49 protein-coding genes, 1 pseudogene and 1 riboswitch (1 of these 51 running past the window's edge) are annotated in these 55,927 nt (G+C 72.0%); of the genes and pseudogenes, 20 read left to right on the top strand and 30 right to left on the bottom strand.

Annotated elements, in window-relative coordinates; genetic code table 11:
- Window positions 1-160, top strand: the end of a protein-coding gene (locus PH203_RS21755) for a D-alanyl-D-alanine carboxypeptidase (protein ID WP_354671253.1). 1,175 nt of this gene lie to the left of the window's left edge; only the last 160 of its 1,335 coding nucleotides appear in the window; its start codon lies beyond the left edge, outside the window; it ends in the stop codon at window positions 158-160.
- On the opposite strand, the gene PH203_RS21760 is transcribed toward PH203_RS21755, so the two are convergent.
- From PH203_RS21760 to PH203_RS21775, 4 genes and pseudogenes are all read right to left on the bottom strand, one after another.
- Complete coding sequence (locus PH203_RS21760) at window positions 114-1,037, bottom strand: YihY/virulence factor BrkB family protein (protein ID WP_289922020.1); 924 nt, start codon at window positions 1,035-1,037, stop codon at window positions 114-116. The genes PH203_RS21755 and PH203_RS21760 overlap by 47 nt on opposite strands.
- Window positions 1,038-1,060: 23 nt before the next feature.
- Window positions 1,061-1,201 (bottom strand): annotated as a pseudogene (locus tag PH203_RS21765) (GtrA family protein); the annotation flags it as partial.
- Window positions 1,202-1,256: 55 nt separating this feature from the next.
- Complete coding sequence (locus PH203_RS21770; RefSeq protein WP_289922022.1) at window positions 1,257-2,243, bottom strand: decaprenyl-phosphate phosphoribosyltransferase; 987 nt, start codon at window positions 2,241-2,243, stop codon at window positions 1,257-1,259.
- Window positions 2,236-2,790, bottom strand: a complete 555-nt coding sequence (locus PH203_RS21775) for a phosphatase PAP2 family protein (protein ID WP_289922023.1) — start codon at window positions 2,788-2,790, stop codon at window positions 2,236-2,238. The genes PH203_RS21770 and PH203_RS21775 overlap by 8 nt, the downstream gene beginning before the upstream one ends.
- Before the next feature lie 143 nt (window positions 2,791-2,933).
- Here PH203_RS21775 and PH203_RS21780 point away from each other — a divergent pair, with 143 nt between their 5' ends.
- Together PH203_RS21780 and PH203_RS21785 are read left to right on the top strand one after the other, a co-directional pair.
- The gene (locus tag PH203_RS21780) at window positions 2,934-4,283 is read left to right on the top strand and encodes an FAD-binding oxidoreductase (RefSeq protein ID WP_289922024.1); all 1,350 of its coding nucleotides are present in this window, start codon (window positions 2,934-2,936) and stop codon (window positions 4,281-4,283) included.
- Between the two features lie 37 nt (window positions 4,284-4,320).
- The gene (locus PH203_RS21785) at window positions 4,321-5,076 is read left to right on the top strand and encodes a decaprenylphospho-beta-D-erythro-pentofuranosid-2-ulose 2-reductase (protein ID WP_289922025.1); all 756 of its coding nucleotides are present in this window, start codon (window positions 4,321-4,323) and stop codon (window positions 5,074-5,076) included.
- 30 nt (window positions 5,077-5,106) lie between these two features.
- Here PH203_RS21785 and PH203_RS21790 read toward each other — a convergent pair whose 3' ends face one another.
- Window positions 5,107-5,682 carry a 2'-5' RNA ligase family protein gene (locus PH203_RS21790; RefSeq protein ID WP_289922026.1) on the bottom strand — a complete coding sequence of 192 codons (576 nt, stop codon included), beginning with the start codon at window positions 5,680-5,682 and terminating at the stop codon, window positions 5,107-5,109.
- Between the two features lie 151 nt (window positions 5,683-5,833).
- The gene (gene trpS / locus PH203_RS21795; protein ID WP_289922027.1) at window positions 5,834-6,847 is read right to left on the bottom strand and encodes a tryptophan--tRNA ligase; all 1,014 of its coding nucleotides are present in this window, start codon (window positions 6,845-6,847) and stop codon (window positions 5,834-5,836) included.
- Window positions 6,848-6,978: 131 nt separating this feature from the next.
- Between trpS and PH203_RS21800 the strand changes: the two genes are divergently transcribed.
- The 3 genes from PH203_RS21800 to PH203_RS21810 all read left to right on the top strand — a co-directional run bounded on the left by PH203_RS21800 (window position 6,979) and on the right by PH203_RS21810 (window position 9,387).
- The gene (locus PH203_RS21800) at window positions 6,979-7,539 is read left to right on the top strand and encodes an RNA polymerase sigma factor (protein ID WP_289922028.1); all 561 of its coding nucleotides are present in this window, start codon (window positions 6,979-6,981) and stop codon (window positions 7,537-7,539) included.
- The gene (locus PH203_RS21805) at window positions 7,526-8,524 is read left to right on the top strand and encodes a hypothetical protein (protein WP_289922029.1); all 999 of its coding nucleotides are present in this window, start codon (window positions 7,526-7,528) and stop codon (window positions 8,522-8,524) included. Before PH203_RS21800 ends, PH203_RS21805 begins: the two co-directional genes overlap by 14 nt.
- Before the next feature lie 158 nt (window positions 8,525-8,682).
- Entirely contained in the window at window positions 8,683-9,387 is a 705-nt protein-coding gene (locus PH203_RS21810; protein WP_289922030.1) for a hypothetical protein, read from the top strand.
- 184 nt (window positions 9,388-9,571) lie between these two features.
- Here PH203_RS21810 and PH203_RS21815 read toward each other — a convergent pair whose 3' ends face one another.
- A complete protein-coding gene (locus tag PH203_RS21815) occupies window positions 9,572-11,023 on the bottom strand; it encodes a glycine hydroxymethyltransferase (RefSeq protein WP_289922031.1) in 1,452 nt (483 codons plus the stop codon).
- Between the two features lie 42 nt (window positions 11,024-11,065).
- Window positions 11,066-11,155, bottom strand: a riboswitch (ZMP/ZTP riboswitch).
- Window positions 11,156-11,249: 94 nt separating this feature from the next.
- Here PH203_RS21815 and rocD point away from each other — a divergent pair.
- Window positions 11,250-12,455, top strand: coding sequence for an ornithine--oxo-acid transaminase (gene rocD, locus PH203_RS21820; protein ID WP_289922032.1), 1,206 nt, complete (start codon window positions 11,250-11,252; stop codon window positions 12,453-12,455).
- Window positions 12,456-12,493: 38 nt separating this feature from the next.
- Here the strand turns inward: rocD and PH203_RS21825 are convergent, their stop codons facing one another.
- Complete coding sequence (locus PH203_RS21825) at window positions 12,494-13,678, bottom strand: glutathionylspermidine synthase family protein (protein WP_289922033.1); 1,185 nt, start codon at window positions 13,676-13,678, stop codon at window positions 12,494-12,496.
- Window positions 13,679-13,724: 46 nt separating this feature from the next.
- Window positions 13,725-14,084, bottom strand: coding sequence for a hypothetical protein (locus PH203_RS21830; RefSeq protein WP_289922034.1), 360 nt, complete (start codon window positions 14,082-14,084; stop codon window positions 13,725-13,727).
- Between the two features lie 155 nt (window positions 14,085-14,239).
- Here PH203_RS21830 and PH203_RS21835 point away from each other — a divergent pair, with 155 nt between their 5' ends.
- Complete coding sequence (locus PH203_RS21835; protein WP_289922458.1) at window positions 14,240-15,076, top strand: hypothetical protein; 837 nt, start codon at window positions 14,240-14,242, stop codon at window positions 15,074-15,076.
- Between the two features lie 231 nt (window positions 15,077-15,307).
- Here PH203_RS21835 and PH203_RS21840 read toward each other — a convergent pair whose 3' ends face one another.
- On the bottom strand, window positions 15,308-16,693 hold the full coding sequence (locus tag PH203_RS21840) for a PLP-dependent aminotransferase family protein (RefSeq protein ID WP_289922035.1): 1,386 nt from the start codon (window positions 16,691-16,693) through the stop codon (window positions 15,308-15,310).
- Window positions 16,694-16,740: 47 nt separating this feature from the next.
- On the opposite strand from PH203_RS21840, the gene PH203_RS21845 reads away from it, so the two are divergent.
- From PH203_RS21845 to PH203_RS21855, 3 genes are read left to right on the top strand one after another with little or no spacing between them, the layout of a single operon-like run.
- The gene (locus tag PH203_RS21845; RefSeq protein ID WP_289922036.1) at window positions 16,741-17,250 is read left to right on the top strand and encodes a carboxymuconolactone decarboxylase family protein; all 510 of its coding nucleotides are present in this window, start codon (window positions 16,741-16,743) and stop codon (window positions 17,248-17,250) included.
- Window positions 17,247-17,723, top strand: a complete 477-nt coding sequence (locus PH203_RS21850) for a carboxymuconolactone decarboxylase family protein (protein WP_289922037.1) — start codon at window positions 17,247-17,249, stop codon at window positions 17,721-17,723. Before PH203_RS21845 ends, PH203_RS21850 begins: the two co-directional genes overlap by 4 nt.
- Complete coding sequence (locus PH203_RS21855; protein ID WP_289922038.1) at window positions 17,720-18,436, top strand: isocitrate lyase/phosphoenolpyruvate mutase family protein; 717 nt, start codon at window positions 17,720-17,722, stop codon at window positions 18,434-18,436. Before PH203_RS21850 ends, PH203_RS21855 begins: the two co-directional genes overlap by 4 nt.
- A gap of 72 nt (window positions 18,437-18,508) precedes the next feature.
- Here PH203_RS21855 and PH203_RS21860 read toward each other — a convergent pair whose 3' ends face one another.
- From PH203_RS21860 to PH203_RS21880, 5 genes are all read right to left on the bottom strand, one after another.
- Window positions 18,509-19,456 (bottom strand): ABC transporter substrate-binding protein, encoded by a 948-nt coding sequence (locus tag PH203_RS21860; RefSeq protein ID WP_289922039.1) that lies wholly within the window; start codon window positions 19,454-19,456, stop codon window positions 18,509-18,511.
- Window position 19,457: 1 nt separating this feature from the next.
- Window positions 19,458-21,395, bottom strand: coding sequence for an ABC transporter permease subunit (locus tag PH203_RS21865; protein ID WP_289922040.1), 1,938 nt, complete (start codon window positions 21,393-21,395; stop codon window positions 19,458-19,460).
- The gene (locus PH203_RS21870; protein WP_289922459.1) at window positions 21,395-22,564 is read right to left on the bottom strand and encodes a glycine betaine/L-proline ABC transporter ATP-binding protein; all 1,170 of its coding nucleotides are present in this window, start codon (window positions 22,562-22,564) and stop codon (window positions 21,395-21,397) included. The genes PH203_RS21865 and PH203_RS21870 overlap by 1 nt, the downstream gene beginning before the upstream one ends.
- 104 nt (window positions 22,565-22,668) lie before the next feature.
- On the bottom strand, window positions 22,669-24,192 hold the full coding sequence (locus tag PH203_RS21875) for a GMC oxidoreductase (protein ID WP_289922041.1): 1,524 nt from the start codon (window positions 24,190-24,192) through the stop codon (window positions 22,669-22,671).
- A 127-nt stretch (window positions 24,193-24,319) separates the two neighbouring features.
- Window positions 24,320-26,014, bottom strand: a complete 1,695-nt coding sequence (locus PH203_RS21880) for an aldehyde dehydrogenase family protein (RefSeq protein ID WP_289922042.1) — start codon at window positions 26,012-26,014, stop codon at window positions 24,320-24,322.
- A 187-nt stretch (window positions 26,015-26,201) separates the two neighbouring features.
- Between PH203_RS21880 and PH203_RS21885 the strand changes: the two genes are divergently transcribed.
- Together PH203_RS21885 and PH203_RS21890 are read left to right on the top strand one after the other, a co-directional pair.
- Complete coding sequence (locus PH203_RS21885) at window positions 26,202-26,948, top strand: hypothetical protein (protein WP_289922043.1); 747 nt, start codon at window positions 26,202-26,204, stop codon at window positions 26,946-26,948.
- Window positions 26,949-27,097: 149 nt separating this feature from the next.
- Window positions 27,098-28,036 (top strand): bifunctional helix-turn-helix transcriptional regulator/GNAT family N-acetyltransferase, encoded by a 939-nt coding sequence (locus PH203_RS21890; RefSeq protein ID WP_289922044.1) that lies wholly within the window; start codon window positions 27,098-27,100, stop codon window positions 28,034-28,036.
- A 26-nt stretch (window positions 28,037-28,062) separates the two neighbouring features.
- On the opposite strand, the gene PH203_RS21895 is transcribed toward PH203_RS21890, so the two are convergent.
- From PH203_RS21895 to PH203_RS21920, 6 genes are all read right to left on the bottom strand, one after another.
- Window positions 28,063-28,854 (bottom strand): hypothetical protein, encoded by a 792-nt coding sequence (locus PH203_RS21895; RefSeq protein WP_289922045.1) that lies wholly within the window; start codon window positions 28,852-28,854, stop codon window positions 28,063-28,065.
- Window positions 28,855-29,242: 388 nt separating this feature from the next.
- Window positions 29,243-30,232, bottom strand: coding sequence for a malate dehydrogenase (locus PH203_RS21900; RefSeq protein WP_289922046.1), 990 nt, complete (start codon window positions 30,230-30,232; stop codon window positions 29,243-29,245).
- Window positions 30,233-30,568: 336 nt separating this feature from the next.
- On the bottom strand, window positions 30,569-31,726 hold the full coding sequence (locus PH203_RS21905; RefSeq protein ID WP_289922047.1) for an XRE family transcriptional regulator: 1,158 nt from the start codon (window positions 31,724-31,726) through the stop codon (window positions 30,569-30,571).
- A gap of 334 nt (window positions 31,727-32,060) precedes the next feature.
- Window positions 32,061-32,525 (bottom strand): helix-turn-helix transcriptional regulator, encoded by a 465-nt coding sequence (locus tag PH203_RS21910; RefSeq protein WP_289922048.1) that lies wholly within the window; start codon window positions 32,523-32,525, stop codon window positions 32,061-32,063.
- Between the two features lie 208 nt (window positions 32,526-32,733).
- On the bottom strand, window positions 32,734-33,201 hold the full coding sequence (locus PH203_RS21915) for a DUF3017 domain-containing protein (protein WP_289922049.1): 468 nt from the start codon (window positions 33,199-33,201) through the stop codon (window positions 32,734-32,736).
- Entirely contained in the window at window positions 33,191-34,045 is an 855-nt protein-coding gene (locus tag PH203_RS21920; protein WP_289922050.1) for a bifunctional methylenetetrahydrofolate dehydrogenase/methenyltetrahydrofolate cyclohydrolase, read from the bottom strand. The genes PH203_RS21915 and PH203_RS21920 overlap by 11 nt, the downstream gene beginning before the upstream one ends.
- A gap of 275 nt (window positions 34,046-34,320) precedes the next feature.
- Between PH203_RS21920 and PH203_RS21925 the strand changes: the two genes are divergently transcribed.
- The 5 genes from PH203_RS21925 (at window position 34,321) to PH203_RS21945 (ending at window position 40,397) form a co-directional block, all read left to right on the top strand.
- On the top strand, window positions 34,321-34,953 hold the full coding sequence (locus PH203_RS21925; RefSeq protein ID WP_289922051.1) for a hypothetical protein: 633 nt from the start codon (window positions 34,321-34,323) through the stop codon (window positions 34,951-34,953).
- 178 nt (window positions 34,954-35,131) lie between these two features.
- A complete protein-coding gene (locus tag PH203_RS21930; protein ID WP_289922052.1) occupies window positions 35,132-35,878 on the top strand; it encodes an FHA domain-containing protein in 747 nt (248 codons plus the stop codon).
- A complete protein-coding gene (locus PH203_RS21935) occupies window positions 35,875-37,428 on the top strand; it encodes a protein kinase (RefSeq protein WP_289922053.1) in 1,554 nt (517 codons plus the stop codon). The genes PH203_RS21930 and PH203_RS21935 overlap by 4 nt, the downstream gene beginning before the upstream one ends.
- A 90-nt stretch (window positions 37,429-37,518) precedes the next feature.
- Window positions 37,519-38,013: a hypothetical protein gene (locus PH203_RS21940; protein WP_289922054.1), complete on the top strand. Its 495-nt coding sequence runs from the start codon at window positions 37,519-37,521 to the stop codon at window positions 38,011-38,013.
- 203 nt (window positions 38,014-38,216) lie between these two features.
- Complete coding sequence (locus PH203_RS21945; protein ID WP_289922055.1) at window positions 38,217-40,397, top strand: serine/threonine-protein kinase; 2,181 nt, start codon at window positions 38,217-38,219, stop codon at window positions 40,395-40,397.
- Between the two features lie 19 nt (window positions 40,398-40,416).
- Here the strand turns inward: PH203_RS21945 and PH203_RS21950 are convergent, their stop codons facing one another.
- From PH203_RS21950 to purN, 3 genes are all read right to left on the bottom strand, one after another.
- On the bottom strand, window positions 40,417-41,163 hold the full coding sequence (locus tag PH203_RS21950; protein WP_289922056.1) for an AAA family ATPase: 747 nt from the start codon (window positions 41,161-41,163) through the stop codon (window positions 40,417-40,419).
- Window positions 41,164-41,267: 104 nt separating this feature from the next.
- Window positions 41,268-42,836: a bifunctional phosphoribosylaminoimidazolecarboxamide formyltransferase/IMP cyclohydrolase gene (gene purH / locus PH203_RS21955; RefSeq protein WP_289922057.1), complete on the bottom strand. Its 1,569-nt coding sequence runs from the start codon at window positions 42,834-42,836 to the stop codon at window positions 41,268-41,270.
- A complete protein-coding gene (purN, locus tag PH203_RS21960; RefSeq protein ID WP_289922058.1) occupies window positions 42,833-43,471 on the bottom strand; it encodes a phosphoribosylglycinamide formyltransferase in 639 nt (212 codons plus the stop codon). Before purN ends, purH begins: the two co-directional genes overlap by 4 nt.
- 374 nt (window positions 43,472-43,845) lie before the next feature.
- On the opposite strand from purN, the gene PH203_RS21965 reads away from it, so the two are divergent.
- Window positions 43,846-44,613, top strand: a complete 768-nt coding sequence (locus tag PH203_RS21965; RefSeq protein WP_289922059.1) for a hypothetical protein — start codon at window positions 43,846-43,848, stop codon at window positions 44,611-44,613.
- Between the two features lie 407 nt (window positions 44,614-45,020).
- On the opposite strand, the gene PH203_RS21970 is transcribed toward PH203_RS21965, so the two are convergent.
- Window positions 45,021-47,129 (bottom strand): DUF6350 family protein, encoded by a 2,109-nt coding sequence (locus PH203_RS21970; protein ID WP_289922061.1) that lies wholly within the window; start codon window positions 47,127-47,129, stop codon window positions 45,021-45,023.
- Between the two features lie 96 nt (window positions 47,130-47,225).
- Here PH203_RS21970 and PH203_RS21975 point away from each other — a divergent pair, with 96 nt between their 5' ends.
- Window positions 47,226-48,323, top strand: a complete 1,098-nt coding sequence (locus PH203_RS21975) for a helix-turn-helix domain-containing protein (RefSeq protein WP_289922062.1) — start codon at window positions 47,226-47,228, stop codon at window positions 48,321-48,323.
- Window positions 48,324-48,408: 85 nt separating this feature from the next.
- Here PH203_RS21975 and sucD read toward each other — a convergent pair whose 3' ends face one another.
- From sucD to PH203_RS22000, 5 genes are all read right to left on the bottom strand, one after another.
- Window positions 48,409-49,293, bottom strand: a complete 885-nt coding sequence (gene sucD / locus PH203_RS21980) for a succinate--CoA ligase subunit alpha (protein ID WP_289922063.1) — start codon at window positions 49,291-49,293, stop codon at window positions 48,409-48,411.
- 19 nt (window positions 49,294-49,312) lie between these two features.
- Complete coding sequence (sucC, locus tag PH203_RS21985; protein ID WP_289922064.1) at window positions 49,313-50,491, bottom strand: ADP-forming succinate--CoA ligase subunit beta; 1,179 nt, start codon at window positions 50,489-50,491, stop codon at window positions 49,313-49,315.
- A gap of 539 nt (window positions 50,492-51,030) precedes the next feature.
- Window positions 51,031-52,959 carry a hypothetical protein gene (locus PH203_RS21990; protein WP_289922065.1) on the bottom strand — a complete coding sequence of 643 codons (1,929 nt, stop codon included), beginning with the start codon at window positions 52,957-52,959 and terminating at the stop codon, window positions 51,031-51,033.
- A 349-nt stretch (window positions 52,960-53,308) separates the two neighbouring features.
- Complete coding sequence (locus tag PH203_RS21995) at window positions 53,309-54,403, bottom strand: hypothetical protein (protein WP_289922066.1); 1,095 nt, start codon at window positions 54,401-54,403, stop codon at window positions 53,309-53,311.
- Between the two features lie 330 nt (window positions 54,404-54,733).
- The gene (locus tag PH203_RS22000) at window positions 54,734-55,903 is read right to left on the bottom strand and encodes a VWA domain-containing protein (RefSeq protein WP_289922067.1); all 1,170 of its coding nucleotides are present in this window, start codon (window positions 55,901-55,903) and stop codon (window positions 54,734-54,736) included.
- Window positions 55,904-55,927 lie beyond the last annotated feature (24 nt).

Here is a 55,927-nt window from a genome sequence, read left to right on the forward strand (position 1 = left end):
CGCCCCGGGCAAGCCGGTGGCGGCCGCGGTCGAGGAGAGCTCCGGCGGCATCGGCATAGCGCTGGCCATCACCGGCGGCGTGCTGGTGCTCCTGGCGGCCGGCGCGTTCCTGGTCAACCGCCGGTGGCCGCTGCCGGATCTCGTACGTCGTCGCCGCTGACGTCCTCGGCCTGCTCGGCGTGCTCGGCCTCCTTGCTCGGCGTCGCCGTCCAGGCGGCGCAGAACAGGACGAGTTTCGACGTGAAGTTGATCCACAGCAGCAGGGCGATCGGCACCCCGAACGCGCCGTACATGCTCTTCGACGCCACGCCCTGCATATAGCCGCTGAGCAGCAGCTTCAGCAGTTCGAACCCGACCGCGCCGATGAGCGCCGCCACCAGCAGCCGGCGGCGCGTCGGCTGGACGCCGGGCAGCAGGGTGAGGACGTAGAGCAGCAGCAGGAAATCGGCGAGTACGGCGATCAGGAGCGCGGCGGTCCGCAGCAGCACCGCGCCCCAGCCCTCGCGGTCGATGCCGATCTCGTCGCTGATCCAGCCGACCATGGCGGAGCCGACGGTCGACGCGGCAATCGTGACGAGAAGCGCGCCGCCCAGGCCGAGGAGGACTCCCGCGTCCTTGGCCTTGCGCAGGACCGGGTTCTCCTCGTCGTCGGGCAGCTCCCACACCGCGCGCAGGCACTCGCGCATGTTGCCGACCCAGCCGATGCCGGTGAAGAGCAGCAGGGCGCCGGCGATGAGGCCGATGGTGCCCGCGTTGGCGACCAGGTTGTCGATGTCGAGCTGGTCGGAGATGCCGGGGACCTGGTCGGCGATCTTGTCCTGCAGTTCGTCCTGCTGGGACTTGCTGAGGGTCGCGGCGGCGACCGCCGCGGCCACGGTCAGCAGCGGGAACAGCGCGACAAAGCTGATGAACGTCATCGCGGCGGCGAGCCGCGTCCACTTCACCCGGTCCAGACGCTCGTACGACCGCCACGCGTGCGTGGCCATCAGCCGGGTCGCCGCCGGCCCGACTACGGGGAGTTTCTTCAGCCAGTCCATGATCTGAATCTGCCCTCGATGACCTAGGTGCGGAACATACGGAAGCCCCCTGTGCGTGTACCCCAAAAGCGCAGCACAGTGGCGAGCGCCACGCCGGTTCCCGCGCCGGGGACGGTGTCGGCGGTCCGTGAGGTGAGACCGAGGCCGTAGTGACTGACGGTGAGACCGCCGTCGGCGGCGGCGAAGCCGAGGGGTCCCCTTCGGGTCGCTGCCGAGTCGCTACCAGTGGGCCACCGCCAGCCCGTACATCGCGAGCCACACCAGCCCGATGACGGCGAGGGCGCGGTCGCGCAGGACGACCTCCTCGGGTTCCCCGGCCGTCCCGCGGTCGGCGAAGACGGCGTAGCGCAGCACGGCCAGGATGAAGGCGACCACGGAGAGCTGGCGCCAGGGCAGCACACCACTGGGCGTCCCGCCCTCCTCCAGGGCCCACAGGCAGTACCCGAGGACGGCGACCCCGGCCGCCAGCTGCCAGACGAAGCGCAGGTATCCGGTCGTGTATTCGGTCAGCAACGCGCGCGTGGCGCCCGCCTCGCCCGCCATCTGCACGGCCTCCGAGTAGCGCTTGGCCGCGACCATGAACAGCGCCCCGAACCCGGTCGTGATCAGAAACCAGCGTGACAGCGGAATCCCGAGGGCGAGTCCGCCGGCCATCGCCCGCATGAGGAAGCCGGTCGTGACGACGACGAGGTCCACGACGAGGACGTGCTTGAGGCTGACGCAGTAGGCCAGCTGCATGGCCAGGTAGGCGGTCAGCAGGGCCGGGACGAGGGGCGGGGTGAGCCAGACGGCCAGGGCGGGCGCCGAGGCGGCCAGAACGCCTCCCACGGCGTACGCGACGGGTGCGGGGACCTGTCCCGCGGCGACCGGGCGGTTGCGCTTGGTGGGGTGGGCGCGGTCGGCCTCGGCGTCACGGGCGTCGTTGATCAGATAGACGGCGGCGGCGCAGGCCGTGAACAGCGCGAAGACCAGGGCGAGCCGGGTGAGGGCGTGCGGGGCGAAGAGCTGTCCCGCGGCGGCCGGGGCGGCGACGACGAGGACGTTCTTGACCCACTGCTTGGGGCGGGCGGTGCGGAGCAGACCGCGCAGGAGGGACAGGAGGGAGGTGTCGTGGGGTGGTGGGGTACGGCGTGGGGGCGTGCGCTGCTCCAAGAGCGCCGTGCTCTTGGGGTGCGCGCCGTTCGTGAGCGGCGCTGTCTCAGTCATGTGCGCCCCCTCTCATCCAGCGCGCTCCCGCGCACGCGGTGAGCGCCCCCAGGGCCGCGCCGGCCGCGACGTCCGAGGGGTAGTGGACTCCGACGACAAGGCGCGAGACGCACATGGCGGTGGCGAACGGCGGGACCGCACGCGCCCCCAGCGCGCCGAAGGCGACCGCGGCGGCCGCCGCGGAGGTCGCGTGCGAGCTCGGGAAGGAGTGGCGCCCTGCGGTGGGCACGAGGGGTTCGACGTGCGTAGGGCGCGGGCGGCGCACCACCCTTTTCACGCCCATGCTGACGAGGTGCGCGCCCGCGACGAGCGCTGTCCCGCGCAACCAGGCGCCGCGTCGCGCGCCGTCCACGGCGGCTCCGGCGAGGCCTGCCACGAGCCACAGCGCGCCGTGCTCACCGGTCCGGGACAGGGCGCGGGCGGTGCCGGCGACGCGCGGGTCGGCGCCGTACTCCCGGAACGCGGAAAGGATTCGGCGGTCCAGTCCGCAGAAGCCGCCGAAGTCGTCGAGATCGCCGAGGTCGCCGAAGCCGTCGAGTGGGTCCATGTGGAGTCACTGTTCACGTCAACACCGCGATAACTCCGGCAATATTGAGCGACATCCCATTAATCACCCATTTCGGGGAGAGTATGAATGCCCCGGGATGTTTGAAAACCAATCGCCCACTTAAGGGCGATACGGTCACCGGCATGTCTGCCGAGACCGTTTCCGTCACGGGATGGGGCCGCACGGCACCCACAGCGGCCCGTCTGATCCGCCCCAGGACCTACGAGGAGGCCGCGGCCGCCGTCCGGGGCTGCGGAGCCCGGGGGGGCATCCCACGAGGCCTGGGACGGGCGTACGGGGACGCGGCGCAGAACGCCGGCGGGGCCGTGCTCGACATGACGGGCCTGGACCGCGTCCATGTGATCGACGCCGACAACGGCATCGTCCTGTGCGACGCGGGCGTCTCCCTGCACCGGCTGATGCGGGTCCTGCTGCCCCTCGGCTGGTTCGTGCCCGTGACGCCCGGCACCCGCTGGGTCACCGTCGGCGGGGCGATCGGGGCCGACATCCACGGCAAGAACCACCATGTCTCCGGGTCCTTCGCCCGGCACGTGCTCTCCTTCGAACTTCTCACCGCCGACGGGGAGGTCCGCACGGTGAGCCGTGGCACGCCCCTGTTCGACGCGACCACGGGCGGCATGGGCCTGACCGGCGTGATCCTGACCGCGACGGTCCAGCTCCAGCGGGTGGAGACCTCGCTGATGTCGGTCGACACCGAGCGGGCGCACGACCTGGACGACCTGATGGCCCGGCTGTCGGCCACCGACCACCAGTACCGCTACTCGGTCGCCTGGATCGACCTGCTCGCCCGCGGCGCGGCGACCGGACGCGCGATCCTGACCCGCGGCGACCACGCCCCCCTGGAGACACTGGGCACGCGCGCGCGTAGGGACCCGCTGGCCTTCCGCACCTCCCGACTCCCGGCCGCACCCGCCTTCCTCCCCGAGGGCCTGCTCACCCGCACGACGGTCGGCCTGTTCAACGAGCTCTGGTACCGCACGACCCCACGCGCGCGTACCGGCCGGCTCCAGACGATCCCGGGCTTCTTCCACCCCCTGGACGGCGTCCCCCACTGGAACCGCGTCTACGGCCGCGGCGGCTTCGTGCAGTACCAGTTCGTCGTCGGACACGGCCAGGAGGAGGCCCTGCGCCGGATCGTGCGGCGCGTCTCGGAACACCGCTGCCCGTCCTTCCTGGCCGTCCTCAAGCGGTTCGGGGACGCCGACCCGGGCTGGCTCTCCTTCCCGGTGCCCGGCTGGACCCTCGCTCTGGACATCCCGGCGGGCCTGCCGGGGCTGGCCGCCTTCCTCGACGAGCTGGACGAGGAGGTGGTCACCGCGGGAGGCCGCGTCTACCTCGCCAAGGACGCCCGCCTGCGCCCCGAACTCGTCCCGTCGATGTACCCGCGCCTGGACGACTTCCGGGCCCTGCGCGCCGAGTTGGACCCGCGCGGGGTGTTCGTCTCCGACCTGTCCCGCCGCCTCGCCCTCTAGCCCTGGCCATTCCAGGCAACCTCTAGGAGCTGCTGTCGTGAAGGACGCCTTCGGCCTCCCCCAGTCCCTGCTCGTCCTCGGTGGCTCGTCCGAGATCGCGCTGGCCACCGCCCGCCGTCTGGTCGCCCGCCGCTGCCGCACGGTCTGGCTGGCGGGCCGCCCCTCCGAGGCGCTGGAACGCTCCGCGGCCGACCTTCGCGCCATGGGCGCCGACGTGCACACCGTCGCCTTCGACGCGCTGGACCCCGAGTCCCACGAGACGGTCCTCGGCAAGGTCTTCGCCGAGAGCGACATCGACATGGTGCTGCTCGCCTTCGGCATCCTCGGCGACCAGGCCCACGACGAACGCGAACCGGTGAGCGCGGTGCGGGTCGCCCAGACCAACTACACGGGCGCGGTCTCGGCGGGGCTGGTCTCCGCGCGCGCGTTGCAGACGCAGGGCCACGGCTCCCTGGTCGTCCTCTCCTCGGTCGCCGCCGAGCGCCCCCGCCGCTCCAACTTCATCTACGGCTCCAGCAAGGCCGGCCTGGACGCCTTCGCCCAGGGCCTGGGCGACGCCCTGCACGGCACGGGCGTGCACGTCATGGTCGTACGCCCCGGATTCGTGCACACCAGGATGACGGCGCACCTCCGGGAGGCACCACTGGCGACGACGCCGGAGGAGGTGGCCACGGCGATCGAGGTGGGGCTGCGGCGGCGGTCGGAGACGGTGTGGGTGCCGGGGGCGTTGAGGGTGGTGATGTCGGCGCTGCGGCACGCACCGCGGGAGGTGTTCCGGCGGCTGCCGATCTGATCGGTTCTTGCGAACGCCGGTGCAGCCTGTCTAGGCCGTGGTCCCCTGCTGCACCGGTGCGGAAGCCTGCGGCGGCACCACCGCACCCCCGAACGTGTACTCACGCAACTTCCGCCACACCCCGTCCGCACCCTGCTCGTAGAGCGCGAACCCGGTGCACGGCCACTCGGCGGCGAAGTCGGCGAGCTCGTCGTACGCGCGGTCCATCGCCTCCTCGTCGATGCCATGGGCGACGGTCACATGCGGGTGGTACGGGAACTGCAGCTCACGCGCGACCGGACCGGACGCGTCACGTACCTGCTTCTGCAGCCAGGTGCACGCTTCGGCGCCCTCCACGACCTGGACGAAGACGACCGGTGACAAGGGCCGGAACGTCCCCGTGCCGGCCAGCTTCATCGGGAACGGCCGGCCCGCCGCGGCGACCTCGGTGAGGTGCGTCTCGATGGCCGGCAGCTCACTGCCGTCGACCTCGGTCGGCGGCAGCAGCGTGACGTGCGTGGGGATGCCGTGCGCCGCGGCGTCGCCGAAGCCCGCGCGCAGCTGTTGGAGCAGGCTGCCATGAGGCTCCGGGACCGCGATCGACACGCCGATCGTTACGGTCCCCACGTCGTCTCCTGTCTTCCCTCTCGGGCTGTGTGTCGGGTTCGGTCCCGGCCGTCCGGCTATCGACTGTACGGCCACGGGTGTGTTGTGGGCAGGCGCAACCGTAGTGATGTGCAGCGCTCTGTCCAGTGGTACGTGTGTGCGGGCCTGCGCCTCAGTGCTTGGCGGGCAGAAAGCCGACCTTGTCGTAGGCCTGCGCCAGCGTCTCCGCGGCGACGGCACGCGCCTTCTCCGCGCCCTTGGCCAGGATCGAGTCCAGCGTCTCCGGGTCGTCCAGGTACTGCTGGGTGCGCTCCCGGAACGGCGTCACGAACTCGACCATCACCTCGGCGAGGTCCGTCTTGAGCGCACCGTAGCCCTTGCCCTCGTACTTCTGCTCCAGTTCCGCGATTCCCGTACCCGTGAGGGTCGAGTAGATGGTGAGCAGGTTGCTGACACCGGGCTTGTTCTCGGCGTCGTAGCGGATGACGGTGTCCGTGTCGGTGACCGCGCTCTTGACCTTCTTGGCGGTGGCCTTCGGCTCGTCGAGGAGGTTGATCAGGCCCTTCGGCGTGGACGCCGACTTGCTCATCTTGATCGACGGGTCCTGGAGGTCGTAGATCTTCGCCGTCTCCTTGAGGATGTACGGCTTGGGGACCTCGAACGTCGTCCCGAACCGGCCGTTGAAGCGCTCGGCGAGGTCGCGGGTGAGCTCGATGTGCTGACGCTGGTCCTCGCCGACCGGGACCTCGTTGGCCTGGTAGAGCAGGATGTCGGCGACCTGGAGGATCGGGTACGTGAAGAGGCCGACGCTCGCGCGGTCGGCGCCCTGCTTGGCGGACTTGTCCTTGAACTGGGTCATGCGGGAGGCCTCGCCGAAGCCGGTGAGGCAGTTCATGACCCAGGCGAGCTGGGCGTGCTCGGGGACATGGCTCTGGACGAACAGCGTGCAACGCTCGGGGTCGAGGCCGGCCGCGAGCAGCTGGGCGGCGGCGAGCCGGGTGTTGGCGCGCAGCTCGGCCGGGTCCTGCGGAATCGTGATCGCGTGCAGGTCGACGACCATGTAGAACGCGTCGTGGGACTCCTGCAGGGCCACCCACTGGCGGACGGCGCCGAGGTAGTTGCCGAGGTGGAACGAGCCTGCGGTGGGCTGGATTCCGGAGAGCACGCGGGGACGATCAGAGGCCATGCTCACCATTCTCTCAGGTGTCGGGGTCCGATCCGGAACTGGTCGGAAACAGATGGGAACCGATCCGTCTCCTGCGGTGTAACAAAGGTGTGAGAACGCGGGAGGGGGGCCGCATCGTCGATGAGGCCGCGGTGATCGCACGTGTACGCGCCGGGGAGCCGGAGGCGTACGCGGAGCTGGTGCGCGCCCATACGGGCATCGCGCTCCGGGCGGCCGCGGCACTCGGGGCGGGTGCGGACGCGGAGGACGTGGTGCAGCAGGCCTTCGTCAAGGCGTACTGCGCGTTGGGCAGGTTCAAGGACGGCGCGTCGTTCAAGCCGTGGCTGCTGTCGATCGTCGCCAATGAGACGAGGAACACAGTGCGTACGGCGGCGCGGCAGCGCACGCTCGCCGGCCGGGAGGCGGCCTTCGCGGAGGCCGAGCCGCTGATACCGGAATCGGCGGACCCGGCGGTGGCGACCCTGGAGACGGAGCGCCGCGCGGCCCTGCTGTCCGCCCTGGAGAAGCTGAGCGAGGAGCATCGCCTGGTCGTCACCTACCGCTATCTGCTGGAGATGGACGAGTCCGAGACGGCCCAGGCCCTGGGCTGGCCCCGGGGCACGGTGAAGTCCCGGCTGAACCGCGCCCTGCGGAAGCTGGGCAGGCTGCTGCCGGATTTTCAGCCTCGGGAAGGGGGTGATGAGCGTGAGTGAGGGGCGAGAGCCGTACGGCGGTGAGGCCGGCCGTGGGCCGGAGGGCTCCGGTGGGCGGGGCCCGCGCGGGCGTGGTGCCGGCCGGGGTCCGGGTGGGCGAGGGCGCGACCGCGGGCGGGGGTCCGGGGGCGACGCCTCCCGGCTGCCGGACGAGCTGCGGGCGCTGGGCAGGTCGCTGGACGCGCCGGGGGCGGGCGGCGCCGGTGGTGCGGCGGACGGCTCCGAGACCATGGTCGAGCGGGTGCTGGGCCAGATCCTGGCGGAGCAGCTGCAGGTTCCCGTGGCCGAGCCCGGGGGCACCCGTGCGCGGCTGCGGGCGGTGCGCCGGTGGACGCGGCTGCGGTGGCGCTCGCTGACCGCGACGCTGTGCGGCCTGCTCACGGTGCTCGCGCTCACACCGCCGGTGCGGGCCGCGGTCTACGACTGGTTCGGCTTCGGCGGGGTCGAGGTGCGTTACGACCCGTCGGCGTCGCCCTCGCCTGATGCCGAGGTGCCCGGCTGCGGACGGTCCGTGTCCCTCGCCCAGGCCGAGCGCCGGGCAGGCTTCGAGCCGGTGGTGCCGGACGCGCTCGGCACCCCGGACGCGGTGTCGGTGTCCCGTGAGCGGCAGGGGCGGTTCCTGGTCAGCCTGTGCTGGCGGGAGCGGGGCGGCACGGTCCGGCTGGACGAGTTCGCGGCGGGCCTGGACATAGCGTTCGCGAAAACCGTGCGCGAGCAGCCGGAGTGGGTCTCCTTGGGCGACACCGCGTCGGACGTCGGCGGGCCGAACAGCACGGCGCTGTGGTTTCCGCGCCCCCACCTGCTGAGCTTCTGGCTGGTGGCGGCGGACGGGGAGCACTACACCCGCAAGGAGCGGACCGCCGGACCGACGCTGCTGTGGAGCCATGCCGTGGGCACCGAGGACGTGACGCTGCGGCTGGAGGGCGTGGCGTCGAAGGCGCGGGCGGTGGAGATCGCGAAGTCGCTGGAGAAGTCCGCCGATTAGTGCGCGCCGGGTGGGAACCCCGCCGGGTCGAGCGGTGTACCAGAAGTGACAGACGGCTCGCGGGGACGGTGGCGGGCCTTACGGCATCGGCAGGTTGGGGGCTCGGGATGCACAGGCAGGTGATCGGCCGGCGGCACGGCTGTCGTCGACTGGCGGCGGTGGCAGGGGTGTTGGCGGCGGCGCTCGGGCTCACGCTCGGGGGTGCCGGATCGGCTTCGGCGGGCGGGCCGACCAGCGTACTGATCGTCTCTCCGGGGAGTTCGGAGACGGAGGCGCTGTACTACTCCGACAAGGAGTACGGAGAGCTGCAGCAGCTGCTCGGCGAGCCCGCCCCGGCGAAGGGCGAGCGCGCACCGGAGGTCGAGCTCTTCCTCGGCCCGCAGATCAATGTGACCTGGATGGTGCACGACGTGTCGCCCTGGCGGGTCGACCGCGTCTACCCGGGCGGCGATTCCAAGGACGTCTGGATACACACGGCGGAGAACGTGGACGCGACGGCCAACGGCACCTGGCACCGCGCCGAACGGCCCGCCGCGCTCCGGAACCTCCTCACGGACCTGGGCGTGACGGGCACGGCCTCGGGCGACAGCGCCGTGGAGTATCCACCGCCGTGGGACACCTCCGGCTCGGATTCCGGGGCGACGGCCTCGGCACCTGCGGCCGCTGCGGCCCGGCAGTCCGGGGCGGGGGCAGCGTCGGGTGACGGCACCGACTGGTGGTGGGCGCTGCCGGGTCTCGCGGCCGGGGCGGTGCTGGCGCTGGTGCTGCGGCCGTTGGTGACACAGCTGCCGGAGGTGGTGCCGGCGCTGCGGCGGTGGAGGGTGCGGGAGCCGGGGCCACGGCAGGAACTGAGGGACGTATGAGGGCTTGCGTCCGGGGGGCGGTGGCCGGGCCGGTCGTCGGGTTCGCGGCCGGGTCGGCCGGGGAGCTGCTGATACGCCGCGCGGCGGTCCGGCAGGGAGCCGGACCGCCGCGCAAGGAGCCACGTCAGTAACTCATCGATCTTTGAGAGTCGCCGATCTTTGACAACTCAACAGAGCGTGTGTGTCAGCCGAGGTCGATCTCCGGGTACAGCGGGAAGCCCGCCACGAGGTCGGTCGCGCGGTGGGAGATCTCGTCCGCGACCTTGGGGTCGAGGATGTGCGCGGCCTTGGAGGGGGCGCCCGACTTGGTGGTGCCGGCCTCGGTCGTGGTGAGGACACGGTCGATGAGGCCGGCGACCTCGTCCATCTCGGCGGTGCCCAGGCCGCGGGTGGTGAGGGCGGGGGTGCCGATGCGGATGCCGGAGGTGTACCAGGCGCCGTTGGGGTCGGCCGGGATCGCGTTGCGGTTGGTGACGATGCCGGACTCCAGGAGGGCGGCCTCGGCCTGGCGGCCGGTGAGGCCGTAGGAGGTGGCGACGTCGATCAGGTTGAGGTGGTTGTCGGTGCCGCCGGTGACGAGGGATGCGCCGCGGCGCATCAGGCCCTCGGCCAGCGCGCGGGAGTTGTCGACGATGCGCTGGGCGTAGTCCTGGAACGCGGGCTGCCGGGCCTCGGCGAGGGCGACGGCCTTGGCGGCCATGACGTGCGGGAGCGGGCCGCCGAGGACCATCGGGCAGCCCCGGTCGACCTGGTCCTTGAGGGAGTCGTCGCACAGGACCATGCCGCCGCGCGGGCCGCGCAGCGACTTGTGGGTGGTGGTGGTGACGATCTGGGCGTGCGGAACCGGGTCGAAGTCACCGGTCAGCACCTTGCCCGCGACCAGGCCGGCGAAGTGCGCCATGTCCACCATCAGGGTCGCCCCGACCTCGTCGGCGATCTCGCGCATGAGGCGGAAGTTCACCAGGCGGGGGTAGGCGGAGTAGCCGGCGACGATGATGAGCGGCTTGAACTCACGGGCTGAGACCCGCAGCGCCTCGTAGTCGATCAGGCCGGTGGCCGGGTCGGTGCCGTAGGAGCGCTGGTCGAACATCTTGCCGGAGATGTTGGGGCGGAAGCCGTGGGTGAGGTGGCCACCGGCGTCCAGGGACATGCCGAGCATGCGCTGGTTGCCGAAGGCCTGGCGGAGCTCGGCCCAGTCGGCGTCGGTGAGGTCGTTGACCTGGCGGGCACCGGCCTTCTCCAGGAAGGGGACCTCGACCCGGTCGGCGAGGACGGACCAGAAGGCGACGAGGTTGGCGTCGATGCCGGAGTGCGGCTGGACGTACGCGTGGCGGGCGCCGAAGAGCTCCTTGGCGTGCTCGGCGGCGAGGGACTCGACGGTGTCCACGTTGCGGCAGCCGGCATAGAAGCGGCGGCCGATGGTGCCCTCGGCGTACTTGTCGCTGAACCAGTTGCCCATCGCGAGGAGGGTGGCCGGGGAGGCGTAGTTCTCGGAGGCGATCAGCTTGAGCATCTCGCGCTGATCGTGGACCTCCTGGCCGATGGCGTCGGCGACGCGCGGCTCGACGGCGCGGATCACGTCGAGGGCGGCGCGGAAAGCGGTGGACTCGGTGGACAGGGACTGCTGCTCCGACATGTGCGGCCTCCGGATGGCGTGGCGGGTTGCGGTCACGATTCACGGTTCGGCCCAGGCGCACGGCACTCGGTCACTCACAGGCCGCTCCCCGATGGTCCGTCCCATCCCAGCGCGCCAGTCACGGCCTGCCCGTCAGCCTACCGGGCGCGCCGAACGGCGGATGTCCCGCGTCCACCATGCGAGCGACGATAGGAAGGAGGCCACCTTCACTCTCAGGGAGGATCCCGTGAGTGTCACGGAGAGACTCATCGGCGCGGCCGACGCCCACAGTGCGCACAACTACCACCCGTTGCCCGTGGTCGTGGCGACGGCGGACGGGGCCTGGATGACGGATGTCGAGGGGCGGCGGTATCTGGATCTGCTGGCGGGCTATTCGGCGCTCAACTTCGGGCATCGCAACCGGCGGCTCGTCGAGGCGGCGAAGGCGCAGCTGGACCGGGTGACGCTGACGAGCCGGGCCTTCCATCACGACCGCTTCGCGGCGTTCTGCGAGGAGCTGGCGGCGCTGTGCGGGATGGAGATGGTGCTGCCGATGAACACCGGCGCGGAGGCGGTGGAGACGGCCGTGAAGACGGCCCGGAAGTGGGGCTACCGGGTCAAGGGCGTGCCCGCGGAGATGGCGAAGATCGTGGTCGCGGGGAACAACTTCCACGGCCGTACGACGACGTTGATCAGCTTCTCCACGGATCCGGAGGCGCGGGCGGACTACGGTCCCTACACGCCGGGGTTCCAGATCGTGCCGTACGGGGATCTGACGGCGATGCGTGCGGCGGTCACGGAGAACACGGTCGCCGTGCTGCTCGAGCCGATCCAGGGTGAGGCGGGGGTGCTGGTGCCGCCGGCCGGTTATCTGGCGGCGGTGCGGGAGCTGACGCGCGAGCGGGACGTGCTGTTCGTGGCGGACGAGGTCCAGTCGGGGCTGGGGCGGACGGGCCGTACCTTCGCGTGCGAGCACGAGGGTGTGGTCCCCGACATGTATGTGCTGGGCAAGGCGCTCGGGGGCGGGGTCGTGCCGGTGTCGGCGGTGGTGTCGAGCGCGGCGGTGCTGGGGGTGTTCCGGCCCGGGGAGCACGGGTCGACGTTCGGCGGGAATCCGCTGGCCTGCGCGGTGGCGCTGGAGGTGATCGCGATGCTGCGGACCGGCGAGTTCCAGGAGCGTGCCGCGGAGCTGGGTGAGCATCTGCACCGTGAGCTGGGCACGTTGACCGACACCGGCCGGGTGACAGCGGTGCGGGGGCGCGGGCTGTGGGCGGGGGTGGACATCGCCGCGGTGTACGGGACGGGCCGGGAGGTGTCCGAGAGGCTGATGGACCGGGGGGTACTGGTGAAGGACACGCACGGGGCGACGATCCGGATCGCGCCGCCCCTGGTGATCTCCAAGGAGGACCTCGACTGGGGGCTGGCCCAGTTGCGGGGTGTGCTGCGGGTCTAGCGGGCGGCGGATCCGGCGGGTCGGCGGTTCACATGAGGTCAGAGGATCACGTGTGGCAGGAAGCGGGCGTATTCATCGGTGATCAGACCGGAGGACTCCCGGATGCCGAGCCCCGCCGACTCGTCCTCGACGACCCAGGCGCCGAGGACGACCCGGTTGCCGTCGAAGTCGGGCAGGGGCGCCAACTCCTGGTAGCAGCAGGGCTCTTCGCGTACCACGGGTGCGGCACCCGGCTCATGGACGGTCACGCCCGCGCCCTCGCGGCCGAGCAGCGGCTTGGCGACGTATCCCGTCGCCCGCGCCAACTCCCTTGGCCCGTCCAGGTGGGCGGGGAGGAGGTTGGGGTGGCCCGGGTACAGCTCCCAGAGGACGGCCAGGAGCGCCTTGTTGCTCAGCAGCATCTTCCAGGCGGGTTCGATCCACAGGGTGCTGCCGGTGCCGCCGCCGTTGTCGAGGGTGTCGAGGACGTGGTCGGCGAAGCGGTCGGTGGTCAGCCACTCCCACGGGTAGAGCTTGAAGCAGCTGCGGATGAAGCGGAGTTGCTTGTCGACGAAGCGGCCGGAGAGGCGTTCCCAGCCGATCTCCTCCATGGAGATCCACGCGGTGTCCAGGCCGGCCTGCTCGGCGGTCTCCTGGAGATAGGCGACCGTCATGAGGTCCTCACCGAGTTCGTCGGCCGAGGAGTAGGCGAAGTACAGGGGGCTGCCCGGCGGGAGCAGCGCGGCCTGCTTCTTCCAGGCGGCGATCAGCCGCTCGTGGAGGGAGTTCCACTGATCGGCGCCGGGGAAGCGCTCCTCCATCCAGAACCACTGGGGTGAGGCGGCCTCGACCAGGGAGGTCGGGGTGTCGGCGTTGTACTCCAGGAGCTTGGCCGGGCCGGTGCCGTCGTAGCGCAGGTCGAACCGGCCGTAGACGGAGGGGAGTTCGACGCGACGGCGCCACGCCTCGGCGACCGCGGCCGCGATGCGCGGGTCGGTGATGCCGAGGTCGGCGAAGCGGTCGGTCGTGACGATGTGGTCCGCCGCTCGCAGGCACATGCGGTGGAGTTCCTCGACGACCTCCTCCAGGGCCTCGACCTCGTCGAGGGAGAAGACGTAGTAGGCGCTCTCGTCCCAGTAGGGGCGCAGTGAGTCGTCGGGGTAGCGGGTGAGGGGGTAGATGAGCCCCTGTTCCTCGACGGTCTGCTGCCAGCCGGGGCGGGGCTCGATGGTGCGGCGTTCCATGCCTTCGGTCCCTACGGTCCTTCGGTTCGTGCGGTCCTGTGTCGGCTCAGCCGCCGCCGCTGCCCGAGCTGGAGCAGCCGAAGCCGCCACGGTCCACGGCCTCGCTCTTGCTGAAGGTGCCGTAGTCGGCGCGGCCGCCGCTGACGTCGGAGTCGTAGTACCAGGCGGCGTCGGTGCTCGTGCCGCTCTTCTTCTTGCCGCTCTTGCCGTACGAGGAGGAGGAACCGGAGGAGCTGGAGCTGCAGTTCTTGTCGGCGACGACCTTGTAGCCCTCGTAGGTGTAGCTGTCGCGGTCGACGCAGCGGCGGTCGGGGTCGGAGCTGCAGGACGTCAGCGCTGCCGCGACGACTCCCATGCCACCGAGTACGACGGTGCTCGAACGCAGCCGTCGCTTGGTTTCCGCCATTGCTCTGTCTCCCCGTTGCCCGTTGCCGTCGTCGTTCGCCGTGCGGTGTTCGCCGTGCGGTTGTCCGGCGGTCAGCCTAGAGATCGGTAATAAGCGGCGTGCAGGCACCCTGCCCGTCTGCACCACTCCCCTACAGTCGCTTTGTGCTCTTCGGGATGTTGTGTGCGCTCGGTGCGGCGGTCTGTTTCGGTACGGCGACGGTGTGGCAGGCGGTCGCGGCGCGGGCCGCGGGCACGGCCGGGGGCTCCGGCGGGGAGGCGGCGCTGCTGCTGCGGGCGGTGCGGCAGTGGCGGTATCTGGCGGGGCTGGCGCTGGACGGGCTGGGGTTTCTGCTGCAGGTCGCGGCGTTGCGGTCGGTTCCGATCTACGCGGTCGGGGCGGCGCTGGCGTCGAGCCTGGCCGTGACGGCGGTGGTCGCGGCTCGGCTGCTGCGGGTGCGGTTGAGCGGGGCGGAGTGGGGCGCGGTGGGGGTGGTGTGTGCCGGGCTCGCGATGCTGGGGGCGGCGTCGGGGACGGAAGGGGGCCGGAGCGGGCCGGGGGCGCTGAAATACGTGATGCTCGCTGTCGCCGTCGGGGTGCTGCTGCTCGGGCTCGCCGGAGGGCGACTGCCGGAGCGGGGGCGGGCGCTGCTGCTGGGGCTCGGGGCCGGGTTCGGGTTCGGGGTGGTCGAGGTCGCGGTACGGCTGATCGACTCGCCGGCACTGTCGGATCTGCTCGCGAATCCGGCGTCGTACGCGCTGTTGCTCGGCGGGGGTGCCGCGTTCCTGTGTCTGACGTCGGCGCTGCAGCGGGGGTCGGTGACGACGGCCACCGCGGCGATGGTGATCGGGGAGACGGTCGGGCCCGCGCTGGTGGGGGTGGTGTGGCTCGGGGACCGTACGCGGGAGGGGTGGGGGTGGCTGGCCGTGGCAGGGTTCCTCGTGGCGGTGGCGGGGGCCTTGGGGCTGGCGCGATTCGGGGAGGCGCCGGCGGAGGAGCCGGTCGGGGTGTGACAGCTTCTTCGTAGCCGGCGGAGGAGCCGGTCAGGGTGTGACGGCTTCCTCGTGGCCGACGGCGACCGGCTTCACCTCGCCGCCTCTGCCCACCCCCTCCTAACAGGCCCGCCTCCTCCTGCCCCCTCAAAGTGTCTGCCCTCCCAAAGAGCCCGCTTCCTCAAAGGGCCCGCCCCCGGGCCTCCGTCGGCTCCCGAAGGGCCCCTCCTCGACCGGCGTTCGGGCTGGAAGCTACGGCATCACCCGGCACAGCGCCTCCAGCGCCCCCGCCCAGCCCCGGTCCGACGGTGTCCCGTATCCCACCACCACGGCGTCGAGTTGTTCTGCCACCGCCTCCGGGTGGCGGAAGTAGGACAGGCCGTGGAAGGCGACGCCCTGCCAGGAGGCGGACTGGACGACGGACTGTTCGGTGCCGGGCGGGAGGCGGAGGACGGCGTGGAGGCCGGCGGCGATGCCGGTGACGTGGACGTCGGGGGCGTGGGTGTCGAGGGCGGTGACCAGTTCGTCCCTGCGGCGGCGGTAGCGGAGGCGGGAGGCGCGGACGTGTCGGTCGTAGGCGCCGGTGGCGATGAACTCGGCCAGGGTCAGCTGGTCCAGGACCCCGCAGGTGTCCACCTTGCCCTTCGCCTCCGCCGCCTCCCCGGCCAGGGCCGGCGGGAGGACCATCCAGGCCAACCGCAGGCCGGGGGCCAGGGACTTGCTGGCGGTGCCGATATAGACGACGCGGTCGGGGTCCAGGCCCTGGAGGGCGCCGACGGGCTGGCGGTCGTAGCGGAACTCCCCGTCGTAGTCGTCCTCCAGGACCAGGCCGCCGGTGCGGCGGGCCCAGTCGACGACCGCGGTGCGCCGGTCGCTGGGCAGGGGGACGCCCATGGGGAACTGGTGGGCCGGGGTGAGGAGGACCGCGGAGGCTTCGGCGGGCTCTCCGGGGTGGGTGCCGAGTTCGTCGAAGGGCAGTACCTCGGCGCGCAGGCCTGCCGAGGTCAGCTGTTTCCAGTGCACGTCGAGGCCGTACGACTCCACCGCGACGGAGCGGGCCCCGCGGGCCTTCAGGAGGGTGCCGAGGATGCGCAGGGCGTGGGCGCAGCCCGCGGTGACGAGGATGCGTTCGGGGTCGGTGCGGACGCCACGGGCGCGGGCGAGATAGCCGGCTAGGGCGGTGCGCAGTTCGACACGGCCGCGGGGGTCGCCGTAGCCGAGGGCGTGGTGGGGGGCGGCGAGGAGGGCGCGGCGGGCGGCCTTGAGCCACTCGGTGCGCGGGAAGGAGGCGAGGTCGGGGGTGCCGGGGCGGAAGTCGTGGGCGGGGCGGTGCTGTTCGCGGCGGCCGGGCCCCGCGCCGGTCGGCGGGACCACCGCGCGGTCGGCGACCCGGGTGCCCGAGCCCTGTTTCGCGGTGAGCCAGCCCTCGGCGACCAGGTCGGCGTAGGCGTCGGCGACGGTGTTGCGGGCGATGCCCAGGTCACCGGCGAGGGTGCGGGAGGAGGGCAGCCGGGTGCCGGGGGCGAGGCGGCCGGTGCGGACGGCTTCGCGCAGGGCGTCGGTCAGGCCGCGGCGCAGACCGGGACCGGTGGGTTCCAGGTGCAGGTCGACGCCCAGAGTGGCCCAGGATTTCGGCATGGGAATGGACCATACCGGTGGGCTGCCTCACTCATAGTGTCGATTCCATGACCACGAACACCGATGGCAGCACCGCGACTGTGGAGTACGCCCCTGAACACACCCCCCGGCTGAACTGGGCCGAGCAGGCGCCCGAGGTCTTCAAGGCGATGGTGCGGCTGGACGCCGCCGCGCGGAAGGGCCTCGACCCGACCCTTCTGGAGCTGGTGAAGGTCCGGGCCTCGCAGATCAACCACTGTGCGCTCTGTGTCGACATGCACAGCAAGGAGGCGCTCGCGGCGGGCGAGCGTGTCGAGCGGATCGTGCAGCTGAGCGCGTGGGAGGAGTCGGAGCACTTCTACACGGAGCGGGAGCTCGCGGCCCTGGCGCTGACGGAGGCGGTGACCGTGCTGACGGACGGGTTCGTGCCGGACGAGGTGTACTCGCGGGCCGCCAAGCACTTCGACGAGGCCGAGCTGGCGCAGCTGATCGCCGCGATCGCCGTCATCAACGCATGGAACCGGTTCGGTGTGAGCTGTCGCCTCGTGCCCGGGCACTACCAGCCGGAGCCGCGGTGACGGGGCGTACGCGGCTGCTGGACAAGGCCGTCGGGCAGGCCATGTCCACGCTCAGCGCCGCGTCGAAGAAGGGGCTCGGGGACCCGGCGCTGGCCGAGCTGGTGATGATCAGGGCCTCGCAGATCAACCACTGCGCGTTCTGTCTCGACATGCATCTGACGATCGCCCGCGAACACGGGGTGAGCGAGCGTCAGTTGGATCTACTGGCGGCGTGGGAGGAGGCCGGGGACGTCTACGACGAGCGGGAGCTGGCCGCGCTGGCGCTCACGGAGGCGGTGACCGTGCTGACCGGGGGCACCTCCGGGGCCGGTGGCTTTGGGGGAGGGTTCGTGCCGGACGAGGTGTACTCGCGGGCCGCCAAGCACTTCGACGAGGTCCGGCTCGCCCATCTCGTCGGTCTGATCGTCGCCATCAACAACTGGAACCGCGTGATGGTGAGCCGCCGTATCCCGCCGGGAGGCCACACACCATGAGCAAGGTCGAGATCTTCCGCAAGCTCCACCGCCGCCCGGCGCAGGAGGACCCGCTGGTCCTGCCGGGCCCCTGGGACGCGGCCAGCGCCCGAGTCTTCGCCGACGCCGGTTATCCGGCGCTCGCCACGCCCAGCGCGGGGGTGGCCGCCTCGCTCGGGTACGAGGACGGGGCGACGCCGGCGGAGGAGATGTTCGCGGCGGTCGCGCGGATCGTGCGGGCCGTGGACATACCGGTCTCCGCGGATGTGGAGGACGGGTACGGGCTGGCTCCGAAGGAGCTGGTGGGGCGGCTGCTGGAGGCGGGTGCCGTGGGCTGCAACCTTGAGGACTCCAACGGGGGTGTCCTCAAGGACCCGCGCCAGCACGCCGAATGGCTCGCCGAGGTGCGGTACGAGGCCGGGGACGAGCTCTTCGTCAACGCTCGGATCGACACCTTCGTGCGCGGGGTCACCGATCCCGAACCGGCCATCGAGCGGGCCGCGTTGTACACCGCCGCGGGCGCCGACTGCGTCTATCCGATCGGCGCCCCGGTGGGCGTACTGCCGTTGCTGCGGTCCGGGATCCACGGTCCGGTCAATGTGTTCGCGCTGGTCGGCTCGGGACCGTCCCCCGCCGAACTCGGTCAGCGGGGGGCCACGCGTGTCACCTTCGGGCCGGGGCTGCAGCGACGGTCGACGGCGATCCTCGCGGAGCTGGCGGAGGAGATGAAGTAACGGGCCGAACCGGTTCTCGACCGAGGCGGGTTCCCGGCTGAGGCCGGTTCTCGACCGAGGCCGGTTCCCGGCTCAGGACAGCCACGCCTTCCATGTGGACTCGTGGCTGTCCACCCACTTCTTCGCCGCCTCCTCGGGGGTCAGCTTCTGGTCGGCGATCATCAGGGAGACCTCGTTCTGGTCCGCGGTCGTCCACTTGAACTTCTTCAGGAGCGCGGCCGCCTTGCCGCCGCTCCTGGCGAAGTCGGCGTTGAGGTACTTCTGCAGCGGGGTGTGCGGGTAGGCGCAGGCGACCTTGTCCGGGTCGGCGTCGCAGCCCTCCTGGTAGGCGGGGAGCTTCACCTCGGTCATCGGGACCTTCTCGAACAGCCACTGGGGCGAGTACCAGTAGGTGAGGAAGGGCTTCCTCTCCTTGGCGAACTGCTTGATCTGGGTGATCTGCGCCGCCTCCGAACCGGCGAACACCACCTGGTAGTTCAGCTTCAGGTTGGTCACCAGCGCCTTGTCGTTGGTGACGTAGGAGGGTGAGCCGTCCATCAGCTGACCCTTGCCGCCGCTCTCGGCGGTGCGCATCCGGTCGGCGTACTTGTCGAGGTTCTTCCAGTCGGTGACGTCCGGGTGCTCCTTGGCGAAGTACGTGGGGACGTACCAGCCGATGTGCCCGGTGACGCCGAGGCCGCCGCCGGCCACGATGGTCTTCTTGTCCTGGACGTAGCGCTGTTCCTGGTCGGGGTGGCCCCAGTCCTCCAGGATGGCGTCGACGCGGCCCTGGCTGAGGGCGTCCCAGGCGGGGACCTCGTCGACCTGGACGGTGTCGACGCGGTAGCCGAGTTCATGCTCCAGAAGGTACTGGGCGACGGCCACGTTGGCCTGGGCGCCGACCCAGGACTGCACGGACAGGGTCACCGTCCTGGCGCCCTGGGCGCCCGCGAAGGGTGAGGCCTGCTGGGTCATGTCGGCGGCTCCGCAGCCGGTCAGGAGCACCAGCGAGGCCACGGCAGCGGTCGTACGTACGCGCATGTCACGCTCCCTTCTTCGCGCGGCGTTCCGTCGGCTGGGTCACCCGGTCGAGCATCAGGCCGAGGCAGACGATCGCCGCGCCGGCGACGAGGCCGGTGGCCAGGTCGCCCTGGGCGAGGCCGAAGACGACGTCGTAGCCGAGCGCTCCGCCGCCGACCAGGCCGCCGATGATGACGACGGCGAGGACCAGGACCACGCCCTGGTTGACGGCGAGCAGCAATGCCGGGCGGGCGAGCGGGAGTTGGACCTGGCGGAGCTGCTGGGTGCTCGTGGCGCCGAGAGAGCGGGCGGACTCCAGGGCGGCCGGGTCGACCTGGCGCAGGCCCTGGGCGGTGATGCGGACGACGGCGGGCAGCGCGTAGACGACGGCCGCGGCGACCGCGGGGGCGCGGCCGACGCCGAACAGGGCCACCACCGGGATCAGATAGACGAACTGCGGCATCGTCTGGAAGACGTCCAGGATTGGGCGGAGGGCGCGTTCGAAGCGGTCGCTGCGGGCCGCGGCGATCCCGATGGCGAAGCCCAGGACCAGGGTGACGGCGACGGCCGCCAGGACCTGGGAGAGGGTGTCCAGGGACGGCTCCCAGACGCCGAGCACGCCGATCGCGGCCATGGCGAGGACCGCGGTGAGCGCGGTGCGCCAGGTGCCGATCAGCCAGGCGAGGGCGGCGACCAGGAGCAGCACCGACCACCAGGGCAGCCACTGCAGACCGTCGCGGAGGGGGTCGAGGACCCACGTGGTGAAGTGGGCGGCCCAGTCGGCGGTGCCGCCGATGACGGGGACGCCGGAGTACAGGTGGGCGGTCATCCAGTCGACGGCCCGGTTGACGGGCTCGGCGATCTGCACGACCCAGGCGTCGGGCCAGTCGAGGCGGTTCATGAGGCGTCCGGCGGCGGCGACGGCCAGTGCTGCGACCAGGGCGTACGCCCATCCGGTGCGGCTCGGTCCCTCGGCGCCGTCTCCTGCGGCGGCGGTGACGCGGTCCAGTACGACGGCCAGGAGCACGATCGGGATGCCGGCCGCCAGTGCCGCGCCCACGTCGACCGAGGCGAGGGCCTGGTAGACGCGGTCGCCGAGGCCGCCGGCGCCGATGACCGAGGCGATGACGGCCATCGACAGGGCCATCATGATCGTCTGGTTGAGGCCGAGGAGGAGTTCCTTGCGGGCCAGCGGGACGCGGGCGGTCAGCAGCCGCTGGCGTGCGGTGGCGCCGAGCGAGTCGACCGCTTCCAGGACCTCCTTGTCGGCGCCGCGGAGGCCCAGGGCGGTGAGGCGGGCCATGGGTGGGGCGGCGTAGACGACGGTGGCCAGGACGGCTGCGGGGACGCCGATACCGAAGACGAGGACGACCGGGAGGAGGTAGGCGAAGGCGGGGAGCACCTGCATGGTGTCCAGGACCGGGCGCAGGGCGCGGTCGAGGCGGTCGGAGAGGCCTGCGGCGAGGCCCAGGAGGGCGCCTACGACGACCGAGGCCAGGACGGCGACGACCATCAGGGCGAGGGTCTGCATCGTCGGGACCCACATGCCGAGCAGGCCGCAGGTGAGGAACGCGGCGGCGGTGCCGAGCGCGAGCCTGACGCCGGCTGCTCGCCACGCGACGAGGGCGGCCAGGGCGGTGGTGCCGGCCCAGCCTACGGCCAGAAGAAGCAGGTAGACGGCTCGTACGGAGAGGACGACCGCGTTGCTGATGTGGCCGAAGAAGTAGAGGAACAGGGGGTGGCTGTCCCGGTTGTCGATGATCCAGTCGCTGGTTCTGGTGAGGGGGCCGGAGAGGTCGACGGTCAGGGCGGTGGGCCAGGCGCCGCCCGGCCAGTGGGAGTTGGCGAGGGGGACGAGGATCGCGGCGGCGAGGGCGAGGAGGAGCAGCTTGTGCGTGGCCCGGTGTTTCAGGAATGCGGGCAGCGTGAGGTGGGGGGTGTCAGCGGTGACCGTTGCCATCAGACGGCCTCCGTGTCCGTGCCGGGGGGCGGGGTCGCTGGGGCGGCTGCGGCGGACGGGGAGCTGTCGGCCGCGGTGGCGTGCGGAGTTGTGGCCGCCGGGGTGTGCGGGGCTGTGGCCGCGGCGGCTTGCGGGGCTGCGGTCGCCGCGGTTCCCGCGACCACCCCCAGCAGGGCGTCCGCGTCCACCACCCCCACGCACCGACCCCTGTCCAGCACCCGGGCCGGGGCCCCCGCCCTCGCGACCGCCTCGATGGCTTCGGAGACCGTGGCGTTCAGCGCGACCGCGGGGCCGTTTCCGGGCTCGCCGTCCGACGCGCGCCTCATCGCCGTGCGTACCGTCATCACCTGCTCGCGCGGTACGTCGCGGACGAACTCGCGGACGTAGTCGTCGGCCGGGGAGCCCACGATCTGTTCCGGGGTGCCCAGTTGGACCACTCGGCCGTCGCGCATCAGGGCGATGCGGTCGCCCAGTTTCAGGGCCTCGTTGAGGTCGTGGGTGATGAAGACCATCGTGCGGCCCTCTTCGCGGTGGAGGCGCACGACCTCCTCCTGCATGTCGCGGCGGATCAGAGGGTCGAGCGCGCTGAAGGGCTCGTCGAAGAGGAGGACCTCGGGGTCGGCCGCCAACGCCCGTGCGAGGCCCACCCGTTGGCGCTGGCCGCCCGAGAGCTGGCTCGGCTTGCGCTGCTCCATGCCCTCCAGGCCCACCTTGGCCACCACGTCCGCCGCCCGGGCCCGGCGTTCGGACTTGGCCACGCCCTGGATCTCCAGGCCGTACGCCACGTTGTCGAGGACCGTGCGGTGCGGGAGGAGGCCGAAGTGCTGGAAGACCATGGCGGCGCGGTGGCGGCGGAGTTCGCGGAGGCGGGACCTGTCCATGGCGCGGACGTCCTCGCCGTCGATGGCGATGGTGCCGGCAGTCGGTTCGATGAGGCGGGTCAGGCAGCGCACCAGGGTGGACTTGCCGGAGCCGGACAGGCCCATCACCACGAAGACCTCGCCCTTGCGGACGTCGAAGGAGACGTCACGGACGGCGGCGGTGCAGCCGGTGCGGGCGCGAAGGTCGGCGGCGTCCAGGTCCGCGAGCTCCGCGTCCCCGGGGACCCGGTCCGCCTTCGGGCCGAAGACCTTCCACAGGCCGTCCACCGAGAACACCGGGTTCTCCATCGCCGTGCCCGTACCCGTACCCGTGCCCGCAACCGTGCCCGCAACCGTGCCTGCACCCGCGTCCACACCGGTACTTGTGCTCGTACTCGTACTCGTCGTGCTCATCACGCACCGCCTCCGATCAGGTCCACGGCCCTCTCACCGACCATCAGCACCCCGATCATCGGGTTGACCGCGGTCATCGTCGGGAAGACCGAGGCATCCGCGATCCGGATGCCGTCCAGGCCGCGGATCCGCAACTCCGGGTCCACGACCGCGAGTTCGTCATCCATGGCGCCCATGCGGCAGGTCCCCGCCGGGTGGTACACGGTGTGCGCGACCTTGCGGGCGTACTCGCTCAGCTCCGCGTCACCGGTGACGGCCGGTCCCGGGCACACCTCGCGCTTCAGCCAGCCCGCCAGCGGCTCCGTCCGCGCGATCTCGCGGGCGATGCGGATGCCGTCGACGAGGGTGCGGGCGTCGTAGTCGTCCTCGTCGGTGAAGTAGCGGAAGTCGAGGGCGGGCTTCACGGACGGGTCGGGGCTCGTGAGGTAGAGCCGGCCGCGGCTCTTCGGCTTGGGGATGTTCGGGGTCATCGAGACGCCGTGCGCGGGGCGTTCGTAGCCAAGGCGCTCCGGGTTGTCCGTGAAGGGGACCTGGTAGAAGTGGAACATCAGGTCAGGGCCCGGGTGTTCGGGGTCGCGGCGGACGAACAGGCCGGCGTCGGAGTCCATCGCGGAGTTCTCGGGGATGGGGCCGTGGGTCTCCCAGACGATCACCGACTCGGGGTGGTCGAGGAGGTTCTCGCCGACGCCGGGCAGGTCGTGGACGACGGGTATGCCGAGGGCTTCGAGGTCGGCGCGCGGGCCGATGCCCGAGTGCAGCAGCAGACGCGGTGAGTCGACCGCGCCCGCGCACAGCACCACCTCGCGACGGGCCCGTACGACGAACTCCTCGCCGTCCGCGGCACGTACGTGCACGCCTCGCGCGCGCGTGCCGTCCAGGTCCAGCCGGTACGCCCAGGTCTCCAGCAGGATCGTCAGGTTGGGGCGTTCGTCCATCACCGGGTGGAGATACGCCACGGACGCCGAGGAGCGCTTGTTGTTCTCCGGGTGGTAGGCGAGGTCGAAGAAGCCGACGCCGTCGTCGAACGGCTTGCGGTTGAAGCCCTCGACGCACGGGACGCCCGTCGCCTCCTGGGCCGCTTCCACGAAGTCGCGGGCGATGGCGTTCCGGTCCTTCTCGTCGACCGGGACGATGTTGTTGAGCAGGCGCGCGTAGTACGCCTCCATCGGGACCGCGCCCCAGCCCTTGGCGCCGTTCGCCTCCCACTCGTCGAAGTCGGAGGGCAGCGGCTTGAAGGCGATCAGCGTGTTGTGGGAGGAGCAGCCGCCGAGGACGCGGGCCCGGCTGTGCCGGATGTGGGAGTTGCCGCGGGGCTGTTCGACCGTCGGGTAGTCGTAGTCGAGGTCGCCGCCGAGGAGGCCCATCCAGCGGCGCAGGGTCAGGACGTCGTCGCGGTCCACGTCGCTGGGGCCGCCCTCGATGACGGCGACGGTGACGTCGGGGTTCTCGGTGAGGCGGGAGGCTATGACGGAGCCCGCGGTGCCGCCGCCGATGACGACGTAGTCGTATTCGTGCTCGTGCATGGGGGTGGTACTCCAAGGACTTGCGATGAGCGGTGAGCGGTGAGCGATAAGCGGTGGGGAGAGTGAAGGGCGAAGGGGGGTGTGCGGGTGGAAAGGGTGTGCGGGGACCGTCCGGTCCCCGCCCGGCTCAGCCCGCGAACCAGCGCACCGGCTTCGGCGCGAGGTTCTGGTAGATGTGCTTGGTCTCGCGGTACTCGGCGAGCCCGGCAGGGCCCAGTTCGCGGCCGGTGCCGCTCTTGCCGAAGCCGCCCCACTCCGCCTGCGGAAGATAGGGGTGGAAGTCGTTGATCCAGACGGTGCCGTGGCGCAGCAGGCCGGCGACGCGGCGGGCGCGGCCCGCGTCGGACGTCCAGACGGCGCCCGCGAGGCCGTACTCGGTGTCGTTGGCCAGCGCCACGGCCTCGTCCTCGGTGCGGAAGGTCTCGACGGTGAGGACCGGGCCGAAGACCTCCTCGCGTACGACCTTCATCTCGCGGTGGCAGGCGTCGAGGACGGTCGGCTCGTAGAAGTAGCCGTCGGCGAGGCTCGCGTCGGCCAGGCCACCGCCGACAACGACACCGCCGCCGATGCCGGCGTCGCCGTCGCCGTCGCCGTCGGTGCCACCGTCGCCGACGCTCCCGCCATCGCCCGCGCCCGAGCCCAGCCCGCCCAGTCCGCCCAGTCCCGCCGGCCGCTTCCCGCCCGTCCGCAGCACCGCCCCCTCCGCCAGCGCCGAGGCCACATAGCCCTCGACCTTCGCGCGCTGCTGCTCGGAGACGAGCGGCCCGCACTCGACACCGTCATCGGTGCCGCGGCCGAGGCGGATCTTCCCGGCGCGCCGGGCGAGTTCGGCGACGAAGCGGTCCCGGACGGACTCCTCGACGATGAGGCGGGAGCCCGCCGAGCAGACCTGCCCGCTGTGGATGAAGGCGGCGTTGAGGGCCTGGTCGACGGCGGTGTCGAAGCCCTCCTCCGTGGCGCAGGCGTCGGCGAAGACGACGTTGGGGTTCTTGCCGCCGAGTTCGAGGGCGACCTTCTTGACCGAGGGAGCCGCGGCCTGCGCCACCTTCGTACCGCTGACCAGGCCGCCGGTGAAGGAGACGAGGTCGACGTCGGGGTGCTCGGCGAGCCGGACGCCGACCGAATGCCCGGGCCCGGTCACGATGTTGGCGACTCCGGCGGGGAGGCCTGCCTCGACCAGCAGCTCGATCAGGGCGATCGTCGTCATCGGCGTGATCTCGCTCGGCTTGACGACGAAGGTGTTGCCGGCCGCGAGCGCCGGGGCGATCTTCCAACTGGCCTGGAGCAGCGGGTAGTTCCAGGGCGTGATCAGCGCGCAGACACCGACCGGCTCGTGCACGACGACGCTGTGGACCTCGGGCGAGCCCGCGTCGACCACCCGGCCGGGGGCCTCGGCGGCGACGAGGCCGGCGAAGTAGCGGAAGGCGTCGGCGACACAGTCGATGTCGACGCGGCCCTCTTCGAGGGTCTTGCCCGCGTCCCGGCTCTCCAGCAGACCGAGCCGCTCGCGGTCGCGCACCAGCAGATCGGCCACCCGGTACAGCAGCGCGGCCCGTTCGGAGACGGGGGTGCGCGGCCAGTCGCCGTGGTCGAAGGCCTGCCGCGCGGCGGCGACCGCGAGGTCGGTGTCCTTCTCGTCGCCCTCGGCCACGACGGCGAAGGGCCGCGCGTCCGCGGGGTCGAGGATGTCGCGGGTCGCGCCGGAGACGGCGTCACGCCACTCGCCGCCCACGTGGATCGAGGGCTGCGGCTCCGCATGTGGCTGCGGCTGCGGCTGCCGCTGAGTCGTCTGCTGCGCCTGCGGCGCGTGCTGTCCGGCCATGATCGGTGTTGCCTTCCGTTCCTGTGCGGTTCCCCTGAGTCACACCCGTGTCACTCACGAGGACCGTCAGCACCTGCCCCCGCCCCCTGATTGCATGCGCAATCGCCTGCCGAAAGTGCGCCGCGTCACTGAACATGCGGACAAACGGGTGGGAAACGTACGCTGAGTAGCGGTGCGGAGGTGACGCATGACACGGAAAGCACTGATCTGCGCGACGGCGGTCTTCCTGCTCTCGCCGGTCCTCGTCGCCGCGGAGGACGGCGACGACCTGACCGCCCAGCAGCTCGCCGACCAGGCGGAGGACAATCTCCTCGGCGCGAAGTCCGTCCGTCTGAAGCTGACGGACCGCAGCACGGGCACCGCGGTCGGCAGGACGCAGCCCACCTCGATGGACCTGGCCCTCGACCGGGAGGGCAACTGCGTGGGGTCGATGAGGATGGGCTCGGGCGGCGGCAGCGTCGAGATCGTCAAGCAGGGCGACGAGGTGTGGATGAAACCGGACGCCGCGTTCTGGAAGGCACAGGTGCCCGGCGGCCAGGGCGAGGCGGTGGCCGAGCTCTTCAAGAACCGCTACATCCACGGCTCGACGGACGACGCCATGCTCAAGGGCATGGCCGACACCTGCGATCTGTCCTCCTTCCAGAAGGAGGTCGAGGGCGACGGCTCCGCGGACACCACCCTGACCAAGGGCGAGGAGACGAACGTCGACGGCACGAAGGTGATCCCGCTGCGCGGCACGGAGGACGGCAAGAAGTCGGTCCTGTACGTCACTTCGGACTCCCCGCACCGGCTGGTGAAGGCGGTCCAGCGGGGCGACGGCACCGACATGACCCTGACCTTCACCGACTACGACAAGCCGGTGCCGACCGCGACCCCCTCGGCGGACGACTCGGTGGACGTGGACAAGCTGCAGGAGGAACTGCAGAGCATCTGAGAAGCCGCGGGCTCGGAACCCTTGGACCTGGTGGAAACCATGGACCCGGAGAACCCGTGCCCCCGGCACGAACCATGGACCTGGCGAGAACCATGGACTTGGCGAGAACCGTGGACCTGACGGAAACCTTTGACTAGAGTCAAAGAACTATGGAGCCAGCACCCACCGCGCCGGTGCCGGCCGAGCACGTGGCCGCCCTCCGCCGGTTCAACCGCTACTTCACCCGCCGTATCGGCGCCCTGGACGACCACTACCTCGGCCAGGACCGCCCGCTCGGCGAGGCCCGGCTGCTCTTCGAGGTCGCTGACGGGGCGTCCTTGCGCGAGCTCAGAAGCCGGCTCGGTCTGGACGCCGGGTATCTGAGCCGGATGGCGAAGACCCTGGAGTCCCAGGGCCTGGTCAGGATCAGCGTGCACCCCCGGGACAGCCGCCTGCGCATGGTCGCGCTCACCCCGGCCGGCCGCACCGAGATCAAGGAGCAGAACCGCCGCGCCGACGCCCTCGCGGCAGGCCTGCTCTCCGGTCTCACCGATGACCAGCGCGCCGACCTCACCGACGCCCTCGCCACCACCCGCCGTCTGCTGCGCCTCGCGGCCATCACGGTCGACCTCGTCGACGGCCACGCCCCGGACGCCCGCGCCTGCCTCGACGCCTACGCCGACGACATCGACGCCCGCTTCCCCGAGGGCTTCGACAAGGCCGACCTCGTCAGCCCCGAGGAGGTCAGCGGGGACACCGGCGCGTTCTTCGTCGCGTACGAGGAGGGCCGTCCCGTCGGCTGCGGTGCGCTGCGCCGACTGGAACCGGGTATCGGCGAGATCCGCCACGTCTGGGTCCACCCCGACGCCCGCCGCCTCGGCCTGGCCCGACGCCTCCTCACGGCGCTGGAACAGGCCGCGTCCGAACGGGACTTCGACGTCGTACGCCTCGACACGCACGCCGTGCTCACCGAAGCGCAGGCCATGTACCGGGCGTGCGGATACGCGGAGATCCCGGCCTACGCCGAACACCGCTACGCCGGCCACTGGTTCGAGAAGCGAACACGGCCGGCCCCGGATCCGTCACCGACGGCCGGCCCCGGGAGCTGATCAGCAGGAACCGGTCGGCCGATGCCTCATTGGCAGGGGCCGCCCTCCGGGCAGAACGACCCCAGCGCCGTGGTCAACGGTTCCCGGATCTGGGCGACGGGCAGGTCCGCCGGGCCGCTCGCGCGGATCGCGTACAGCGTGCCGTCGGTCGCCTCGAAACGGTGGTCGATGACCTGGCGCGAGCCCTTGTCCTCGTCGTCGTAGCGATAGGTCAGCTCGGACCAGGTGGTGCCCTCGTCGCGTTCGAGGGCTTGGTAGCCGGGCTGGCGGGCGAAGCCGTAGCCGGGGTCGTTCTCGGCCAGGCGGAGGGATTCGGCGGGGGTGTCCTCCGCGAGCCGGAAGATCTGGAGCTGGCGGCCGTCGTCGGGGGCGTCGTAGAAGACGACCGGCGCCTTCTCGCCCTCCTGCTGTCTGCGGATCCAGTCCTCGGGCACGAAGATCGTGTAGCCGACGGGGTCCTCGGCGCGCCGGTAGCCGGTCGACGGGCTCGGCGGCGCGGAGTCCAGGGGCGAGGCCGGCGGTGTCGTCTCGGCAGGCGTGGTCCGCCCGGGTGTCGTCTCCGGGGGCGAGGTCGTGACGACGACGCCCGGCCCCGGGGTGCCCCCGGCGCCCGTCGAACCGTCGCGCGTCACGAACCAGACACCGGCGCCGATGCCCGAGCCCAGCACGGCCATCGCGGTGAGGATCACCAGCAGCCGGCGAGGGCCGGGAGGCGGCGGTACCGGGTGGGGCGGCTGCACATACGTCGGGGGCGGTGGCGGAAGCGGCGGAGTTCCGCCCGTGTGCGCCGGGCCCTGGGCCCAGGGCGGCGGGGTCATCGCCGACTGTGTCTCCGCGGCGGCCCAGGGCGGCGGTGTGTGCGAGGTCTGCGTCTGTGCCGAGGCCCACGGCGGTGCGGAGCCGTCGTGTCCCTGCGCGCCCCAGGCCGCCTGCCCCTGGTCCTCGCTCGGCTCGTGCTCGTCGGAACCGGAGCTGTAGCCGTTCCCATGCCCAGGGCCATGCCCATGCCCATGACCGTTCCCCTGCCCGGGCCCATTCCCCTGCCCGTGCCCGTGTGCGTTCCCGTTCCATGCGCCGCTCATCGCGAACCCCCCGAATCACCTTGGCGGGTAACGTTCTTGACGGTAGCGGTGAAAACGGGCGCGGGCCCCGCCCCGGATGAAACCGGAACAGGGCCCGTGCAAGCCTGTGACGCGGAGCGCCGGCTCAGATGAGGCCGAGGGCGCGGACCGCCTCGCGCTCCTCCGACAGCTCGGCGACGGAGGCGTCGATGCGGGCGCGGGAGAACTCGTTGATGTCCAGACCCTGGACGATCTCGTACTGGCCGTCCTTGGTGGTGACGGGGAAGGAGGAGATCAGGCCCTCCGGGACGCCGTAGGAGCCGTCCGACGGGATGCCCATGGAGGTCCAGTCGCCCTCGGCGGTGCCGTTGACCCAGGTGTGGACGTGGTCGATGGCGGCGTTGGCGGCGGAGGCGGCCGAGGACGCGCCACGGGCCTCGATGATCGCGGCGCCGCGCTTGGCGACGGTCGGGATGAAGTCCTCGGCCAGCCACTTCTCGTCGCTGACGACCTCGGCGGCGTTCTTGCCGGCGACCGTGGCGTGGAAGATGTCGGGGTACTGGGTGGCGGAGTGGTTGCCCCAGATGGTCAGGCGCTTGATGTCGGCGACCGTGGTGCCCGTCTTCTTCGCGAGCTGGGTCAGCGCGCGGTTGTGGTCGAGGCGGGTCATCGCGGTGAAGCGCTCGGCCGGTACGTCCGGGGCGGCGGCCTGGGCGATCAGGGCGTTGGTGTTGGCCGGGTTGCCGACGACGAGGACCTTGATGTCGTCCGCGGCGTGGTCGTTGATGGCCTTGCCCTGCGGCTTGAAGATGCCGCCGTTGGCCTCCAGGAGGTCACCGCGCTCCATGCCCTTGGTGCGCGGGCGGGCGCCCACGAGCAGGGCCACGTTGGCGCCGTCGAAGGCGACGTTCGGGTCGTCCGTGATGTCGATGCCCTGGAGCAGCGGGAACGCGGAGTCGTCCAGTTCCATCGCGGTGCCCTCAGCGGCCTTGAGCGCCGGGGTGATCTCCAGGAGGCGGAGCTTGACCGGCACGTCCGCGCCGAGCAGCTGGCCGGAGGCGATGCGGAAGAGCAGGGCGTAACCGATCTGGCCGGCCGCGCCGGTGACGGTGACGTTCACGGGAGTGCGGGTCATGGCGTTCTCCGTAGGACAGCTGGCGGTGGGGCGTCACTGCCCCAGGGCTGGCGGGACGTACAAATGATCGATCTCTTGGTATCGAGAGATCCACCGGTCAGGCTATCGCGCATCCGGGATCTCGGACCGCCGGGTCCCTGTGGCCCACCCCACAGCGGCCGGAAAAGGGCCGCAGAAAAAGGGGCGGCCGCCCGTCCGTCCGGGAGAGGTGGGACCGGGGCGGCCGCCGCATGGGGAAACCGACATGGCCGGACTCCCGTGGGGGTACGGTTCGCGTGCCCACGATTCGTCCGGCCATGCCTGCGATCCTGAAATTGTTTCTCAGCGGTTCGGCGCCTACTTGGTGCAGCCCTTCTCCCCCGCCGCCAGCGTCGCGCAGGCGATCGCGTCGCCCGCGTCCTTCACCGCCACCATCGGCGTGTACGCGATGGTGTCGCCGGCGTCGGTGATCGAGCCGGTCTGCTCGGACTTCCCGACGCTGACCACGACCTCGTCACCCTGCGCCCCCTGGGTGATACGGCCCCACGCGGCGCCGCAGGTCTTGCTGTACCGGACCTCGACGACCGCCGTGCCGACGGTGGCGGTCGCGGCGGTGGTCACCAGGTCGCCGCTGCAGCCCATGGCCTCCGCGTCCTTGCCGGTGCAGGAGGCGCCGCTGCAGTCGACGCCGGGCGGCAGTTCGACCTGGGTGCTGACGGTCGGGGAGGGCGAGGCGCCCCCGCCCTCGTTCTTCTTCTCGCCGCCGCCGTTGGTGAGGAAGTACGCGGCGGCGACCACGACGAGCACACCGACGACACCCGCGAGGAACATCGTCAGCCGCCGCTTCCCGCCGGAACCACCGGGGGGTGTGGCGGGCCGGGGCCCTTGCGGAGGGTCGGGGTACCCGTACGGCTGGCCCGGCACCGGGGCCGGACGGGCGGCGCCGCTCTCCGAGGCGCGTCCGCCCGAGGAGGAGGGGCCCTTGTACCCGGCGACACCCCACGAGTTGGCGCCCTCGCGAGTCGTCTGCGGCGCGGGGTCCCGGACCTCGGGCGACGCCGGCTGCGGCGGCACCGTCGGGGCCACGCCCGCGGGGCCGGCCACCCCCGGGGTCGCCGTGGCGCTGGTGCTCTTGCGGGCGGTCCTGCTGCCCTTGGCGTTGGCCTGGGGCGTCCCGATCTCCCCGAGCGCGGCCCGCGCCTGGGAGATCCGGATGGCCTCCATGGTCATGTCGTGGCGCATCTCCGAGCGGCTCCAGGCGCGCTCGGCGAGCTCCCACATCGTCGTCAGATGGATGGGATTGGTACCGGTCACCTCGGCCAGCGCCACGATCGCACCCTTGGGCGCGAGGAGCCGGCCGTTGAGATAACGCTCCCAGGACGTCTTGCTGTAGCCCGTGCGGTCGGCCAGCGCCGCGATGCTCAGTCCGCTGCGGTCCACGAGCCGCCGTAGCTGGCTGGCGAACTCCCTGACCTGCGGATCCAGTTCATCCGGCAAGGCCCTCCAACGAGGCATTGCTTCCCCCCTCTTCCCCCCGGTTGGTGCTGGTTCTGTTCCCCCGCGCACGTGCCCTCTGCTCAGTCCCCGTCTGGCTACCCAAAGGGATGCGCCCGATAAGGATCTCAGTTCCCGGGGTGGGGGCGCACGGGTGCAGCGGGGCTGTGGGCATGCACCGTTGCACGCCCGGCATGCCGCGGTCCAGTCCTCCAGCGGCGGGACGTCCCGGACCGTCCCGATTGGCCACGCTAACTCGGTTGTTGAACGACTTCGTTGCAAATCCGCGAACTTGTCAACACATCGACACACAGAGCGCACACATGTCGAAACACCCGTCGCACCCGTACGAAACTCACCCGAACGTCACGACACCGACGACTGCGACAAGAAGCAACAGCAGCAACAGCAGCCCCGCATACAGGAGCAGCCGGCCGCCGCTGCGGGTCTCCTGCGGCGGCTCCTCCCACCACGGCAGCGTCGGGTCGTCCTCGTACTCCTCCGCGCCCTGCGCCCCCTCGGCCCGCTGCGGGACCGTGGCCGGGCGGGGCCAGGCCTGGACGGCGAGTTCCCAGCGGACGTTGACGCGTTCGAGGTCGGTGCCGACGACACCGGCGATCTTGCACAGGGCCGCGACGGCCTGTCGCGGCGGCGGCTGGCCGGCGTTGAGATAGCGGTGCCAGGACGACTTGCTGTACGCGGTGCGCGCACCCAGCGAGGCCAGGCTCAGGCCCGTGCGGTCCTTGATCCGCCGCAGCTGCTCCACGAAGTGCCGCACCTCCGGCGGCAGATCGTCCGGCAGCGGCTGCCAGGCGCCCATCGCTCACCTCCACGCTGTCGGACGACACCGGACCGTTGATCGGTTCCGCTTGTGGCAGGGACCGGACACCGTAGCGGAACGGTCACTTCCGTGCCACAGCGCTCTGACAGCCGTTGAACAGGCCGTTCACCGTGCAAGAAGGTGGACGCAGACGGCGGCCCGTCCTTACTCGGGGGAGAGGACGGGCCGTCGTCGACACCTGATCCGCTCAGCCGTCGATCGTGAAGTGCAGGGTGTCCTTCAGGAACGGGAGCACCAGCCACGGGTTCGGCTGGGCCATCAGCGCCAGCAGGACGATCGCGGAGCCCAGCACGCCGTAGGTGACGATGTCGGTGAAGCGGGAGCGGACCGCGAGCATGCCGACGTCCCGTACCAGCCAGCGCAGTACGCCGCCGGCCAGCAGGGCCGCGCCGATCAGCAGGCAGCCGATGCGGAAGTTGTCGAGCGCGGTCACCAGCAGACCGATCGCGACCGCGGCCAGCACGGCGAGGATCGGCCACTGCCGGGCGGGCGCCGGGGCGTCGCCGGAAGCGGCCCGGCCGCCGCCCTCGGGGCGTGCGGTGTCCCGGGTGAACAGCGGGAAGCGGCGCGTCGTGCGGCGCGGCTTCCCCTCGGCGTCGGGCGCGCTGATCGGGTCCCGGACCTCGATGTCGTTCTCCTCGCGGTCAGCCGACACTGCGCTCCGCCGCCTCGACCACGTTGACCAGCAGCTGCGCCCGGGTCATCGGGCCGACACCACCGGGGTTCGGGGAGAGGAAACCGGCCACCTCGGCGACGCCGGGGTGGACATCGCCCACGATCTTGCCCTCGGCGCTGCGCGAGACACCGACGTCGAGAACGGCCGCGCCCGGCTTCACGTCCTCGGGGCGGATCAGATGGGCGGAACCGGCGGCCGCGACGATGATGTCCGCGCGCTTGAGGTGGGAGGACAGATCGCGGGTGCCGGTGTGGCACTGGGTCACGGTGGCGTTCTCGCTGCGCCGGGTCAGCAGCAGCGGCATCGGACGGCCGATGGTGACACCGCGGCCGACGACCACGACCTCGGCGCCCTTGATCTCCACGCCGTAGCGGCGCAGGAGGGTGAGGACGCCGTTGGGGGTGCAGGGCAGCGGGGCGGGCTCGCCCAGGACGAGCCGGCCCAGGTTCATCGGGTGGAGGCCGTCCGCGTCCTTGTCCGGGTCCATCAGCTCCAGGATGCGGTTCTCGTCGATGCCCTTGGGAAGCGGCAGCTGGACGATGTAGCCGGTGCAGGCGGGGTCCTCGTTCAACTCCCGCACCACCGCCTCGATCTCCTCCTGCGTCGCCGTCTCCGGCAGTTCGCGCTGGATGGAGGCGATGCCCACCTCGGCGCAGTCGCGGTGCTTGCCTGCGACGTACTTCTGGCTGCCGGGGTCGGTCCCGACGAGGATCGTGCCGAGGCCGGGCGTGACGCCCTTCTCCTTCAGCGCCGCCACGCGGGCGGTCAGATCGGACTTGATCGCGGCTGCGGTGGCCTTGCCATCGAGAATCTGGGCGGTCATGGCCCCATCCTCGCGGATGACCGGGTCCCGGTTCCAATCCGGGTCCCCGGACGTCACCCGCCCTCCGCGACACCATGTGCACACCTCTTGATCAACGAGGTTGCACTTGCACAACACATGCGGATTGCGGCTGGACAACGAACCGGCCACTGAAGAACGATTATGGCCACAGTGCCGCGGGCTGTACCGGGGGGACGAACCGCATCTGTAGAACCTCCTCCATCGTGCCGCTCGTCGTCCCCGCACTTTCGGCATACGACGGAGGAAACCCCGCCATGAGTTTCGGCGACCCGAACAACCCCTACGGCCCCCCGCCGCAGCAGCCGCCGGCCGCTCCCGGTTACGGCTACCCGCAGCAGCCCGCGCCGCCCGGCATCCCGCCGCAGCAGGCCTACCCCGGTTACCCGCAGCAGCCGGCCTACCCCGGCTATCCGGGCGGCAACATGATCCCGCAGTCGATGCCGGGCCTGCTGGTGACGGCCCGTGTGTTCCTGTTCATCATCTCGGCCGTGCAGATCATCGGCACCCTGGTCCTCCTCTACTTCGCCGCGTTCGCGAGTGACCTCTCGGACGCCGGGGACGACCTCGGGTTCAGCACGGCGAGCGACGGCGGTGACATCGCGGCCGGTGTCTTCGGCGTCTTCGCGCTGATCGGAGCGGCGCTGGCGACTCTGTCGATCACCCTCGGCGTCAAGTTCGGGCGGGGCGGCCAGGGCGTCCGGATCACCACGGTGATCTACGGCGCGCTGGGTGCCATCGTCGGGCTCCTCGGCCTGTTCGTCGGACTCGACTCGGGTCTGGCCTCGTCGGTCATCGGCCCGCTGCTGTGGATCGTCTTCGGCGGCGTCATCGCGGCCGCCCCCGTCGTCCCCAGCGGCACGGCCTGGTTCGCGCGCCCGCGCTACTGAACCGCCCGCGCCGGCCGGACCGTTCACGAACGTCCGTTCACGAACATCCCGTTCGCGACTGAACAGTTCGCGCCAATCCTGTGCCAAGGGCCGTGTCTCACCCGTAAGAGGGGAGACACGGCCCTGGTGCGTCGCCCTAGTCTGATCGGGCAGCCTTTCAGGCACGGGGAGACGCACCTTGTACAGCATCATCGTGGTACCTCCGCCGACCACGGAGGACGAGCGAAACCGCACCCAGATCAGGCTCGCCCCCGGGGAGCGCCTCACGTTCGGGCGGTCCGCCGGAAAGAACGACCTTCGGATCGCCCATGACGGGGTGTCCCGCAGAGCCGGTGAGATCACCGCGCAGGGCGCCTTCTGGACACTCAGCAACCTCAGCCGGGAGCAGACGTACGTCGTCGAGAACCCGGAGGGTGCCGGCGAGCACATCAAGGTGGGCCCGGGGCGGCTCGACGCCCCCGTGCCCTTCGAGTTCTCGCGGATCGTGCTGCCCGCGGCCGGTGATCTGTTGCCGGTGGAGGTGTGGGCGCCGCGCCACGACTACCTGGACGGCGACAGCGCCCGGGACGGTGACACCACCGCGGCCGCCTTCTCCCTGGACTCCTCCAAGCGCTACTTCGCGGTGCTCGCCGCCCTGTGCGAACCCCGGCTGCGCGGCGAGCCGCACGCCCCGCTGCCCACCGTCGAGCAGGTCGTGGACCGGCTGCGCCCCAACTGGCCCGCCGCGTCCCGTACTTCGGTGCAGTGGAACATCGACTACCTCGCCGTGAAGCTCCGCCTCAAGCCCGGCCCCGACGAGGCCGACACGGGCCCGCGCCTCAACGGGAAGAAGGAGTCGCTGGTCTCCCTCGCGCTCCGCTTCGACCTCGTACGGGAGGACGACCTGGTCGTCCTGACCGAACCGTCCGGCCGGGCGGCACAATGACCGAGCCCTACGCCGTACCCGTCCCCAAGGGCTACCGGGTGGGCGGCTGGGAGGTGCGCGAGCCGATCGCCACGGGCGCCTTCGGGAGCGTGTACGCGGGGCGCCGCACCGGCGAGGGCGAACCGCGCACAGCCGCGCTGAAGTTCCTGCCGACCGGCACGGGAACGCCCCGCCAGCTGGCCCATCTGCGGGAACTCGTCGAGCGCGAGGTCGAGTTGCACCGGCGGCTGAAGCAGCCACGGCTCATCCGGATGTACGAGACGCTCGTCGTCGACGACCCCGGGCGACCGGAGCTGGACGGCGCCACCGTCCTCGTACTGGAACGGGCCGAAGGGGCTCTGAACGCCGTGCGGCCGCCGGAGCCCGGGCCGCTGCTCGCGCAGATCTGTGAGGGGCTCGCGCAGCTGCACCGCGCGGGCTGGGTGCACGGGGATCTCAAACCGGCCAATGTGCTGCTGATGGCGGACGGTTCGGCGCGGTTGGCCGACTTCAACATGGCGGCGGAGCTGGAGGGCACGCACGCGTACACGCCCGCCTTCTCGACGCCCGACTACACGCCGCCTGAGCTCCTGTGGGCGGAGATCGGGGAGCGGGGCCGCCGGATCCGTCCGTCGGCGGACGTGTGGGCGTTCGGGGTGCTGGCGCATCTGCTGCTCACCGGGGCCTTCCCGTTGCCGGGCGGTACGCCGTCGGCACGCCGGGACGCGGCCGCCGCGTACGCACGGGGCACGGACGAGCTGCGGCTGTCGGCCGAACTGCCGGAGGCCTGGCGGGAGATCGTGCGGGAGTGTCTGGCGCGGACGCACGAGGAGCGGATCGGCACGGAGGCGTTGCTGCGTCGGGTGGAGGGGGCGGCGGGGACGGGACGGTCCCCGCGGCTGCCCCGCCGCCTTCTCCCCCGGCGCCGTTCCCGTCGTACGACGGTGGTGGCGGCCGTGACCTCGGTCGTCGCCGTCGCCGCGCTCGGGTACGGGGTCAACACCTGGGCGGGTTCGGGGGGTTCGGGGGCCTCAGGGGGTTCGGCCGGCTCCTCCGGTGCCGGCGGCGAGAGCACCTCGGCGACCTATGGCGCCGCGGAGCTCCGTACCGGCAAAGGTGTTCCCGTGGTCTACCGACGTCTCATCGTCGACTCCGCCCATGACTGCCGGCAGGCGGAGGTCACACCGGCGTTGCTCGCGGCGATGCTCAAGGCGGAGAGCGACTTCGACCCGGATCTGTCGGACCCGGCCAAGAACGAGTACGGGATCGCCCGTTGGACCCCGAGCGTGCTGCGCTGGTGGATCCGGGCGGACGGGGTACCGGCGGAGGAGACCCCCGTACCGCCGATCACCCCCTCGCAGTCGATCCCGGCGATGAGCCGCTACCTCTGCTCCATCGAACCGCGGTTGAAGTCCTCGCTGCCGGGTGACCGCCGGGTGCTGCTGGCGGCCTCGTACCGGACCTCGTACAAGAAGGTGAACGACGCGGGCGGCGTTCCCCCGAACCAGCGCGCCTACGCCGCCCGCGTCGCTCACTGGCTCAAGGAGTACACGCCGCCCGGGAAGAAGTGACCCTGAGAGTTCTGAGGTATCTGGCGGACCGGCCCCCTGGAACGGTGAACCCCGGAACCACCGACCACGTTCATTCATGGGGGAACCACAATGAACATCGCCAAGCCCGCCGCACTGCTCGTCGCGGCGACCGCCCTGCTCGCCGGCTCCACGGTCGCGGCCACCGCCGCGGCCGGACCGACCGGCGGCTACCACCCCGACGGCACCCGGGTGACCAGCCTCCAGCGGACCGCCGCCGAGGTGCTCGGCAAGGACCAGAGGGCGCCGCTGTCGGTCTCCGCCGACAAGGTCACCTACGACGGCCTCGCCGTCACCAAGGCCCCGAAGGGCGACTTCAGCGCCCAGGACCTGGCCTGCGACTACGGGCACCTCTGCATGATCGTCAAGGGCACCAAGTTCGACTTCTACAAGTGCCAGAAGTGGAACCTCACCAACTGGACCGGCGACGGCCCGTTCACCAACAACCAGACGACCGGCACCGTCGCGAAGTTCTACAACCAGGACGGCAGCGTCCGCTGGACCTCGACGGCGTACCAGGCCGGCACGGCGACGTGGGACCCGATCTACTCGCTGCGACCCTGCTGACCACAGGTCGCCAAGGTCCGTAACAGCAGCTGCAGCTGACCCGGCAGCACGTCTCGGCCCGCCGGTTCCCGACCGGCGGGCCGAAAATCTGACCCTCGTACAACTGACCGATACCCCCCGACTCGGCCGCCTCGGCACGCTAGCCTCAGCTCAACTGGCTTGACGCCGGAGCATGTTGGGGCAGGACAGCACTCGGGGGACCCATGACCGACCAGCGGCACCCCACGCCGCCGTACCACGCCGTGCTGATACAGGCGGGCGCCGATCCGCTGCAGCCCGTCGACCCCGAGCGCATCGGACCGTACGTCCCGCTCGGACGGCTCGGCAGCGGCGGGATGGGCCGGGTCTATCTGGCCCGCCCCGCCGACAGCACCCCGGGGCTGGCCGCGGTGAAGGTGATCCGGCCCGAGTACGCCGAGGACCCGGAGTTCCGGCGCCGGTTCGAGCGGGAGGCCGCAGTACACGGCCGGGTCCGCACCCCGCACGCCCCGCAGCTGCTCGGCACCGGCTTCCAGGACACCCTGCTGTGGATGGCCACCCAGCACGTGCCCGGCCTCAACCTCGCCGACGCGGTGCGCCAGGACGGCAGACTGGACCCGGCCGGCGTGTGGCGGCTGGTGGCGGAACTCGGTGAAGCTCTCGCTGCCCTGTCCGAGGCGGGTGTCGTGCACCGCGACCTGAAGCCGTCCAACGTGCTGCTGTCCGTGCCGGGCGTCCATGTCATCGACTTCGGCATCTCCCGGGCCGTCGACAGCAGCGCGATCACCGGCACCGGCAGCCGGGTCGGCACCCCCGCCTTCATGTCCCCCGAGTACCTCCGCGAGGGCCGCTGCGACGGCGCCTCCGACGTCTTCTCCCTCGCCGGAACCCTGATCTACGCCGCGACGGGTCACGCCCCCTTCGGCGACGGCACCGGCGTCGACGTCATGCACCGGGTCGCCTTCGAGGAACCGAGAGCGGAGGTGATGACCGAACTCGCCTCCCTGGACGGCCCCTTGGCCGCCCTCCTCACCGCCTGCCTCACCAAGGACCCGGCCGGCCGCCCCACCCCGCAGCAACTGATCGACGCGGCCACCACCGCACACGAGGGCACCGCCCCTTCCTGGCATGAGGCACTCACCTTCCGCCTCCTGTCCCGCCAGGACGCCTGTGCCCAGCTGGAACGGACGCCGGTGCAGGGGACGGTGCAACTGCGTGCACCGGGGACCGAGGGCTCGGGGACGGGAGGGGCGGCCCCGGGCGCGGAGGTCAGCGGGGGTGCGGGGACGGCGGGAGGGGGTGTGGGGCCGGCGGAGGGCGTGGGCACGCCGGGCGGCACGGGCACGGCAGGCGGCGCGAACCCAGCAGAAGGCGCGGGCACGACAGGCGGCACAAGCCCCACAACGGGCCAGGCCACGGCAGAGGGCGCGGACACGCCAGGCGGTGCGGGCACGGCAGAGGGCGCGGGCACGACAGCGGGCGCGGGCACGACAGCGGGCCCGGCCACGGCAGCGTCTGCCCGGACCGGTGACGCGGCACACTCGACGCACGGATCCCCTCTCCCGCCCGAGGCACCAGGCGCTCCCACCCCGCCCGGCCAGTACGGCAACTGGGCCACGCCTCCCGGCCAGTACGGCGCCTCCCCCACACCGCCGCCCGGTCAATACGGCGCCGCCCTCCCCACGCCGCCCGGCCAATACGGCGCGGCCTTCCCCACGCCCGCCGGCCAATACACCCCCGCCGCTCCCCGCAACCAGCGGAAGCCCTACCTCGCCCTCGCCGCCGGTCTCGCCGTGGTCGTCGTGGCGGCCGGTGCGTTCTTACTCACCCGCTCGTCCCAGGACGAAGCGGCCTCCCCCTCCGTCTCCGCCGGCGCCACCTCCGATCCCGGCTCCGGCGTCCACCGCGCCTCCGCCCTGCCCGGTTCCTCCGCCTCCCCGTCCGCGAGCAGGTCGGCGGGGAAGTCCGGGGACGAGCCGAAGCCGACGGAGAGGGCCACGGAGGACGGCGAGGCCGGTTCCGCCGGGGGCGCGGGCGGTCGTACGCCTGACGCCACGGCCAGTCAAGGGGGCGGCAACGGCGGTGGTGCCGACGACGACGATGTCGTCGCCCCGACCGCGACGGTCACCGAGACCGCGACCGCTCCCGGCGACCCGGCGTGGATCTCCGAGTGCACCTACTACTCCGGCACCGAACTCACCGTCTACGGCGACACCGGCCAACGCGTCGTCCAGGTGCAGTGCATGCTCACCAAACGCGGCTACAACATCGGCAACGCGGGCGTGGACGGCGAGTTCGGGAAGAAGACCCGAAACGCCGTGAAGCAGTTCCAGAGCGCGAAGGGGCTGGAGGTCGACGGCGAGGTGGGGCCGAAGACGTGGGGAGCGCTGCGAAGCTCCAGCTAGCCGCCGGCCGTGACCCCGGCTAGCCGCCGACTATGTGCCGCAGATACGCCCGCGGGTCGTTCATATAGCGCCGCCAGTGGTCGACCAGCTCCAGCTCCTGCCATTCCACGGACCGCATCCCGTGCTCCCCGACCTCGATGATCTCGGCGCCCGGCAGAGCGGTCAGCAGCGGTGAGTGCGTGGCGCAGATGATCTGCGCGCCCGTGCGGGAGAGGTCGTCGAGCACGCCCACGAGTTCGAGGCAGGAGGCGAAGGAGAGGGCGGACTCCGGCTCGTCGAGGACGTACAGGCCGGGGCCGTGGAAGCGCTCGCGGAACGCCATGAGGAAACCCTCACCGTGGCTCATCTCGTCGGGTGTACCGGTGAGACGGCCCGTGCGCTGCTCGCGGCCGAGGGCGTCGAGCGCGGTCTCGGCGCGCAGGAAGAAGCCCCGGCGGCGGGTGTGCGGCCCCCGCAGCATCCGGCGCCCCGCCACGGTCGCCTCGAACCGCATCCGCCCGCCCAGCTCGGACGGCCCTCGCGGCCCGGCGTACCGATAGCCCGCCGATCCGCCCCAGGAGTCCAGCCCGAACGCCTCCGCCAGGGCCTCGACGAGCGTCGACTTCCCCGACCCGTTCTCCCCGACCAGGAACGTGACCGGCGCGCTGAACCGCAACCCGTCGTCCAGCAACTGCCGCACGCACGGCACCGACCACGGCCACTCCGAGCCGCCGTCGGCCCCGAGCTCGTCCTCGGCGGCATGGGCGTACGCACGTTCCACGATCATGCCGCCAGGCTCTCATCCGCCACTGACAACGGCAGGGCGGCGACAGGGAATCCCCTGCCGCCGCCCTGGTTCCACGGCTCGGTGGAAGGGCTCAGTGCAATGGCTCAGTGGAAGAAGTGCCGCGTCCCCGTGAAGTACATCGTCACGCCCGCCTTCTTCGCGGCCTCGACGACCAGCTCGTCACGGACCGAGCCGCCCGGCTGGACGACCGCCTTCACACCGGCCTCGATCAGGATCTCCAGGCCGTCGGGGAAGGGGAAGAAGGCGTCGGAGGCGGCGTACGCCCCCTGCGCGCGCTCGGCGCCCGCCCGCTCGACGGCCAGCTTCGCGGAGTCGACGCGGTTGACCTGGCCCATGCCGACGCCGACGGAGGCGCCGTCCTTGGCGAGGAGGATGGCGTTGGACTTGACCGCGCGGCAGGCCTTCCAGGCGAAGGACAGCTCGGCCAGTTCCTCGGGGGCGAGGGCCTCGCCCGTCGCCAGCGTCCAGTTCGCCGGGTCGTCGCCGTCGGCCTGGAGGCGGTCGGTGACCTGGAGCAGCGCGCCGCCGTCGACGAGCTTGAGCTCGACCGGGTTGGCGGGCGCGGCCGGGGCCTTCAGGACGCGGATGTTCTTCTTCTTGGCGAGGGCCTCCAGGGCCCCCTCCTCGTAGTCCGGCGCGACGATGACCTCGGTGAAGATCTCGGCGACCTGCTCGGCCATCTCCTTGCTGACCGGACGGTTGACGGCGATCACACCGCCGAACGCCGACAGCGGGTCACACGCGTGTGCCTTGCGGTGCGCCTCGGCGACGTCCGCGCCGACCGCGATACCGCAGGGGTTGGCGTGCTTGATGATCGCGACGGCTGGCTCGTCGTGGTCGTACGCGGCACGGCGGGCGGCGTCCGTGTCCGTGTAGTTGTTGTACGACATCTCCTTGCCGTGCAGCTGCTCGGCCTCGGCCAGACCGCCACCACTGCCGTCGACGTACAGGGCGGCGGGCTGGTGCGGGTTCTCGCCGTAGCGCAGGGTGTTCTGGCGCTCCCAGGTGGCCCCGAGGAAGTCGGGGAACTGCGACTCGTCGACCGGCGCGTAGGAGGACGCGAACCAGGAGGCGACCGCCACGTCGTACGAGGCCGTGTGCTGGAAGGCCTCGGCGGCGAGCCGCTTGCGGGTGGTGAGGTCGAAGCCGCCGTCCTTGACGGCCGCCAGGACATCGGCGTACCGCGCGGGGCTGGTCACCACGGCGACCGAGGGGTGGTTCTTGGCGGCGGCGCGGACCATCGACGGGCCGCCGATGTCGATCTGCTCGACGCACTCGTCGGGGGACGCGCCCGAGGCGACCGTCTCGCGGAAGGGGTACAGGTTGACGACGACCAGGTCGAACGGCTCGACGCCCAGCTCGGCGAGCTGCCGCTGGTGGTCCTCCAGGCGCAGGTCGGCGAGGATTCCGGCGTGCACGCGCGGGTGCAGCGTCTTGACGCGGCCGTCCAGGCACTCGGGGAAGCCGGTGAGCTCCTCGACCTTGGTGACGGGGACGCCGGCGGCGGCGATCCGGCCCGCGGTGGAACCGGTGGAGACGAGCTCCACGCCCGCCTCGTGCAGCCCGCGCGCGAGGTCCTCGAGGCCGGTCTTGTCGTAGACGCTGATGAGCGCGCGACGGATGGCCCGCTTGGCGTTGGTCTCGGCGGTCACTGGATAACTACCTTTCGTCCCTCAATGCGATAGCCGTTGCGGGCGAGCCGCCCCACGACATCCACGAGCAGCCTTCGCTCGACTTCCTTGATGCGCTCGTGCAGAGCGCTCTCGTCGTCCTCGTCCCGGATCTCCACCACGCCCTGAGCGATGATCGGTCCGGTGTCGACGCCGTCGTCGACGAAGTGGACGGTGCAGCCGGTGACCCTGGCTCCGTACGCGAGCGCGTCACGGACGCCGTGGGCGCCGGGAAAACTGGGGAGGAGGGCGGGGTGGGTGTTGACGAACCGCCCGCCGAACCGAGCGAGGAATTCCTTCCCCACGATCTTCATGAACCCGGCGGAGACGACCAGGTCGGGCTCGTGGGCGGCGACGGCCTCGGCGAGCGCGGCGTCCCACTCCTCGCGGGTCTCGAAGTCCTTGACCCGGGTGACGAAGGTCGGCAGCCCGGCGCGCTCGGCCCGGGCGAGCCCCTCGATGCCGCCGCGATCGGCTCCTACGGCCACGATCTCGGCACCGTAGGCCTCCGACCCGGCCTGGGCGATGGTGTCGAGCAGCGCCTGGAGGTTGGTGCCGGATCCGGAGACCAGCACGACGAGGCGCTTGGCCGACTTGGCCACGGGCTTGGCGGCCACGGTGGGGCCCTTTCTCGGGGGAGCGTTTCCGTACGGTCGGCCACACGCACGTTCGCTATGTACGTTCGTACGAATGCATCGCGCCCCGGGATACGGGGAAGTCTACGAAGCGGCCGGACGCCAGCAACGATACCGGCACACCGGGCGGCCCCCACGGGACGGGGGCGTGGCCGGAAGGTAGCGTCTGGGAAGGCCCGGGTCGGGAACGTGGTCGTCGTGCGGCGCGTTTCCGAAGTGAGGCTCACGCCAGAGAGCCGTACCGGAGAGTCGTTCCGACGACTGATCATCGCCGTGATCCGTCATCGGGACGTCGGAACACCTGCCACAACTTGCCGTAACACGTGTCATATCACCTAGGGGAAGACGCTCACTTGATGCCGGACCGCAGCCTGCGACTCCTCACGCTCCCCCCGCAGTCGGTGCAGGGAGGGGAGCGCCGCGGCGTGCTGCTGCGGGAGCGCCCCGCGTCACCGCCCGACGCCCCGTCGGACGACTCCGGCCGGAAGCCGGAGGAGGACAACCCCTTCGCCCCGCCGCCGGAGGGGACGCCTGACCGCCCCTGGCAGCCGCGGCGCCCGTCGGGCGACTCCTCGGGCGACTCGGACGGCGACGACACGCGCTCCCCCTGGGGCAGCCAGTGGAGCGACCGCCAGCCCGGCCGCGCCTCCGGCGGCGGCTTCGGTGAGCGCCCCGGCGCCGGTCCCGGCCCCGAGGGCGGTCCGGGCGGCACCGGCCCCGGCACGGGCATGCGCTGGGACCCGACCGACCCCGCCCAGCGCCGCGCCCGCTACTCCCTCCTGAGCGGCATGTGGGCCTTCTTCTTCGCCCTCTTCAGCTGGCCGTACGTGGCCCTGCTCCTGGGCGCCCTCTCCCTCTACTGGGGCATCAGCGCCCTGCGCGCCAAGCCCCGCACCCCCGACCCGGACGCCGCCGCCCCGGAGGGCCGCCCCCAGCGAACGGCCGCCATCAGCGGCCTGGTCACCGCCTCCCTGGCCGTCGCCCTGGTCGCCGCCACCTTCACCGCCCAGCTCGTCTACAGCGACTACTACACCTGCACGGGAGACGCCCTCACCAACGAGGCCAAGCAGTCCTGCACGGACCTTCTCCCGAAGGAACTGCGGACCGTACTGGGAACCGGCTGACGGGAGCGGGCCAAGCCTGACGGCTCGGGCGAGGGGGCCGGGCTGGGCACTGAGGCGTCGCCCCCGACGCTCAGCGCGCGCCCGGGGCGCGGGGCGGTACGCCCCGTGCGGGGCACTGGGTCGAAGCCCACCGCACGCCGCGGGCCTCTGCCGGCACTCGCCACGTACCGGGCAGCCGGCTGGCATTCGCCGTGCGCCGGGGCCGCCGAGACCCACCACGTGCCGGGTCTCGGGCCGGCAACCGCCGAGCACTGGGGGCACCGGTAAGCACCCACCACCTGCCTGGCCCGGGGCCACCCCTCGCCGAGCGCCGAACCCGTACGTCGGCACTCGCCCCGGAGCCGCCGGTCGGCACTCACTCCATGCCGGTCGGCGCTCGCCGCGGTGCCAGGCGCGGTGCCCCACCGTCACAGGTCCTCCGGGGGTTCCGCCGAGCCCGACGCCTCCTTGAGGGCCGCCCAGCGGGTCTCTCGGGTGGCGTTGTCGTGCCAGGGCGAGTTGGTCGCCGGGGTGGGGTGGGGGGCGGCGGGCAGGAAGTCGTACGGCTCGAAGGCGGGGTCGTCGTGGCGTGGGCCGTACGACGTGGAGGGCGCTGGGGTGGCTTCGCCGGCGTCCTTCTTCCGGGAGAACCCGCGGCGTGACGGACGCCCGGGGGCCGCCGGACGGGTCCGGTTCCGCCGCGAGAACCAACGGCCCGACCGGCCGGGGGGCGTGTTCGGCTGTTCCTGCGTCACATCGGCGCCCGGTTCTCGCGCCTCCGTCCACGACAGCTCGACGCCGGACTCCGCCGTCCCCGTCCCCGCCTCCGGACTCGCCTCGCCGCCCCCTTGCCCGAGCGCCTTAGCGCCGGCCCGCGCTGGTACAGCCGCATCCTCCGCCGGTTTCCCGAGACCCTTCTCCCCGCCCCCCTTAGGCTTCCGCACCCACCGCTCCCGGCATCGCCACGCCCGCAGTCCCAGCGCCGTCGGAACCGCCACCGCGGCGATCCAGGCCAGTGCCGCGGCCGCGGTCAGCCACCACACCGGCCCGAAGGATGCCAGCGCGCCCACACCGAGCGGCCCGCCCGCGAGGGCGGCGAGCACCGCGACGACGGCCGCGCACAGGGCGGCCGCAAGACCGGCGGTACCGGCGGTCCGACCGCGGGACCAGGGCATGACGGCCACGTGCCCGGACCGGGCGCCCACCTGTGCCGCACCGGACACCACGGCACGCCCGCCGGCCCTACCGCCAGACACACCACCGCCACCCTTGCCCGGCGCCCCGGCGACGCCGCCCGTGACACCTCCGCTTCTGCCCGGCCCTGCAAGTGACCCCCGGTCAACTCCAGCCGCGGCTCCTCCGCTTCCGCCCCGCCCCGCAAGGGACCCCAGGTCAACACCCCCGCCTCTCCCCGAGCCCCCCATGGACGCCCCGCTCCCCTCGTCCCGCCGTCCCCCGCCGGAGGCCCCCTCGCCCCCGGCCACCGCACTCGCCCCCCGGCTCGCCGCCCTCCCCACGAACCACCCCACCGTCACCCCGCCCACCACCGGCACCGCTCCAGCCGCCCAGTTCAGCCACGTCCCCGTCCCCGCCTGCGGGACCGCCGCCAGCAGGGGAAACGGTGGGAGAAGGGGGGCCGGGGCGGAGGACAAGGGCGCCACCATGTGGCCCGCGCCCAGCATGAAGCCGGGTCCGAGGGCGTACGAGGTCGCCCAGACCGCGGCGTTCGGCACCAGTGCCACGCACAGCAGCAGCACCGCGAACCGGCCCGACCAGCCCTCCGTCAGCTGCAGGAAGGAGAGCCGTGCCGCGCCGCCGTGCCAGACCAAGGACGCCGCCAGGAGCAGCGCGCCGCCGCCCACCAGCACCGCCACCCCCGCGAGCGCCGCCCGTGCCGCCGTGCCGTCGTGGAGCAGTCGCCGCAACCCCGCCGGCAGCAGAAGCAGCGCGCTGTCGACCGGCTCGCGCGGGCGGCCGTACGCCGTCCAGACAGCCGCGCCCGCCGCCACCGCGACCACCACCGGCACGCACATGCACGTCCACACCCACGACGGCCGCAGGTCACCCCCCGCCGCATACAGCGCGGCGCCCGCGCCGACGGCGAGATAGCCGAGGACGACCCCCGCGAACACCGTCCGCCCCGAACCCCTCGTCGCCTCGGCCTCGTCGTCCACCGCGTCCCGCGCCGCCCGGTACACCAGCCACGCCGGCACCACGACCAGCAGCAGCGGCGTGACACCCACCGGCGCGGGAACCCCGGACAGCGTGTCGGTGCGCACCAGCTCCGCCCCGTGCGCCAACAGCCACAGCGCCGCCGCGACATGCAGCGCGCCACCCGGCCCGCTGTCCGGATACGGCGAACTGATCCACAGGACCATCACCAGCACCGCGAACGAACCGAGCCCGAGCCCCGCCGCGAGCGCCCCGCCCAGGAGGCTCGCGGCGAGTCCGGGGCACCGGTCGCGCGCCCGGGTGAGCAGGGACGACGTGGCGGCACGGCGGGCGGTCATCTGGCGCATCTGGATCACGCCCGCCATGCTCCCAACGACACGCGCTTTCCCGTCGTAACAGGCGAACCCCCGAAGTGTCGCTCAATATACGACTATGTACTTTTCCGTACGGAGGGGCGCCCGGTGACGCAGAGCCCTGCCACCCCGCTCCCCCCGCCCAAAGAACGCCGACGCCTGCGCGAGGCCGGGTCGTTGACGCAGGCTCAGATCGCCGAACGGGTCGGTGTCACTCCCGAGACGGTCCGCGCATGGGAGTCCGGCCGCACGAACCCGCGGGGCCGGAAGCGGGAGGCGTACGTGAAGCTGCTGGACTCCTTGACGGACGTCGAGGCCGACACCGAGACCGGCACCGAGGCCCACACCGAGGCCGAGGTGACGGTTGCTCAGCAGGAGTCCGCCCCCGAACCCTCGGAACCGGCCGCTCCCCTGACCCCCGCTCAGGCCTTCGACGCGCTCTACGCCTTCTGCGCCCCCGCCCTCGTACGGCAGTGCTACCTGCTCACCGGGCGCCGCGAACTGGCCCGCGAGTCCGTCGAACGGGCCTTCCAACTCGCCTGGCAGCGCTGGCCGGAGGTGGCGGTCGACCGCGACCCGGCGGGCTGGGTGCGGGCCACGGCGTACGAGTACGCCGTCTCCCCCTGGCACCGCTTCCGCCCCCGCCACCGCCACCCCGAACCCCCGCCCGCCGACGCCTCCGACCGCGCCCTGATGGACGTACTCCTCCGTCTGCCGCCGCCGTACCGCCGCACGGTGCTGTTGTACGACGGGGTCGGCCTCGATCTTCCGGAGACGGCAGCCGAGACGGAGGCGAGCACGCCTGCGGCGGCCGGGCGGCTGGAGCATGCGCGCGAGGTGATCGCGGCGAGGCTGCCGGAACTGTCGGACCCCGTCGAGCTGCACCGGCGGCTGGCCGAACTCGCCTCCACGGAACGCCTGCGCGCGGCGAGACCGCCGACGGTCCGCAACGGGGGCGAACGCCGGGCCCGCTTCTGGACGCGGGCGGCGATCGCCTTCACGGTGGCCCTGATCGGCGCGACGGCCCTGACGGTACGGACGGCTCCGACGCATTACGAGCCACCGATCGCGCCGGGTGCGGAGATCCAGGGGGTGCCGCCGCAGGTGGCCCAGGGCCCGTTGTCGGAAGCGGAGTTCGACCTGAGGGAGAAACTGCGGGGTGAGATGACGAGCGGTCCGGAAAGGCTGCTGCCGCTGGGTCGTTAGCTGCGGGCACGCGGGCGAGCGAAAACGTCGGTGGGCCCGCCCCCACCCCGGGGAACGGGCCCACCGACGTTCAGCTCAGAAAGCTTCAGCCGGCCAGAATCTCGCGCGCCAGCTTCGCCGTCTCGGTCGGGGTCTTGCCGACCTTGACGCCCGCGGCCTCGAGGGCCTCCTTCTTCGCGGCGGCCGTGCCGGAGGAGCCGGAGACGATGGCGCCGGCGTGGCCCATGGTCTTGCCCTCGGGCGCGGTGAAGCCCGCGACGTAGCCGACGACCGGCTTGGTCACGTTCTCCTTGATGAAGGCCGCGGCCCGCTCCTCGGCGTCGCCGCCGATCTCACCGATCATCACGATCAGGTCGGTGTCGGGGTCGGCCTCGAACGCGGCGAGCGCGTCGATGTGCGTCGTACCGATGATCGGGTCGCCACCGATGCCGACGGCGGACGAGAAGCCGATGTCACGCAGCTCGTACATCATCTGGTACGTCAGCGTGCCGGACTTCGAGACCAGGCCGATGCGGCCCGGCTTGGTGATGTCGCCCGGGATGATGCCGGCGTTCGACTGGCCCGGGGTGATGAGACCGGGGCAGTTCGGGCCGACGATGCGGGTCTTGTTGCCCTGCGAGACGGCGTACGCGTAGAACGCGGCGGTGTCGTGGACCGCGATGCCCTCGGTGATGACGACCGCGAGCGGGATCTCGGCGTCGATCGCCTCGACGACGGCCGCCTTCGCGAAGGCCGGCGGGACGAAGAGGACGGATACGTTCGCGCCCGTCTTCTCGATCGCCTCGGCGACCGTGCCGAAGACCGGGATGTCGTTGCCGTCGATGTCGACCGACGTGCCCGCCTTGCGCGGGTTGACGCCACCGACGATGTTCGTGCCGTCGGCCAGCATGAGCTTGGTGTGCTTCATGCCCGTGGCACCGGTCATGCCCTGGACGATGACCTTGCTGTCCTTGTTGAGGAAGATAGCCATGGCTGTGTGTCCTCGTCCCTTACTTCGCAGCCGCGAGCTCGGCGGCCTTGTCGGCCGCGCCGTCCATGGTGTCCACGCGCTGGACCAGCGGGTGGTTGGCGTCGGAGAGGATCTTGCGACCCAGCTCGGCGTTGTTGCCGTCCAGACGGACGACGAGCGGCTTGGTGACTTCCTCGCCCTTGTCGGCGAGCAGCTGCAGCGCCTGGACGATGCCGTTGGCGACCTCGTCACAGGCGGTGATGCCACCGAAGACGTTGACGAAGACCGACTTGACGTCGGGGTCGCCGAGGATGATCTCCAGGCCGTTCGCCATGACGGCGGCGGAGGCGCCACCACCGATGTCGAGGAAGTTGGCCGGCTTCACGCCGCCGTGGTTTTCACCGGCGTACGCGACGACGTCCAGCGTCGACATGACCAGACCGGCACCGTTACCGATGATGCCGACCTCGCCGTCGAGCTTGACGTAGTTGAGGTTCTTCTCCTTGGCGGCGGCCTCGAGCGGGTTGGCCGCGTCCTTGTCCTGGAGGGCCTCGTGCTCCGGCTGACGGAACTCGGCGTTCTCGTCCAGGGAGACCTTGCCGTCCAGGGCGATGACGTCACCGGAGGCGACCTTCGCCAGCGGGTTGACCTCGACCAGGAGGGCGTCCTCCTTGATGAAGGTGTCCCACAGCTTGACAAGGACGTTCACGACCTTGTCGGCGACCTCGGCCGGGAACTTCGCGGCCTCGACGATCTGGCGGGCGACCTCGGGGGTCACGCCCACGTTGGCGTCGATCGGCGTCTTGGCGACGGCCTCCGGACGGGTGGCCGCCACCTCCTCGATCTCCATGCCGCCCTCGACGGACGCGATGGAGAGGAAGGTGCGGTTGGCACGGTCGAGGAGGAAGGAGACGTAGTACTCCTCCACGATCTCGGGAGCCGTCTCGGCGATCATCACCTTGTGGACCGTGTGGCCCTTGATGTCCATGCCGAGGATGTTGCCGGCGTGCTCCACGGCCTCGTCCGCGGTCGCGGCGAGCTTGACGCCACCGGCCTTGCCACGGCCGCCGACCTTCACCTGAGCCTTGACGACGGACTTGCCACCGAGGCGCTCGGTGGCTGCGCGGGCCGCCTCAGGCGTGTCGATGACTTCACCGGCCAGCACCGGTACATCGTGCTTGGCGAAGAGGTCCCTCGCCTGGTACTCGAACAGGTCCACGCGCTTCCGTCCCTATCAGTGATCTCGCGGTTCGTTGGATGCGTGGGCGTGCCGCGATGGGCAACGTGACGTCCGCCGTCTGTCACAAGGGAGGCGCACACGGTGTCCGAGCGCGCGGCATGTCCGTCTCGCAGGTTATCGCTGCTTGCAGGGGGCCTCTAAATCGAGGGTCACACCTGAGCGGTGATACCTGTCACACGATGCCGTGCTCACTGGCACGGTGTGCCAGAAGTGCGGGGCCTCACCGGGCTGGGGTTGACCCGGTGAGGCCCCTTGAACAGCCCCCTGAGGGGCGCGAGGCGGACGATCCCCACCCCGATGGGGACCACTCCGCCCCGTCCGCGGGGTTTCGACCGGACAAGCCGACGGCTTTCGGCCGTCCGGGTCGTGCGCCCTCGCGGAGTCGGTCGTCCCACCGCGGAGCCCGTCACGCCGGGCGCATCCGTGGCGCATCTGTGGCACATCTGTGGAGCGGCCAAGGCGCGTCCATGAGGTGCGTGGCGGGTGACGGTGCTCCCTGCGGTGCGGAGGAGGGCCGGTCAGATGTGGTCCGCGCCGCCGCCGTACTGCTGCGCGTAGCCCGGCTTGATCGACTCGCCGACGCCCTGGGCACCGGTGACGGCGTTCCCGGCGAGCGGGCTCACGCCGTCGGCCGTGTGCCCGGCGACGGGCGCGACCCGGCCGACGACCGGCTCCGCATCGCCGACGACGCCGTACGCGAAGGGCGCGACATCGCCCGCGACGCCGTACGCGAGGCCCTCGGCGCTCCCGCCGACGCCCCGCACGACGGGCCGGACGGTCCGGGCGACGGTGTCGACGACGGGCTCGACGGCACCGGTGACCCCGTGCGCGAAGGGCTGTACCTGGCCGGTCACGCCGTACGCCAGACCGCCGGTGCGCCCGACCACGCCGTACGCCAGGGGCGGCACGTCCCCGACGGTGGCCCGCACATCGCCGACGACGCCGTACGCCACCCCGCCCGCGTCCGCCACGGCCTGACCGGCGACCGGGAGCACGCCGCGCACGGCGGTGTGCGCGACCGGCGGCAGAACCGTCGCCGTGGCGTCGGCGGCGACCTGTCCGACGAGCCCGGTGGCGTACCCGGGTACGTCGGCGGCGACGCCGTCCACGACGGGGCGGACGTCGGCCACGGCACCGGTCGCGACGGGCGCCGCCCCGTGCACGGCACCCCCGGCGAGGTCCCCCACCTCCCCGACGACCGCACCGGCGACGGACTGAACGCCCCCGAGGGCGTCCGCGACGGTGCGCTGAACGCCGTGCACCGCTTCGGAGGCGACGGGGGCGACGCCGTCCACGGTGCCGGTGACGGCCGGGGTCACCCCGGCCACGGTGCGGGTCGCGACGGGCACGATCCCGGCGACGGCGTGCCCGACGGCCGGGACGACACCGTCCACGGCCTGCCCGGCGACCGGCAGCACGCCCTCTACGGCGGCGGTGGCCAGCGGGGGCACGGCGGCGGTGAGGGTCTCGTCGACGACGGGGGTGACGGTGCCGGGGAGGACGGTGACGGTGGCGAGGGCGTACCGCTCCGCGTGGGTGACGGTGCCGGTGGCGGTGCCAGCGGCGTGGCGGTGGATGCCGGTGACCGTGTCCGTGAGGTGGCCCGGGACGCCGGAGACGGTGGCCTCGGCGGCCGTCGTGGCGGTGGCGGCCCCGGTCCGGGCGGTGGTGACCGCTCCGGCGGTGCGGCCGTCGGCTCCGGTGACCGTCGTGGCGGCGGCGCCCTGCATACCCGCGGCCGTGCGGCTGGCGCCCGCGACGGTGTGCTGCGCCTTGGTCCGTACGACGCCGTCGACGCCCTGCGCCTGGGTGCGTGCCGCGGACTGGGCGGACTGGGCGGACTGGAGCTTGGTCTGGGCGGCTGCGAGGGCACGCTCCAGCTCGGGGGCGAAGGCGACAAGGGGGCCGAAGAGGTAGTCGACCTCGTCCTGCGGGGCGGTGGCGTCCGAGACGGTGGCCCGGGGCGTGGTGACCGTCTCTCCGGCCGTCGCCTTGGCCTTCGCCTGCGCGGCCCGGGCGGCCTTCGCGCCCTGGATGGCGGCGGCGCCCTTGATCTTCGAGGCCTTGCCGGTCGGGGCGGTCTGGGGGAGGGCGACGTTCGCGTCCACGTACTGGCGGGCCTGGTCGGCGGCGTCGGTGGCGGCGGTGTCGGCGGCGATGTCGGCGGGTGCCGTCCCCCGGGCCACACCGGCGGCCCCGGAGGCGGTGGACGTGGCGGTCGCGGCGGTGTCCTCGACCGTCGAGGTCACGCCGGACACGGTGTCCTGCACCTCGGAGACGACACCGTCGACCGTGTCGGCCACGGCGTCCGTGACATCGGTCGTCGTGTCCGAGGCGGACAGCGAGGAGGCGGGCAGTTCCTCGGCGCCTGCCGTGGTGGAGCCGAGCGCCCACGCGCCGGTGACGCCGGCGGCTATGACGATGGAGCGGCGGATGTTCTTGTTCATATGTGCGTCAGATCCTTAGATCCTGAGGGGTCCGATGCACCCGGGAGGACCTCTGCGGACGGCCTCCTGATCGCCGCGAGCGGCAGATCGCCGACCGGCTGCGACACCGGTGGGGTTCAGGAGGAGGTCCGTGACGGAGCTCCGGTGCTTCGGATGGCTGGGGACACGTCCGCTGCCGGTTCCGCCCGCGATGCCCCGAGGGGTCGGGGTCCTGCGGTGCCGGACGCGGCTTCGACGGTTTCCGTCCGGAGTTCACCGAGGTTCAGAGGTTCATCAGGGTGTCCGGACGGCGGGGCAGACCTGTTCCGCCCCCGCGCGGCAGGTCTACGGCGGGGGGAGAGCGCCTGCCCTATGCCGGCGAAACCGGAATGTCCCGGTGCCTGTCCCGGATCTCGAAGGCATCGGTACGCGCCACGGCACCGGCGACGAGCCGCAACGGTGCCCGGTGGTCCAGAGACACGGCGTGCGCGTCGCCGTACCGCGACGAACCGCTGTCCGCCGCCGACCGGTTGGCCAGAACGCCACCCGTGTCACCGCTCGGTGCCTGCGGTACGGGAGCGTGCGCGCCCTGCACGGCACGGTGTGCGCCGGTCCGTGTCGCCGTACCCGTGGTGGGGGAACCTGTGGCGGACGGCGGACCGTGGAAGGCGACGGTGCCCGTCTCCTTGCCGCCCCCGGAACGCTTTCCGACGTCGCCGCTGTCGCCGCCGTCGCCGCCGGGCAGGACCTGCACCGGGGACTCCGGCTGGGGAGTCGTCGTGACCGGCAAGGTCTGCCCCGGGAACGCGGGCAGCCCCGGCACGGTCGGCGGCTCGGGCAGCTCCGGCAGTCCTGGCAGCCCCGGCTCCCCGGGGTGGGACGGCAGGCCCGGCAACGACCCCAGCGGCGGCAGCTGCTCCTGCACCTCCGCCAGCCCCTCGGTCACCGCCTCCACCAGATCACCGACCGGCTGCAGCACCTTGCCGTCCACTACACCGACGACGTGCTCGGTCACCGGCCGGAGGACCTGATCGTCGACCGGGGCCGGAAGGAGGTCCGCGAGGGCGCCGCCCTTGGACGCGGTGCCGGAGCCGTTGCTGGTGCCGGAGCCGTTGCTCGCGCTATTGCCGGCGCTGGTGTCGGTACCGGTGTCGTCAGCCTCGGGTGCGGCCGAAGGTGCCGTGGCCTGAACGTCGCTCGTCAACGCCCGGACGCCATCCACCAGTTCCACCGAACCCGGCGACGGCCTCATCGGCTCGGCCCCGGTCGAGGCCGTCGTCGAGGCCGTCGCTGTCGCCGCCGGTACGCTCTCCACCGCACTCGCCGGTCCCCCACAGAGGAACCCGAGCGCGAACACCCCGCCCACCAGCAGCGCCACGCGCACTGCGACTCGCCGCGCACGCCGCCCGACCGCCGTGCGCAGGATGCGCAGAGCGGCACCGGGCAGTGCGGCCGGCCAGGTCAAGGGGACGAGTCCTCCCGTGCGGCGGAACGAATTACGCGTGACGAGCAACGAGTCGGCGCGACGCGGTAGGGACGAGCGGTGCGCGACGCACCGCTGACGAGGCACCGATACTCGCACGGTAGTGCGGAGGTTGCGCAAGCCCCCCGCGACCGATGCGACTCATGTCCGTTTCGCTGACCGAATTCGGATGTCACCGGGTCGACAAATCACCACCGATTTCCCGCCGTTCACCCGCCCACCGCCGGCCTGACCCAGCCCTGCCCCCCTGTCTCCTGCCTCCTGCCTCCTGCCTCCTGCCTCATGCCTCCTGCCTCCCACCCCTACGTCCCGTCACGCCGTGTCCGGTATCGGAAGGGGCCGCTTCTCGATCGCCGCCGCCATCACCTCCGGGAACAGATCCGGCGTACAGGCGAAGGCCGGTGCGCCCAGCGTGGCGAGCGCGGCCGCGTGCTCCCGGTCGTAGGCGGGCGCCCCCTCGTCGGACAGCGCGAGCAGCGTCACGAACTGCACCCCCGACGCCTTCATCGCCGCCACCCGCTTCAGCATCTCGTTCCGGATCCCGCCCTCGTACAGGTCGCTGATCAGCACGACCACCGTCTCCGCGGGCCGGGTGATCTGCGACTGGCAGTACGCGAGCGCCCGGTTGATGTCCGTGCCGCCGCCGAGCTGGGTGCCGAAGAGGACGTCGACCGGATCGTCGAGCTGGTCGGTGAGGTCGACGACCGCGGTGTCGAAGACGACGAGCCGGGTGTCGATGGACCGCATCGAGGCGAGCACCGCCCCGAACACGGACGCGTAGACGACCGACGCCGCCATCGACCCCGACTGGTCGATGCAGAGGATGACCTCCTTCTTCACCGACTGCGAGGCCCGCCCGTAGCCGATGAGCCGCTCCGGCACGATCGTGCGGTACTCCGGCAGATAGTGCTTGAGGTTGGCCGCGATCGTGCGGTTCCAGTCGATGTCCTGGTGCCGGGGCCGGCTGATCCGGGCGCTGCGGTCGAGCGCCCCGGTCAGCGTGGCCCGCGTCCGCGTGGCGAGCCGCTTCTCCAGATCCTCGACGACCTTGCGGACCACGGCGCGTGCCGTCTCCTTCGTCGTCTCCGGCATCGCCTTGTTCAGCGACAGCAGCGTGCCGACGAGATGTACATCGGCCTCCACCGCCTCCAGCATCTCCGGCTCCAGCAGCAGCGTGGCGAGCCCGAGCCGGTCGATGGCGTCCCGCTGCATCACCTGTACGACGGAGGACGGGAAGTACGTCCTGATGTCCCCGAGCCACCGCGCCACGGACGGCGCCGACGCCCCCAGCCCCGCGGAACGCTCCCGCCCCGCCGACTGTCCCTGCCGGTCCCCCTTTCCGTAGAGCGCGGCAAGCGCCCCGTCCATGGCGGCATCCCGCCCTCCGAGCGCACACCCGGTCCCGTCGGCGGCATCGCCCCCGAGCACCAACCGCCAGCGCCGCAACCGCTCCTGCGCGGCTTCCGTCACCTCGGCCGTCATCGCGCCACCTCCGCGCAGCTCGCC

Origin of the sequence: Streptomyces sp. S.PB5, assembly GCF_030403745.1 — a bacterium.
Lineage (GTDB): Bacteria > Actinomycetota > Actinomycetes > Streptomycetales > Streptomycetaceae > Streptomyces.

Excerpts from the sequence above, each read along its gene's own strand:
- PH203_RS21900 (WP_289922046.1), bottom strand. The coding sequence starts at position 30,232 with ATGACCCGCACTCCCGTGAACGTCACCGTCACCGGCGCGGCCGGCCAG.
- PH203_RS21940 (WP_289922054.1), top strand. The coding sequence starts at position 37,519 with ATGAACATCGCCAAGCCCGCCGCACTGCTCGTCGCGGCGACCGCCCTG.
- PH203_RS21920 (WP_289922050.1), bottom strand. The coding sequence starts at position 34,045 with ATGACCGCCCAGATTCTCGATGGCAAGGCCACCGCAGCCGCGATCAAG.
- PH203_RS21855 (WP_289922038.1), top strand. The coding sequence starts at position 17,720 with ATGAGCAAGGTCGAGATCTTCCGCAAGCTCCACCGCCGCCCGGCGCAG.
- PH203_RS21895 (WP_289922045.1), bottom strand. The coding sequence starts at position 28,854 with ATGACCCCGCCGCCCTGGGCCCAGGGCCCGGCGCACACGGGCGGAACT.
- PH203_RS21775 (WP_289922023.1), bottom strand. The coding sequence starts at position 2,790 with ATGGACCCACTCGACGGCTTCGGCGACCTCGGCGATCTCGACGACTTC.
- PH203_RS21990 (WP_289922065.1), bottom strand. The coding sequence starts at position 52,959 with ATGAACAAGAACATCCGCCGCTCCATCGTCATAGCCGCCGGCGTCACC.
- PH203_RS21870 (WP_289922459.1), bottom strand. The coding sequence starts at position 22,564 with ATGGAGAACCCGGTGTTCTCGGTGGACGGCCTGTGGAAGGTCTTCGGC.
- PH203_RS21935 (WP_289922053.1), top strand. The coding sequence starts at position 35,875 with ATGACCGAGCCCTACGCCGTACCCGTCCCCAAGGGCTACCGGGTGGGC.
- PH203_RS21875 (WP_289922041.1), bottom strand. The coding sequence starts at position 24,192 with ATGCACGAGCACGAATACGACTACGTCGTCATCGGCGGCGGCACCGCG.
- PH203_RS21845 (WP_289922036.1), top strand. The coding sequence starts at position 16,741 with ATGACCACGAACACCGATGGCAGCACCGCGACTGTGGAGTACGCCCCT.
- PH203_RS21830 (WP_289922034.1), bottom strand. The coding sequence starts at position 14,084 with ATGGCGGAAACCAAGCGACGGCTGCGTTCGAGCACCGTCGTACTCGGT.
- PH203_RS21815 (WP_289922031.1), bottom strand. The coding sequence starts at position 11,023 with ATGTCGGAGCAGCAGTCCCTGTCCACCGAGTCCACCGCTTTCCGCGCC.
- PH203_RS21945 (WP_289922055.1), top strand. The coding sequence starts at position 38,217 with ATGACCGACCAGCGGCACCCCACGCCGCCGTACCACGCCGTGCTGATA.
- PH203_RS21770 (WP_289922022.1), bottom strand. The coding sequence starts at position 2,243 with ATGACTGAGACAGCGCCGCTCACGAACGGCGCGCACCCCAAGAGCACG.
- PH203_RS21865 (WP_289922040.1), bottom strand. The coding sequence starts at position 21,395 with ATGGCAACGGTCACCGCTGACACCCCCCACCTCACGCTGCCCGCATTC.
- PH203_RS21780 (WP_289922024.1), top strand. The coding sequence starts at position 2,934 with ATGTCTGCCGAGACCGTTTCCGTCACGGGATGGGGCCGCACGGCACCC.
- PH203_RS21910 (WP_289922048.1), bottom strand. The coding sequence starts at position 32,525 with ATGGGCGCCTGGCAGCCGCTGCCGGACGATCTGCCGCCGGAGGTGCGG.
- PH203_RS21970 (WP_289922061.1), bottom strand. The coding sequence starts at position 47,129 with ATGGCGGGCGTGATCCAGATGCGCCAGATGACCGCCCGCCGTGCCGCC.
- PH203_RS21835 (WP_289922458.1), top strand. The coding sequence starts at position 14,240 with ATGTTGTGTGCGCTCGGTGCGGCGGTCTGTTTCGGTACGGCGACGGTG.
- PH203_RS21880 (WP_289922042.1), bottom strand. The coding sequence starts at position 26,014 with ATGGCCGGACAGCACGCGCCGCAGGCGCAGCAGACGACTCAGCGGCAG.
- PH203_RS21840 (WP_289922035.1), bottom strand. The coding sequence starts at position 16,693 with ATGCCGAAATCCTGGGCCACTCTGGGCGTCGACCTGCACCTGGAACCC.
- PH203_RS21860 (WP_289922039.1), bottom strand. The coding sequence starts at position 19,456 with ATGCGCGTACGTACGACCGCTGCCGTGGCCTCGCTGGTGCTCCTGACC.
- PH203_RS21905 (WP_289922047.1), bottom strand. The coding sequence starts at position 31,726 with ATGCCTCGTTGGAGGGCCTTGCCGGATGAACTGGATCCGCAGGTCAGG.
- PH203_RS21950 (WP_289922056.1), bottom strand. The coding sequence starts at position 41,163 with ATGATCGTGGAACGTGCGTACGCCCATGCCGCCGAGGACGAGCTCGGG.
- PH203_RS21925 (WP_289922051.1), top strand. The coding sequence starts at position 34,321 with ATGAGTTTCGGCGACCCGAACAACCCCTACGGCCCCCCGCCGCAGCAG.
- PH203_RS21805 (WP_289922029.1), top strand. The coding sequence starts at position 7,526 with ATGAGCGTGAGTGAGGGGCGAGAGCCGTACGGCGGTGAGGCCGGCCGT.
- PH203_RS21965 (WP_289922059.1), top strand. The coding sequence starts at position 43,846 with ATGCCGGACCGCAGCCTGCGACTCCTCACGCTCCCCCCGCAGTCGGTG.
- PH203_RS21825 (WP_289922033.1), bottom strand. The coding sequence starts at position 13,678 with ATGGAACGCCGCACCATCGAGCCCCGCCCCGGCTGGCAGCAGACCGTC.
- PH203_RS21885 (WP_289922043.1), top strand. The coding sequence starts at position 26,202 with ATGACACGGAAAGCACTGATCTGCGCGACGGCGGTCTTCCTGCTCTCG.
- PH203_RS21760 (WP_289922020.1), bottom strand. The coding sequence starts at position 1,037 with ATGGACTGGCTGAAGAAACTCCCCGTAGTCGGGCCGGCGGCGACCCGG.
- PH203_RS21890 (WP_289922044.1), top strand. The coding sequence starts at position 27,098 with ATGGAGCCAGCACCCACCGCGCCGGTGCCGGCCGAGCACGTGGCCGCC.
- trpS (WP_289922027.1), bottom strand. The coding sequence starts at position 6,847 with ATGGCCTCTGATCGTCCCCGCGTGCTCTCCGGAATCCAGCCCACCGCA.
- sucD (WP_289922063.1), bottom strand. The coding sequence starts at position 49,293 with ATGGCTATCTTCCTCAACAAGGACAGCAAGGTCATCGTCCAGGGCATG.
- PH203_RS22000 (WP_289922067.1), bottom strand. The coding sequence starts at position 55,903 with ATGACGGCCGAGGTGACGGAAGCCGCGCAGGAGCGGTTGCGGCGCTGG.